General features: G+C 73.0%; 44 protein-coding genes, 1 pseudogene and 1 riboswitch. Of the genes and pseudogenes, 31 read left to right on the top strand and 14 right to left on the bottom strand.

Annotated elements, in window-relative coordinates; translation table 11 throughout:
• Positions 1-23: 23 nt before the first annotated feature.
• Together AADR41_RS19510 and AADR41_RS19505 are read right to left on the bottom strand one after the other, a co-directional pair.
• A complete protein-coding gene (locus AADR41_RS19510) occupies positions 24-635 on the bottom strand; it encodes a TetR/AcrR family transcriptional regulator (RefSeq protein ID WP_342282694.1) in 612 nt (203 codons plus the stop codon).
• 112 nt (positions 636-747) lie between these two features.
• A complete protein-coding gene (locus tag AADR41_RS19505) occupies positions 748-2,784 on the bottom strand; it encodes a SpoIIE family protein phosphatase (RefSeq protein ID WP_342282701.1) in 2,037 nt (678 codons plus the stop codon).
• A gap of 218 nt (positions 2,785-3,002) precedes the next feature.
• Here AADR41_RS19505 and AADR41_RS19500 point away from each other — a divergent pair, with 218 nt between their 5' ends.
• Positions 3,003-3,611 carry an ArsR/SmtB family transcription factor gene (locus AADR41_RS19500; protein ID WP_342282693.1) on the top strand — a complete coding sequence of 203 codons (609 nt, stop codon included), beginning with the start codon at positions 3,003-3,005 and terminating at the stop codon, positions 3,609-3,611.
• Positions 3,608-4,990, top strand: a complete 1,383-nt coding sequence (locus AADR41_RS19495; protein ID WP_342282692.1) for an MFS transporter — start codon at positions 3,608-3,610, stop codon at positions 4,988-4,990. The genes AADR41_RS19500 and AADR41_RS19495 overlap by 4 nt, the downstream gene beginning before the upstream one ends.
• A gap of 48 nt (positions 4,991-5,038) precedes the next feature.
• Here the strand turns inward: AADR41_RS19495 and AADR41_RS19490 are convergent, their stop codons facing one another.
• Positions 5,039-6,355 (bottom strand): DUF2254 family protein, encoded by a 1,317-nt coding sequence (locus tag AADR41_RS19490; RefSeq protein WP_342282691.1) that lies wholly within the window; start codon positions 6,353-6,355, stop codon positions 5,039-5,041.
• A gap of 282 nt (positions 6,356-6,637) precedes the next feature.
• Here AADR41_RS19490 and AADR41_RS19485 point away from each other — a divergent pair, with 282 nt between their 5' ends.
• Both AADR41_RS19485 and AADR41_RS19480 read left to right on the top strand, forming a co-directional pair.
• On the top strand, positions 6,638-8,539 hold the full coding sequence (locus AADR41_RS19485) for an alkyl/aryl-sulfatase (RefSeq protein WP_342282690.1): 1,902 nt from the start codon (positions 6,638-6,640) through the stop codon (positions 8,537-8,539).
• Between the two features lie 169 nt (positions 8,540-8,708).
• Positions 8,709-10,382: a PHP domain-containing protein gene (locus tag AADR41_RS19480; protein WP_342282689.1), complete on the top strand. Its 1,674-nt coding sequence runs from the start codon at positions 8,709-8,711 to the stop codon at positions 10,380-10,382.
• Between the two features lie 46 nt (positions 10,383-10,428).
• Here AADR41_RS19480 and pgm read toward each other — a convergent pair whose 3' ends face one another.
• Positions 10,429-12,069: a phosphoglucomutase (alpha-D-glucose-1,6-bisphosphate-dependent) gene (gene pgm / locus AADR41_RS19475; protein ID WP_342282688.1), complete on the bottom strand. Its 1,641-nt coding sequence runs from the start codon at positions 12,067-12,069 to the stop codon at positions 10,429-10,431.
• Between the two features lie 200 nt (positions 12,070-12,269).
• Here pgm and AADR41_RS19470 point away from each other — a divergent pair, with 200 nt between their 5' ends.
• The 3 genes from AADR41_RS19470 (at position 12,270) to AADR41_RS19460 (ending at position 14,892) form a co-directional block, all read left to right on the top strand.
• Positions 12,270-12,755, top strand: a complete 486-nt coding sequence (locus AADR41_RS19470) for a GNAT family N-acetyltransferase (protein WP_342282687.1) — start codon at positions 12,270-12,272, stop codon at positions 12,753-12,755.
• A 108-nt stretch (positions 12,756-12,863) separates the two neighbouring features.
• Entirely contained in the window at positions 12,864-14,486 is a 1,623-nt protein-coding gene (locus AADR41_RS19465; RefSeq protein WP_342282686.1) for a glycoside hydrolase family 13 protein, read from the top strand.
• A gap of 88 nt (positions 14,487-14,574) precedes the next feature.
• Entirely contained in the window at positions 14,575-14,892 is a 318-nt protein-coding gene (locus AADR41_RS19460; RefSeq protein ID WP_342282685.1) for a cupin, read from the top strand.
• Here the strand turns inward: AADR41_RS19460 and AADR41_RS19455 are convergent.
• Positions 14,882-16,138, bottom strand: coding sequence for an MFS transporter (locus tag AADR41_RS19455; protein ID WP_342282684.1), 1,257 nt, complete (start codon positions 16,136-16,138; stop codon positions 14,882-14,884). The genes AADR41_RS19460 and AADR41_RS19455 overlap by 11 nt on opposite strands.
• An 80-nt stretch (positions 16,139-16,218) precedes the next feature.
• On the opposite strand from AADR41_RS19455, the gene AADR41_RS19450 reads away from it, so the two are divergent.
• The 5 genes from AADR41_RS19450 to AADR41_RS19430 all read left to right on the top strand — a co-directional run bounded on the left by AADR41_RS19450 (position 16,219) and on the right by AADR41_RS19430 (position 21,371).
• Positions 16,219-17,139, top strand: a complete 921-nt coding sequence (locus AADR41_RS19450) for a LysR family transcriptional regulator (RefSeq protein ID WP_342282683.1) — start codon at positions 16,219-16,221, stop codon at positions 17,137-17,139.
• A gap of 86 nt (positions 17,140-17,225) precedes the next feature.
• Positions 17,226-18,260: an alpha/beta hydrolase gene (locus tag AADR41_RS19445; protein ID WP_342282682.1), complete on the top strand. Its 1,035-nt coding sequence runs from the start codon at positions 17,226-17,228 to the stop codon at positions 18,258-18,260.
• 161 nt (positions 18,261-18,421) lie between these two features.
• Positions 18,422-19,303 (top strand): ABC transporter substrate-binding protein, encoded by an 882-nt coding sequence (locus AADR41_RS19440; RefSeq protein WP_342282681.1) that lies wholly within the window; start codon positions 18,422-18,424, stop codon positions 19,301-19,303.
• 185 nt (positions 19,304-19,488) lie between these two features.
• Entirely contained in the window at positions 19,489-19,743 is a 255-nt protein-coding gene (locus tag AADR41_RS19435) for a type B 50S ribosomal protein L31 (protein WP_093540855.1), read from the top strand.
• A 695-nt stretch (positions 19,744-20,438) separates the two neighbouring features.
• The gene (locus AADR41_RS19430) at positions 20,439-21,371 is read left to right on the top strand and encodes a carbohydrate kinase family protein (protein ID WP_342282680.1); all 933 of its coding nucleotides are present in this window, start codon (positions 20,439-20,441) and stop codon (positions 21,369-21,371) included.
• A 40-nt stretch (positions 21,372-21,411) separates the two neighbouring features.
• Here AADR41_RS19430 and AADR41_RS19425 read toward each other — a convergent pair whose 3' ends face one another.
• On the bottom strand, positions 21,412-22,704 hold the full coding sequence (locus AADR41_RS19425) for a hypothetical protein (RefSeq protein WP_342282679.1): 1,293 nt from the start codon (positions 22,702-22,704) through the stop codon (positions 21,412-21,414).
• Positions 22,705-22,902: 198 nt separating this feature from the next.
• Between AADR41_RS19425 and AADR41_RS19420 the strand changes: the two genes are divergently transcribed.
• From AADR41_RS19420 to AADR41_RS19390, 7 genes are all read left to right on the top strand, one after another.
• Positions 22,903-24,180: a beta-ketoacyl-[acyl-carrier-protein] synthase family protein gene (locus AADR41_RS19420; RefSeq protein ID WP_342282678.1), complete on the top strand. Its 1,278-nt coding sequence runs from the start codon at positions 22,903-22,905 to the stop codon at positions 24,178-24,180.
• A gap of 14 nt (positions 24,181-24,194) precedes the next feature.
• Complete coding sequence (locus AADR41_RS19415) at positions 24,195-26,048, top strand: acyl-CoA dehydrogenase family protein (RefSeq protein WP_446751076.1); 1,854 nt, start codon at positions 24,195-24,197, stop codon at positions 26,046-26,048.
• A gap of 259 nt (positions 26,049-26,307) precedes the next feature.
• The gene (locus tag AADR41_RS19410) at positions 26,308-26,586 is read left to right on the top strand and encodes an acyl carrier protein (protein WP_342282677.1); all 279 of its coding nucleotides are present in this window, start codon (positions 26,308-26,310) and stop codon (positions 26,584-26,586) included.
• Positions 26,583-27,806, top strand: coding sequence for a beta-ketoacyl-[acyl-carrier-protein] synthase family protein (locus AADR41_RS19405; protein WP_342282676.1), 1,224 nt, complete (start codon positions 26,583-26,585; stop codon positions 27,804-27,806). The genes AADR41_RS19410 and AADR41_RS19405 overlap by 4 nt, the downstream gene beginning before the upstream one ends.
• Before the next feature lie 94 nt (positions 27,807-27,900).
• A riboswitch (cobalamin riboswitch) is annotated at positions 27,901-28,088 on the top strand.
• Positions 28,089-28,124: 36 nt separating this feature from the next.
• Positions 28,125-29,192 (top strand): ABC transporter substrate-binding protein, encoded by a 1,068-nt coding sequence (locus AADR41_RS19400; protein WP_342282675.1) that lies wholly within the window; start codon positions 28,125-28,127, stop codon positions 29,190-29,192.
• Positions 29,189-30,280 (top strand): FecCD family ABC transporter permease, encoded by a 1,092-nt coding sequence (locus AADR41_RS19395; RefSeq protein ID WP_446751075.1) that lies wholly within the window; start codon positions 29,189-29,191, stop codon positions 30,278-30,280. Before AADR41_RS19400 ends, AADR41_RS19395 begins: the two co-directional genes overlap by 4 nt.
• Entirely contained in the window at positions 30,277-31,092 is an 816-nt protein-coding gene (locus AADR41_RS19390; protein ID WP_342282674.1) for an ABC transporter ATP-binding protein, read from the top strand. The genes AADR41_RS19395 and AADR41_RS19390 overlap by 4 nt, the downstream gene beginning before the upstream one ends.
• A gap of 198 nt (positions 31,093-31,290) precedes the next feature.
• Here AADR41_RS19390 and AADR41_RS19385 read toward each other — a convergent pair whose 3' ends face one another.
• On the bottom strand, positions 31,291-32,352 hold the full coding sequence (locus AADR41_RS19385) for a PRC and DUF2382 domain-containing protein (RefSeq protein WP_342282673.1): 1,062 nt from the start codon (positions 32,350-32,352) through the stop codon (positions 31,291-31,293).
• Positions 32,353-33,346: 994 nt separating this feature from the next.
• On the opposite strand from AADR41_RS19385, the gene AADR41_RS19375 reads away from it, so the two are divergent.
• Together AADR41_RS19375 and AADR41_RS19370 are read left to right on the top strand one after the other, a co-directional pair.
• On the top strand, positions 33,347-33,931 hold the full coding sequence (locus AADR41_RS19375; protein ID WP_446751074.1) for an adenosylcobinamide amidohydrolase: 585 nt from the start codon (positions 33,347-33,349) through the stop codon (positions 33,929-33,931).
• A gap of 53 nt (positions 33,932-33,984) precedes the next feature.
• Complete coding sequence (locus tag AADR41_RS19370) at positions 33,985-34,908, top strand: NAD(P)-dependent oxidoreductase (RefSeq protein WP_342282672.1); 924 nt, start codon at positions 33,985-33,987, stop codon at positions 34,906-34,908.
• Positions 34,909-34,997: 89 nt separating this feature from the next.
• Here AADR41_RS19370 and metX read toward each other — a convergent pair whose 3' ends face one another.
• From metX to AADR41_RS19350, 5 genes are all read right to left on the bottom strand, one after another.
• Positions 34,998-36,173 carry a homoserine O-acetyltransferase MetX gene (gene metX, locus AADR41_RS19365; protein ID WP_342282698.1) on the bottom strand — a complete coding sequence of 392 codons (1,176 nt, stop codon included), beginning with the start codon at positions 36,171-36,173 and terminating at the stop codon, positions 34,998-35,000.
• A complete protein-coding gene (locus AADR41_RS19360; RefSeq protein WP_342282671.1) occupies positions 36,170-37,531 on the bottom strand; it encodes a bifunctional o-acetylhomoserine/o-acetylserine sulfhydrylase in 1,362 nt (453 codons plus the stop codon). The genes metX and AADR41_RS19360 overlap by 4 nt, the downstream gene beginning before the upstream one ends.
• A 432-nt stretch (positions 37,532-37,963) precedes the next feature.
• Entirely contained in the window at positions 37,964-38,065 is a 102-nt protein-coding gene (locus AADR41_RS42925) for a putative leader peptide (protein WP_323180472.1), read from the bottom strand.
• 242 nt (positions 38,066-38,307) lie between these two features.
• The gene (locus tag AADR41_RS19355) at positions 38,308-39,219 is read right to left on the bottom strand and encodes a SigB/SigF/SigG family RNA polymerase sigma factor (RefSeq protein ID WP_342282670.1); all 912 of its coding nucleotides are present in this window, start codon (positions 39,217-39,219) and stop codon (positions 38,308-38,310) included.
• A 362-nt stretch (positions 39,220-39,581) separates the two neighbouring features.
• On the bottom strand, positions 39,582-40,130 hold the full coding sequence (locus AADR41_RS19350) for a hypothetical protein (RefSeq protein ID WP_342282669.1): 549 nt from the start codon (positions 40,128-40,130) through the stop codon (positions 39,582-39,584).
• A gap of 245 nt (positions 40,131-40,375) precedes the next feature.
• Here AADR41_RS19350 and AADR41_RS19345 point away from each other — a divergent pair, with 245 nt between their 5' ends.
• The 8 genes and pseudogenes from AADR41_RS19345 (at position 40,376) to AADR41_RS19310 (ending at position 47,501) form a co-directional block, all read left to right on the top strand.
• Positions 40,376-41,131, top strand: a complete 756-nt coding sequence (locus AADR41_RS19345; RefSeq protein ID WP_342282668.1) for a hypothetical protein — start codon at positions 40,376-40,378, stop codon at positions 41,129-41,131.
• Positions 41,132-41,343: 212 nt separating this feature from the next.
• Positions 41,344-42,264 carry an NADP-dependent oxidoreductase gene (locus tag AADR41_RS19340; RefSeq protein ID WP_342282667.1) on the top strand — a complete coding sequence of 307 codons (921 nt, stop codon included), beginning with the start codon at positions 41,344-41,346 and terminating at the stop codon, positions 42,262-42,264.
• Complete coding sequence (locus AADR41_RS19335) at positions 42,261-43,025, top strand: GNAT family N-acetyltransferase (protein WP_342282666.1); 765 nt, start codon at positions 42,261-42,263, stop codon at positions 43,023-43,025. Before AADR41_RS19340 ends, AADR41_RS19335 begins: the two co-directional genes overlap by 4 nt.
• A 188-nt stretch (positions 43,026-43,213) precedes the next feature.
• Entirely contained in the window at positions 43,214-44,431 is a 1,218-nt protein-coding gene (locus AADR41_RS19330) for a PP2C family protein-serine/threonine phosphatase (RefSeq protein WP_446751073.1), read from the top strand.
• A gap of 88 nt (positions 44,432-44,519) precedes the next feature.
• A pseudogene (locus AADR41_RS19325) lies at positions 44,520-45,143 on the top strand (TetR family transcriptional regulator); the annotation flags it as partial.
• Between the two features lie 45 nt (positions 45,144-45,188).
• Entirely contained in the window at positions 45,189-45,962 is a 774-nt protein-coding gene (locus tag AADR41_RS19320; RefSeq protein ID WP_342282696.1) for an SDR family NAD(P)-dependent oxidoreductase, read from the top strand.
• Between the two features lie 57 nt (positions 45,963-46,019).
• Positions 46,020-47,060: an NAD(P)-dependent alcohol dehydrogenase gene (locus tag AADR41_RS19315; RefSeq protein ID WP_342282665.1), complete on the top strand. Its 1,041-nt coding sequence runs from the start codon at positions 46,020-46,022 to the stop codon at positions 47,058-47,060.
• Between the two features lie 117 nt (positions 47,061-47,177).
• Complete coding sequence (locus AADR41_RS19310) at positions 47,178-47,501, top strand: DUF6191 domain-containing protein (protein ID WP_342282664.1); 324 nt, start codon at positions 47,178-47,180, stop codon at positions 47,499-47,501.
• Positions 47,502-47,528: 27 nt separating this feature from the next.
• Here the strand turns inward: AADR41_RS19310 and AADR41_RS19305 are convergent, their stop codons facing one another.
• On the bottom strand, positions 47,529-48,131 hold the full coding sequence (locus AADR41_RS19305; protein WP_342282663.1) for a phosphatase PAP2 family protein: 603 nt from the start codon (positions 48,129-48,131) through the stop codon (positions 47,529-47,531).
• On the bottom strand, positions 48,131-48,799 hold the full coding sequence (locus AADR41_RS19300) for a DedA family protein (RefSeq protein WP_342282662.1): 669 nt from the start codon (positions 48,797-48,799) through the stop codon (positions 48,131-48,133). Before AADR41_RS19300 ends, AADR41_RS19305 begins: the two co-directional genes overlap by 1 nt.
• Positions 48,800-48,982: 183 nt before the next feature.
• Between AADR41_RS19300 and AADR41_RS19295 the strand changes: the two genes are divergently transcribed.
• Positions 48,983-49,390: a BlaI/MecI/CopY family transcriptional regulator gene (locus tag AADR41_RS19295; RefSeq protein WP_342282695.1), complete on the top strand. Its 408-nt coding sequence runs from the start codon at positions 48,983-48,985 to the stop codon at positions 49,388-49,390.
• 131 nt (positions 49,391-49,521) lie between these two features.
• On the top strand, positions 49,522-50,458 hold a 937-nt coding region (locus AADR41_RS19290; protein ID WP_342282661.1), incomplete at its 3' end, for a M56 family metallopeptidase.

Here is a 50,458-nt window from a genome sequence, read left to right as displayed (position 1 = left end):
GTACGGCGGTGGGCGGCCCGGGTTCAGGAACTTCGGGCCCCGACCGCTCTGAGGCACAGTGCGGTGATGCTCTCCACGACGGGCTCCGGACCGGTTCGCGCGCCGACCGGCGAGAGCGGGCCGAGCAGCGCCTCGCCGATCGCCCCGATCACGGCGGCGGCCGACAACTGGGCGTTCTGCCGGGGCAGTTCACCCGCCGAGATGCCCGCGACGACGACCGTCTCGGCGAGCAGGTGGTAGCCGCGCCGGTAGCTGAGCCGCTCCTCCTCGACGAGCGGGTCGACCGGTTCGGCCAGCAGTGCCCAGGCCGTACGGGGGCTGTTCAGCGCACGGTACGAGAAGACCTCGACGAGCGCGCGCAGCTGCTCGGCGGAGCCGCTCCGCGTCTGCACCGCGCCTCGTACCGCGCTCAGTTCATGGCCCGCGACATGCCGGAAGACGGCGGCGAGCAGCTCCTGCCTGGAGGCGAAGTGGTGGTGCACGCTGCCGGTGGCGACGCCGGCCCGCCGGGCGAGCGCGGAGACGCCGGCCGCCGGATACCCACCCTCCGCGAGCAGCTGCCGCGCCGCGTCGAGCAGCCGCTCGCGGTGGGCGAGGCGGGTCTCCTCCGTGCGGGCGGTGGGTCGGTAGGCCATGATTTGAACCCCGATTCATATCTTCTGTTGTTCAGCCAACCACTGTTGTTCTCCGCGTGCAATGGCCCGTCGCGCAACCGGGCGACTCCGCGCCGGAGGCGTCCCGCGCCGGTCAGGGGCCGTCCGCGTCCGGCCCGATCTGCTGCTCGGTCCACAGGGTCTTGCCGTCGGCGCCGTACCGGGTGCCCCAGTGGGCGGCGAGCTGGGAGACGATGAACAGTCCGCGCCCGCCCTCGTCGACGGTGCGGGCGTGGCGCAGATGGGGCGAGACCGGGCTGCCGTCGTGCACCTCGCAGGTGAGCGTGCGGTCCAGGATCAGCCGGAGCCGCAGCGGAGGGGCTCCGTAGCGGACCGCGTTGGTGACCAGTTCGCTCACGATGAGCTCGGTCGCCTCGATCGTCTCCTCGTCGAGGTGCCAGCCGTCGAGCCGGTCGCGCACGAGGGTGCGGGCGACGCCGGGGGAGGTCAGGTCGCCGGGCAGGTCCCAGGTCGAGAACCGGTCGGGCGGGACGACGCCGGTGCGGGCGAGGAGCAGGGCCGCGCCCTCGGGGTGCGCGTCGGCGGGCAGGTTGTAGAACACGTCGTCGCACAGGTCCTGAAGGCCGCGGCCGTGATCGGACAGGGCCTCGCGCAGACCGGCCGGCCGTCGGCCCTCGGGCATGGGGGTGCCGGAGAAGAACGCCAGGACGCTGCCTTCGTCGAGCGTGAAGGTGCCGGTGGCGAAGGGGGCGCTGTCGACGGAGAAGAGCCGGGGGCCCTCGGGTACGTCCAGCGGGACCGTGGTGCCGTCGGGGGCGAGGAGACCCGCGGTCGCGTTCCCCGCCCGGGCGATGGTGCAGGTGCCGGCGAACGGGTCGTGGACGGCGTACATGCACGTGGCCGTGAGGGACTGCCCGAGCAGCCGGTCCGCGGGCGGCAGCTCCTCCCGCTCCCTGGCCAGGCGGTCGGCGGTGTCGGCCAGTCTGGCCAGCACCTCGTCGGGCTCCAGGTCGAGACCGGCCAGTGCGTGCAGGGCGGTCCGCAGCTGGCCCATGGTGATGGCCGTCTGGAGCCCCGGACCCTCGACGGCGCCGACCACCAGCGCGGTGCGGGCGCCGGAGAGACCGATGGTGTCGAACCAGGAGCCGCTGTTGCGTCCGGGCAGCAGGACATGGGCGGTCTCCAGGGCGACGTTGTCGTCGTCGCTCTGCGGCAGGAGCCGGCGCTGAACCGTGGACGCGATCACATGGTCGCGCTCGTACTGCCGGGCGTTGTCGATGCTGAGGGCGACATGGGCGGCGGCCGTCAGTGTCAGCGGGAGGTCGTTCTCCTCGAAGGGCTCCGAATCCCGGCACCGGTAGAGGCTCACCAGGCCGAGGACCGTGCCGTGCAGTTTCAGCGGCACCACGATCATGGAATGGGCCCCGGTCGCCCCGATCAGCCGCGCGCTCTCGGGGGCGGTGGCGAGCCAGGGCGTACGGGCGCCGATCCGTACCAGGCGGGGCCGGAGGTCCGAGACGGCCAGCGCGTAGGGCGTACGGGCGGGCAGCCGGCGCATCTCGCCCACGAGGCCGTCCCGGTGGCCGTCCGCACCGTGGGCCCGCAGGGCCACGCGGCGCAGCGGCACGTCGTGCCCCAACGGCCCCGGCGGCGGATCCGACCCCCGCAGCACCTCGTCCACCACCTCGACGACGGCCAGGTCGGCGAAGACCGGCACCACGGCCGTCACCAGCCCCTCGCAGGTGGCCGCCACATCGAGCGACCTGCCCACCCGGGTGCGCACCGCGGCCAGACAGGCCGCCCGGGTGCGCGCCTTCTCCTGCTCGTCGACATCGACGACCGTGGCCAGCAGGCCGAGCGTCCGCCCCCGTGCGTCGTCCAGCCGGTGGACGTCGACCTTGAGACTGCGATCGGGGCCGGGGTCGTCCATGAGCCTGCCGCGGACCACCAGGTCACGCACGGCCACCCCGCTGTCCAGCACTTCGCGCAGCACCCGCTCCGCCTCGTGCGGCCGCTCCACCCGGTACGCGTCGGTGAAGTACTGCCCTGTCGGGGGCTCGGCCGGAGCGGCGGGGAGGAGGTTCGTCCGCACCACCCGCAACTTCGTGTCCAGCACATGCAGCCCCACGGCGGACTGGGTGAACAGGGTGTGCATGATCGCCGCCGTCATGTCGCCAGCCCACGCCGAAGCGGGCACCGTCGCACCGGCGTCCGACGCGTCCGACACGGATTCACCCCCATCAGGCTCCGCCGCCTGTGCGGATCGGCAGGTCAGGGACAAGCGTCGGCGCACCCCGCGGACTTCGCCACCCGGGGACTCTCGCAGGGTGCCCGAGGCGCAGATGTGAGAGTTGACTCTCACGTATTATGAGAGGAAGCTCTCACGTCATGGATTCCCACAACCGACTGGGCGATATCGAGATCACCGATCCGCAGGCCATGCGGGCACTGGCACATCCGGTGCGACTGGCGATCCTCGACCAACTTCAACGGCACGGACCCGCCACCGCCACCCAGCTCGCGCCCGACGTGGGAGCGACTCCGTCCGTGACCAGTTGGCATCTGCGCCACCTGGCAGGATTCGGACTGGTCCGCGACAGCGAACCCGGCCCGGACCGCCGCCAGCGGCGGTGGGAGGCGGTGGCGAGCGGCTTCCGGTTCGAGATGCCGCAGGACCCGGCCGACGAGGAGGGCCGGTCGGCCGCGCGGGTGCTGTCCCGGGAGATGTTCCGGCGCTCCGCCGGCCTCCCGGGCCGATGGGCCGCCGAGGTCGAACCCGGACTCGACCCGCAATGGCTCGGACAGGCCGGGCTGGCCGACACCCGCGTCGTCGTCTCCGCGGAGGAGCTCGCGGCGATCGAGGACGGCATCGAGAGCCTTCTCGCGCCCTACGTCACCCGCGACACGGCCGAGCGGCCCGCCGGGGCCCGCGGCGTCCGGCTGCTGCGCTACGTCCTGCCGGAAGGCGCCGGGGAGCAGACCGGGCGGACACCGTGACCGGCCCGGCGCGGAGCGCCGAGCCGTCGCTCTGGCGGGACCGGCTGTTCCGCCGCTTCTGGGCCGGTCAGTCCGTCTCGCAGTTCGGCGACCGGATCACCGAACTGGCGCTGCCCCTGATCGCCGTCGGCGCCCTGGACGCCACGGCCAACGAGGTGGCGTGGCTGACCGCGCTCATCTGGACCCCGAACCTGCTCGCCATGGTCCTGGGGGCCTGGGTCGACCACCGGGCCCGCAAACGCCGTCTGATGATCCTCGCCGACCTGGTGCGGGCCGCGGTGCTGCTCAGCCTCCCGGCGGCCTACCTCCTGGACGCGGTGACCCTGGGGCAGCTGTACGTCGTGGCGCTGCTGACCGGCGCCGCGGGGGTGCTGTTCAACACCGCCTATCCGCCGTTCTTCGTGCGCCTGGTGCCACGCGCTTCCTATGTCGACGCCAACAGCAAGCTGAGCGCCGCCCGGTCCGCGTCGTTCGTCGCGGGACCGGCCATCGGCGGCCCGCTGGTCCAGGTGCTGACCGCACCCGTGGCCATCGTGGTGGACGCCCTGACGTTCCTGGTGTCGGCGGTCCTGATCAGCAGGGTCCCGGTCGCCGAACCGCCGGCCGCCGCCACCGCGGAGCCCTCGCTGTTGCGGCGGGCCCGGGACGGCCTGGCCTTCGTCGTCCGGCATCCGGTACTGCGGGCCGGGCTCGGCTGCGCGGCCACCGTCAACTTCTTCACCTTCGTGGCGGGCAGCGGACTGTTCGTGCTGTACGCCAGCCGGAGTCTCGGACTGTCCGCCGGAGCGATCGGCATCGCGTTCGGGGTCGGCGCGACCGGTGCCCTCCTCGGCGCGGTGCTCGCCCCGCGCATCTCGCTCCGCTTCGGCGTGGGGCGCAGCATTTGCCTGGGCGCGGTGCTGTTCCCGGCGCCGTTCGCCATCGCCGCCGCCGCGGGCGGCCCGCTCTGGCTGCGCGCCGGAGCCCTGGCCGCGGCCCAGTTCCTCTCGGGATTCGGCGTCATGCTGTTCGACGTCAACCTCAACTCCCTCCAGGCCACGGTGATCCCCGACGGCATGCGCAGCCGCGTGGCCGGTGCGTACAGCACGATCAACTACGGGATACGCCCCGTCGGCGCCGTGGCCGGCGGGCTGCTCGCCACCCTCGTCGGCCTGCGGGCCACGCTTCTCGTCGCCGCCGTCGGCGGGGCCCTGTCGCTGCTCTGGCTGCTGCCCTCGCCGATACCCCGCATCCGTTCCCTGACAGCGGACGACGCACCGCACGACGAACCGCACCACGCGCCGGACGACGCGCCGCAGGACGCACGGGACGACGCATCGGACAACACCGAGGGCGGCGCCGGAGACGTGGACGCCGGTAATCGGCCGGTGGCTCCATGAGACGTGTGCGGCGGCGGCCCGGTGCAAAGCATGGACACCGCTTCGGCCTCAGCCGGGAGAGTCCCCCCGAGGGGCCGGGCCGCCCAGACCCTGGTGGTCCGGGACGTCCGCGACCGCGGCCAGCAGGGGGTCGGACAGGGCGGTCGCGGACAGGCGCTCCAACGCGGCCGTGCGCCGGGCGAGTTCCGGCCTGCGCGACTGCGGCGCGGCGGCGCTCACGCGCTCCAGCAGCGCGCGCAGGCGCCGGACGATCTGCGGGTTGGACGACCCGTACAGCAGCGTCTCGTCCAGGGCGAGGGAGACGAAGTCCGCCCAGCCGGGCGCCGGGTACGACACCCGGGGTGTGCCGCCGCCGTCGAGCAGCCAGGCGTCGCCCAGGGGGCGTGGTGCAAGGCGCAGGAGCGCGTCCTCGATCTGGTCCAGGGCCTGCACCGCCGTCGTCGGGTCGTTCACGGCCGGTGAGAGCGCCCTGATCGCGATGTCGGCCAGCAGCCGGAACCCGTACGCGGCGTCCTGCTCCACGGTGCGGCTGGGACCGTACCGGACGCAGGCGCCGACGTGTGCCGGACGGACGTCCGCGCCGCGCCGGCCGCCCACCGGTTCCAGGAGCGCGATCGTGGCACCGGCCCCCGCGAAGTCCCCGATCGCGCGCACGAAGCGGATCCGGAGACCGTGGCGGGCGGCGAGCCGTACGAGCTTCGGCTCGTCGACGGAGAGCAGGACGGCCGGCCCGCCCCCGTGGACGACAGGTACGCGGGCGCCGCGGTGGGCGTCGTCGGCGGTGGGCGGCACGGGCACCGCGGGCCCCGGCGGATACGTCTGGTCGATGACGGTGCGCAGCCGTTCGCCCACCCCGCGCGAGAGGCCGCCGCCCGTCACCGCGTGCCGCAGGGAGGCCAGGAGACGGAGCACGACGACGGAATCGACCAGCACCAGCCCCACGGCGAGGGTGACGCTTCCCCGGGGCACCAGATCTTCCCGCACCTGGCTGAGGGCCACGAGCGCGTACAGGGCGGTGCCGATCAGCAGCCCGAAGAGCACCAGGTACCGGCTGAAATGACCCAGCGCCGAGACCAGCCGGGGCGACATCGACTGGACGGTCTGGATCACGAGCGTGATCGCGGTGACGATGAAACCGGCGAGCGTGATCATGCCGCCCGCGATGGCGGCGAGCGTCGCCTGCGCCGTCCCCGCGTCGAACCCCAGCCCTGTCGACGGCAGATGCCGCTCCCAGCAGGGCACGGCCCATCCGAGAAAGGCGCCGAGCACGACCAGCAGAACGGCCGCGCCGCGGCTGCGTACGTTGCGGGCCCGGTGGGAGCCCCTGCTGCGGCGGGGTGCCCGGGCACGGACGGGCGGTGTCATCGTGGTGCGTGCGGGGAGCGCGCGGGGCCGGGCGGGGATGCGGCGCTGCTCATGCCCCTCCTGACCACGATGCCGTCACGTCCGAGACCGCCATCGTGGAACCCCGCCACAGGTCCCACAAGCCGCGATGCTCCGCGCGGGCGAGGAGGCCCGGTACGGAGCCGCCTTCGATTCCCCCGTTCGGCCCGGCCCCGATCGTGCCCCGATGCCCGCCGTCGGAGGGTGGGCCGGACGAGTCCGCGCACCTCGGCCGGGGGACCGCGGGAGAGGGAGACCGAGAAGATGACCCGGAAGACAGGCTCCAAGCCCGCGCAACAGCGAATAGTGCAGGACAACTCCGCGGTACTGCGGCGATTCCCCTTCGACGACACCCGCGACCTCGACGACGCCCGCCGGGGCTTCGTCGGGACCGCCGGCGAGCAGGTGATCCGTGACGCCGCCGGACGCACCGTCTGGGACCTCCAGGCCTACGGATTCCTCGCCGGGGACTGCCCCGGCACGGCCAACCCCAGCCTGTGGCGCCAGAGCCGTCTCTCGGCCGATCACGGCCTGTTCGAAGTGGTCGAGGGCATCTACCAGGTCCGGGGCTTCGACCTGTCCAACATGACGGTGGTGGAGGGGGAGCGGGGTGTCCTGGTCATCGACCCCCTCATCTCGGCGGAGACCGCTGCCGCCGCCCTCGCCCTGTACCGCGAACACCGGGGCGACCGCCCGGTGACCGGCGTCCTGTACACCCACAGCCACGTCGACCACTTCGGCGGGGTACGGGGCGTGGTGACCGACGCCGACGTCGGGGGCGGGGTTCCGGTCATCGCTCCCAGGGGGTTCCTGGAACACGCCGTCAGCGAGAACGTCTACGCCGGCACGGCGATGGCCCGCCGCGCCGCCTACATGTACGGTGCCGCGCTGCCGAAGGGCGAGCGCGGCCAGATCGGCGCGGGACTCGGACAGACGACCTCGACGGGATCCGTCGGACTGATCCCGCCCACGCTGGACATCACCCGCACCGGGCAGACGGAGACGGTTGACGGCATCCGGATGGTCTTCCAGATGACACCCGGAACCGAGGCCCCCGCCGAGCTGAACATCCACTTCCCCGACCACTTCGCGCTCTGCATGGCGGAGAACGCCACCCACAACCTGCACAACCTGCTGACGCTGCGCGGCGCGGAGGTGCGCGACCCGAGGGAGTGGGCCCGGTACCTGACGGAGGCGGTCGGCCTCTTCGGCGACAGCACCGACGTCGCCTTCGCCTCGCACCACTGGCCCGTGTGGGGCCGCGAGCGCGCCGTCGAGTTCCTCACCGAACAGCGCGACGTCTACGCCTATCTGCACGACCAGACCCTGCGCCTGCTGAACCGCGGACACACCCCGCTGGAGATCGCGGAGACGATGGAGATGCCACCCGCCCTGGAACGGGCCTGGCACACCCACGGCTACTACGGATCGGTCAGCCACAACACGAAGGCCGTCTACCAGCGGTACATGGGCTGGTTCGACGGGAATCCCGCTCACCTGTGGGAGCATCCGCCGGTCGAGAGCGCCAGGAGGTACGTCGAGTTCATGGGCGGCGCCGACGAGGTGCTGCGCCGGGCGCACGAGTCCTTCGCCGCCGGAGACTTCCGCTGGGTGGTCCAGGTCGTCAACCACGTGGTGTTCGCCGACCCGGACAACGCCGCGGCCCGCGACCTCCAGGCCGATGCCCTGGAACAGCTCGGCTACGGCAGCGAGAACGGCACCTGGCGCAACTTCTACCTCACCGGGGCGCTGGAACTGCGCCACGGCCCGGTCGGCACCCCGACCGCCACCGCGTCCCCCGACCTCATGCGCGCCCTGACGCTCGACCAGCTCTTCGACGCCCTCGCCATCCGGGTCGACGGACCCCGCAGCTGGGACGCGGACATCTGCGTCCGCTGGAGCGTGAAGGACCGGCAGCCCGTCACCGTGCGGCTGCGCAACGGAGTCCTCACCCATGTGACGGGCGTCGGGCCCGCGGCCTGCGAACCGGACGTCGAGGTGACGCTCGACGAGGACGCCCTGCGCGCCGTGCTCCTGGGCGAGGCGTCCGTCCCCGGTCTGGTGGAGCAGGGGAGGGCGAAGGCCGACGGCGATCTCGCGAAGGTGGACGAACTGCTCGGCCACCTCGGCGAGCCCGACCCCGGCTTCGCCGTCGTCACCCCGTGAACACCGTCACCCGGGGACACGGGGGGTCGCCACCGGTGTGCCACGGCGGCGCCCCCCGCACTTCGCCCCGGGTTCACCGGATGGTTCCGGAATCAGGAAATCCTTCTGTCGGCGGCCCCGCGGTCCGGCCCCGGACCGTCGCCGCCCGCACGAAGGAGAACGACGCGTCATGTCCCACCCCGTGCCCGAATGGGCCGATCCCCAGGTTCCCGCGGAGTCGCTCGACCCCCAGGGCCTCAGCCGCCGGGGGCTGATGCGCCGCGCCGGTCTGTTCGGCGCGGCCTTCGCCGCCGCCTCGCTGCCGCTGCCCGCGCTGGCCGACAGCCGGGGAGGACGGTCCCACGGGCACGGACGTGGCCACGCCCCTGATCTCGTCTATCTGGTCGGTGACCACCACAACCACTCGGTCTACAGTCACGACGCCAAGTACACGTTCTCCCAGCTCGCCTCGGCAGGACAGAAGTTCGGCCTCGACTGGATGGTCTTCACCGAGCACAGCAACGTCGGCCACGCCGGGTCGGGTGCCGCGCAGGAGCACCGGGAGATCCTCAGGGCCCGCGCCGACAACAAGCGCATGCTGATCTTCCAGGGGCTGGAGTGGTACATCCCCGGCGCCGAGCACTGCACCGTCTTCTCGCCGCCCGGACGGCACGAGGTCGAGCTCCTCACCCGCTTCGAGGAGGCCTTCGACGGCAAGCTGCTCGGTTGGACGGCCGGTGGCCCGACGCACCCCGACACCCCGCGCAACGAGGCGCACGCCGTCAAGGCCCTCAAGTGGCTGGCCGAACAGCGCCGCACCCGGTACGTCGACGACGTACTCGTCCTCGCCAACCACCCCATGCGCCTGGGCATCGACTCCCCGCACGAGATGCGCGGCTGGCGCGACGCCGCACCCGGGATCATGATCGGCATGGAGGGTGCCCCCGGCGCCCAGGCCGGTGCGATCCCGGGCTGGCACCCGGACACCAACGTCCGCGGCGAGTACACGAATTCACCCTCCGCCGACTCCTGGCCCGGCTACCCGCGCGAGGCATACGTCACCTACGGCGGCTTCGACTGGGCGACCGCGACCGTCGGCGGCCTGTGGGACGCGATGCTGGCGGAGGGCAAGCTCTTCACGATCACCTCCAACTCCGACGTGCACCGCGTCGCCCAGGACACCTGGGTCAACGGCGAGTGGCCGCCCGGCCGGGACTTCGACAACACCGGTCGCCTCCCCGACCCGTACGACACCACCGAACCGCAGCCCGGCGGCGACTTCTGGCCCGGCCAGTTCAGCCGTACACACGTCGGCGTCACCCGGTACGGCTACCGCAACGTGATGGAGGGGCTGCGGGCCGGCCGGGTCTGGGTCGACCACGGCCATCTCATCGACGGAATCGACGTCAAGGTGCGCGGCGAGCACGGCAACAGCGCCACGCTCGGCGGCCGGCTGCGCGCCGGGCGGGGCGAGCGGCTCACCCTCACCGTCACGGTGACCGCCGCCTCCCGCCGCAACCCGTACGGTGTGCTGCCGCGGCTGGAACACATCGACGTCATCCGCGGCGCGGTCCGCGGCCCGGCCGCCGACCGCGACGACTGGCACGCCCCCGACACCCGGCTCGCCCACACCGCCGACGTCTCGGGCCGCCGGGGCACGTACACCCTGCGTATCCCGGTCGGGCGCGCGGACGAGCCGTTCTATCTGCGGCTGCGCGGCAGCGACGGCAGGCGACACGGGGCGGGTTTCCTCGGCTCGGCGATCGACCCGCACGGACCGCTGCCGCACGAGCCGGGACAGGGCAACCCGTGGCTGGACACCTGGTTCTACACCAACCCGGTCTTCGTGGACGTGGTGCGCTGAACCCGCGCGAACGGCCGGGGCGGCCCGCGGGCCGCCCCGGCCCGGCTCAGGACCCCAGCGCCGCCGAGACCACGGCCCTGGCCTCCTCCTGCACCCGGCCGAGATGGCCGGTGCCCAGGAACGACTCCGCGTAGATCTTGTACACGTCCTCGGTGCCCGAGGGGCGCGCCGCGAACCAGGCGTTCTCGGTGGTCACCTTGATGCCGCCGATCGGCGCGCCGTTGCCGGGCGCCTCCGTCAGCACGGCCGTGACCGGCTCACCGGCCAGCGTGTCGGCCGTGACCTGCTCGGGGGAGAGGCGCGCGAGCACCGCCTTCTGCGCGCGGTCGGCGGGAGCGTCGATCCGGGCGTACGCCGGCTCGCCGAACCGGGCGGTGAGCGCGGCGTAGTGCTCGGACGGCGACCTTCCGGTCACCGCGAGGATCTCCGAGGCGAGCAGCGCCAGAATGATGCCGTCCTTGTCGGTCGTCCACACCGAACCGTCGCGGCGCAGGAAGGAGGCCCCGGCGGACTCCTCGCCGCCGAACCCGAGCGAGCCGCCGACCAGGCCGTCCACGAACCACTTGAAGCCGACCGGCACCTCGACCAGCTCACGGCCGAGACCGGCGGCGACCCGGTCGATCATTCCCGAGGACACCAGCGTCTTGCCGACCCCCGCGGCCGCGGGCCACTGCTCCCGGTGGGCGTACAGGTAGTCGATGGCGACGGCGAGGTAGTGGTTCGGGTTCATCAGCCCGGCGTCCGGTGTCACGATGCCGTGCCGGTCGGCGTCGGCGTCGTTCCCGGTCGCGATCTGGTAGCGGTCGCGCTGCCCGATCAGCGAGGCCATCGCGTACGGCGACGAGCAGTCCATCCGGATCTTTCCGTCCCAGTCCAGCGTCATGAACCGCCAGGTGGGATCGGCCAGTGGATTGACGACCGTCAGATCGAGCCGGTGCTGCTCGGCGATCCGCCCCCAGTACGCCACCGACGCGCCGCCCAGCGGGTCGGCACCGATGCGTACCCCGGCCGCCCGGACCGCGTCCAGGTCGAGCACGGACGGCAGGTCGTCCACGTAACTGCCGAGGAAGTCGTACGTCCCGGTGGTCGACGCCGCCCGTGCGCGGGCGTACGGCAGCCGGCGCACGTCCTTCATCCCGGCGGCGATGATCTCGTTGGCCCGCTCCTGGATCCAGCCCGTGGCATCGGATCCGGCCGGGCCGCCGTTCGGCGGGTTGTACTTGAACCCGCCGTCACCGGGCGGGTTGTGGGACGGAGTGACCACCACACCGTCGGCGAGCCGGGCCGTCCGGCCCCGGTTGTGGCCGAGAATCGCGTGCGAGACGGCCGGGGTCGGGGTGTAGCCGTCGGCCGGATCGATGAGCACGGTCACGTCATTGGCGGCGAACACCTCGATGGCGGTGATCCGGGCCGGTTCCGACAGCGCGTGGGTGTCGGCGCCGAGGAAGAGCGGCCCGTCGGTGCCCTGCAGGGCCCGGTACTCGCTGATGGCCTGGCTGGTGGCGGCGATGTGGTCCTCGTTGAACGCGGTGGCCGTGGACGACCCGCGGTGACCGGAGGTGCCGAACGCCACCCGCTGGTCCGGCTCGGCCGGGTCCGGGTGCAGTGTGTAGTACGACGTCACCAGCCGGGCCACATCGATGAGATCCTCCGGCCGGGCCGGCTGTCCAGCTCGTTCGTGCGGCATCTGCCCACTCCTCCGTATCGGTCGGTCGTTCGGTGTTCCCCCGTCACATTTTCGCGGGTGGCCCGCGCCGGCCCGTGACTGCCCCGCCGAATTCCGCTGGCGGCCGGGCAGGACCCCGGCATAGGTTCGTCCGCGACCACGAGCGGTTCACCGCGGATCGCGTGCGACGGCGGGCTTCCGGCCGGACCAGGAGAGACGAGATGTCACGAGACGATTTCGGGCCGGACGGCCGGGTACGACTGCGCGAGGCCACCGCGGCGGACGCCGGGCCGCTGACCCGGCTCTTCCTCGACTCGCGCGCCGCGTCGATGCCGTATCTGCCGAAGGTCCACAGCGACGAGGACACACTCGCCTGGATGACCCATGTGGTGCTGCCCGGCACGACGGTGCGGATCGCCGAGACCGGCGGCGGGGAACTGCTGGGCTTCGCCTCCCTCGACGGAACCGAGCTGGAACACCTGTACCTGCGCCCCGACGCCCGGCGCCGGGGCATCGGCTCACTGCTCCTGGCCGAGGCGCGCCGGCTCGCGGCCGGTGAGCTCACGCTGTACGTCTTCCAGCGCAATGCGGACGCCAGGGCCTTCTACGAGCGGCACGGCTTCACCGCCGTCGAGTTCGACGACGGCAGCCGCAACGAGGAGCGGGTACCGGACGTCCGGTACCGGTGGACGGCCGACAGCGCGTGATCCACCCGAGACGTTGATCTCCACCGTGTGCGGTGGTTGAGTGTGGCACGCGCCGGTGGAGTTCCGGCCGACGACTCCGTGTCAACTCCCCGCGAAAGGAAGGCCCACGTGGCAGCCGCCCCCGCGCCCCGGGTCGCCGTGGACTGGTGGCGGGACGCCGCCATCTACCAGATCTACGTACGCAGCTTCGCCGACGGCGACGGTGACGGAACCGGCGATCTCGCGGGCGTACGCGCCAAGCTGCCGCACCTCGTCGAACTGGGTGTGGACGCGATCTGGTTCACCCCCTGGTATCTGTCGCCGCTCGCCGACGGCGGATACGACGTGGCCGACTACCGCGCCATCGATCCCGCGTTCGGCAGCCTCACCGAGGCCGAGGGACTGATCGCGGACGCCCGTGAACTGGGCATCCGCACGATCGTCGACATCGTCCCCAACCATGTCTCCGACCAGCACGCGTGGTTCCGCGCGGCCCTCGCCGCCGGGCCCGGCAGCCCCGAGCGGGAACTGTTCCACTTCCGGACCGGGCGCGGCCCGAACGGCGAACTGCCGCCCAACGACTGGGTCTCCGAATTCGGCGGCGTCCCATGGACCAGGCTCCCGGACGGCCAGTGGTACCTGCACCTGTTCGCCGCGCAGCAACCCGACCTCAACTGGGCACACCCGACGGTCCGCCAGGAACACGAAGACGTGCTCCGCTTCTGGTTCGAGCGGGGTGTGTCGGGCGTACGGATCGACTCGGCGGCCCTGCTCGCCAAGGACCCCGCGCTGCCCGACTTCGTCGAGGGCCGCGACCCGCACCCGTTCTCCGACCGCGACGAACTCCATGACATCTATCGCTCCTGGCGGGCCGTCGCCGACGAGTACGGGGCGGTCTTCGTCGGTGAGGTCTGGCTCCCGGACAGCGAGCGCTTTGCCCGCTATCTGCGCCCGGACGAACTGCACACCGCCTTCAACCTCAACTTCCTGGCCTGCCCCTGGGAGGCCGGCAGGCTGCGCTCCACGATCGACGACACGCTCGCCGAACACGCCGCGGTCGGTGCCCCCGCCACCTGGGTCCTGTGCAACCACGACGTGACCCGGACCGCCACCAGGTACGGCCGCGAGGACACCGGATTCGCCTTCCCCACCAAAGCCTTCGGCACGCCGACGGACCTGGCACTGGGCGGCCGGCGGGCCCGCGCCGCGGCACTGCTGTCGCTCGCCCTGCCCGGCGTGGTCTACCTCTACCAGGGCGAGGAACTGGGACTTCCGGAGGCCGACATCCCGCGCGACCGGATCCAGGACCCGATGCATCTGCGCTCGGGCGGCACCGACCCGGGCCGCGACGGATGCCGGGTACCGCTGCCGTGGTCCGAGCGGGCGCCGTACGCCGGATTCGGCTGCACCACGGAGCCATGGCTTCCGCAGCCGGCCGACTGGAGTTCGTACGCCGCCGACCGGCAGCGCACCGACCCCGAGTCGATGCTCAGCCTCTACCGCGAGGCGCTGCGGCTGCGCCGGACCGAGCCCGGCTTCCGCACGGCGGGGGCCGGGGGACGGCAGCTGACCTGGCTGCCCTCCGCACCCGGTGTGCTCTCCTTCGCCCGGACCGGCGGACCGGTCTGCGTGGTCAATCTGGGGGAGGGGCCTGTGGAACTGCCCGGACACACGGACATCCTCCTCCTCAGCGGACCGCTGGACGGGCAGGGACGGCTCCCGCGGGACACCGCGGCCTGGTTGCGGCCGTAGGGCCGCCCCCGTCGGGTGGGCGGACGATCCGCCCACCCGGGCCAATGCCAGGATCGCGGAGTGACGGGCACTGCGGCACAGTGGGCACATGGACGATCTGAATGCCCTCGCCGACGAGCATCTGGCCGCGGCCCGGACCTCCGCGCACGGCCGCAGCGCCCACCGTCTGCTGCACGAGGAACCCCTGAGGCAGACCGTCATCGCCCTCACCCGGGGCTCCGCCCTCGACGAGCACAACGCCCCCGCCGCGGCCTCCCTCCAGGTGCTGCGCGGCCGGGTCCGGCTCACGGCGGCCTCGGGCGATGTGGAGCTGGGGGCCGGAGGGCTGCACCCGATCCCGCAGGAGCGGCACGGGCTGCTGGCGCTGGAGGACGCCGTGGTGCTGCTGACCGCCGTCAACGACTGACGGCGCCGGGGCGCGCGGCAAAGGCCGTCCGGGTGCGCTCCAGGACCCAGAGCACGAGGCTGCCGGCGGCGAGGGCGCCGCCCAGGAGGCAGATGCCGCTCCAGCCGGCCCGGGACCAGACCACCGAGGCCAGCGCCGCACCGGCCGCCCCACCCATGAAGAAGAGCGTCATGAACGCGGAGTTGATGCGGTTGCGGGCCTCCGGACGGAGCGCGTAGATCACGTTCTGGCTGCTGTTGAGCCCCGCCTGCTGGGCGATGTTCAGCAGGATCACGCCGACCGTCAGCCACAGCAGCGACCGTTCACCGGCCAGCAGCGGCAGCCAGGCGAGCGTGAGCAGCGCGGCAGCCGTTCCCGACACGGCCTGCACCCGGCCGCGGTCGCTCAGCCGGGCCCCGATGTTCATGCCCACCACGCCGATGACGCCCACCAGACCGAAGAGCCCGATGGCGGCCGCGTTCCACCCGAAGGGCGACCGGGTCAGCAGGAACGTCAGCGCGGTCAGCTGCACGCTGTACGAGGCCATGGAGAACGCGCCGATGGCCGCCCGCCGGCGCAGCACGGGTTCCTCTCGCAGCAGGGCCAGCGTGGAGCGCAGCAGCCCGGTGTACGACAGGGCGGCGTCGCCCGTCCGGGGCAGGCGGGGCAGCCGCTTGTGCAGGAGTACCGCCATGACGGCCATGAGCAGCGCGTTGACCCAGTACACGGTCCGCCAGCCGCCGAACTCGGAGAGCGCACCGGCGGCCAGCCGTCCGAACAGCCCGCCCAGCAGCACACCGGACATGACGACGCCGACGATCCTGCCGCGTTCGGCCGGAGCCGCGAGGGCCGCCGCGAACGGCACCACGACCTGGGCCCCGACGGAGGTCAGCGCGGTCAGCAGCGTACCGGCGATCAGCAGCGGTCCGGTGGGGGCGGCGGCCGTCGCCAGGAGGAAGAAGGCGGTCAGGGCGAACAGGCCCACGGCGAGCCGCCGCCGGTCCATGACGTCCCCGAGCGGGACGAGCAGGATCAGCCCCAGCGCGTACCCGGCCTGGGCGGCGGTCACGATCAGCCCCGCAGCGGTGACACCTATGTGCAGATTGCTCTCGATGACGTCGAGGAGCGGCTGTGCGAAGTAGTTGCCGGCGCAGGAGAGAGCGGCGGCGAGGGCCATCAGCAGAACCAGACCGCGGCCGAGGGCGGGCTGCGGGGGCGTGGTGCGGGGCACGGCCCTGCTGCGGGTTTCATGAGTGGTGTGAGCCATGTGCCCCAGCCTCGGGGACCGGCCATCCATGAGTCCAACACATGTTTTTCATTCCATCGATCGTGGTTCACGATGGATGGATGGAACTTCAGCAGATGCGGTACGTCGTCGCGGTGGCGGAACTGGGCAGCTTCACCCGCGCCGCGAAGCGGTGCCTGGTCGTCCAGTCCGCGTTGAGCCATCAGATCGCCCGGCTGGAGAAGGAGCTGGGGGCCCGGCTCTTCGACCGCACCAGCCGCCGGGTACGGCTCACCGCGGCGGGCGAGGTGTTCCTGCCGGAGGCCCGGCAGGCGCTGGACGCGGCGGAGCGGGCCCGCGCCGAGGTCGCCGCGACGGCGGGGGAGGTCAGCGGCCGTCTCGCGGTCGGCTCCATCCCGACCGTCTCCGCGGTCGACATCCCGGCCGCGCTGCAGGCCTTCCACCTCCGCCACCCGAAGGTGCGCATCGTGCTGCGGGACGGGGCGAGCAAGGACCTGGCCCAGGAGGTACGGGACGGGACGCTCGACGTGGCGTTCCTGGGGGTGCTGCCCAGCTACCGGCCCAAGGGCGTGAGCGATCACGAGCTCGCCACGGGCGAACTGGTCGCCGTCGTGGCGCCCACCCACGCCCTGGCCGGGCAGGCGGAGGTGGGCCTGGACCGGCTGGCGCAGGAGATGTTCGTCGACTACCCGGACGGCACCGCGGCCCGGGCGCAGTCGGAGGAGGCGTTCGCGGCGATGGGCCTCACCCGTGAGGTGGCCTTCGAGGTCAGCGGCACCGACTTCATCGTCCGGCTGGTGCGCAGCGGGCTCGGCATCGCCATGCTGCCGGCCGCCTTCGCGGCGGAGCTGACCGGCGTGCACGTGCTCTCCGTCCACGACGCCCCCGCGCGCACCGAGCGCCTGGTGTGGAGCCGCTTCCGTCCCACCCCGGCCGCCGCGGCGTTCCTCGCGGGGCTCGGGGTGGATCCCGGTGCGACGCGGCCGGCTCAGGCACTCGGTCCCGGTGGCCGGGGTGCGTGATCGAGACTTCGGATCCCATAGGTATTTCCAATTCATATAATTTGAAATCGTAGTAACCTCGAGCCTCCGCTCCCGAGGAGGTTCCGATGGCCCCATGGCCCACCGCGCTCGCAGGCCGCATCGACGAGCACGTCATCGACAGCGCGCTGCTGCGCGACAACCCGCTGGGCGACCCGGCGCAGCGGCCGCTGTGGGTCTACACCCCGCCCGGCTACGACACCGATCCCGGGCGCCGGTACCCCGTCACGTACCTCCTGCTCGGCTACGCCGGAACGCTCCCGGTCTGGCGCAACCGCACCCCCTACCGTCAGCCGGTGCCCGAGCTCGTGGACGGGATCTTCGCCCGCGGCGATGCCCCGCCGATGGTGCTGGTGTTCGTGGACGCCTGGACCACGTACGGCGGCAGTCAGTACGTCGACTCGCCGGGTACCGGCCGCTACCACTCGTACCTCTGCGAGGAGATCGTGCCGTGGGTCGACGCCCGCTACCGCACGCTCGCCGACCGCGAACACCGGGCGCTGGCGGGGAAGTCGAGCGGCGGACTCGGCGCGATGATCACGCCGATGCTCAGGCCCGACCTGTTCGGCGCGTTCGCGACCCACTCGGGCGACTCGCTGTCGGAGGCCCAGTACATTCCCCATTTCCTCATGGCTGCAAGGCACTTGAGGGCCTACGACGGCGACATCCTCCGCTGGTGGGACGACTTCCGCTCACGCGTCGCCTTCACCAGGGACGAGGACCTGCGGCTGCTCGAACTGCTCGGCGTCTCGTCCTGCTTCTCGCCCGCCGCGGACGGCACCCCGCAGCTGCCCTTCGACCCGCGAACGGGCGCGCTCCTGCCGGAGATCTGGCAGCGCTGGCTGGATTGGGACCCGGTACGGATGGCACCGGCGCACGCCGAGGCGCTGCGGTCCCAGCGGGCGATCTGGATCGACGCGGGCACCCGCGACGAATGGTTCCTCGACCTGGGGGCGCAGGCCTTCCGCGACGCCCTGGCCGAGGCCGGTGTGGACGAAGCGGTCATACGCTTCGAGCTCTTCGACGGAGGGCACCACGCGGTCGAATACCGGATGCCGCCGGCCCTGGCCTGGCTCTCCCGGCAGATGACCGACCCGGGCTGAGGGGACGTCCGCCGATCGCGCCGACCGTTCGTGCGGGGGCGTCTTCGCGCCATCCCCGCCGACCGTCCGGCGGATGGGGTGCCACCGGAGTCTGCTGGGCAGGTACTGGTGTACGACCCCGGGAAGCGGGGTGCGGAGACCGGTGGCGAGGGACGTGTGACGTGAGGGAGCAGACCGTGTGGCAGTTCTCCGACGATCGTGGACAGTTGTCGACGGCCGAGCGGCGCCCGGCGCGGGTGCTCGCCTATGTCCAGGCCGGCGCGACCCTGTGGGACCACGGAATACGCCCCGGTGCGATATTCGGCTCCGATCACGACGACCGGGCCGTGCCGGACGCGGCGAAGACCGGTTCGCTGCCCTTGGCCGAGGTCGGCTACCTCGGCGCGGGCAGCACCCTGGACGTGGACACCCTGCTGAGCGGTGAGCCGGACCTCGTCGTGGCGGTCAGCTACGGCGGCGGTCATGTCTACGGGCTCGCCGCCGAGACCGCCAAGCATCTGGAGGAGCACGTCCCGGTCGTCGTCATCGACGTGGGCCAGGCGCGCTCTCTCGCCGAGATCGGCGACCGGTTCGCCCTGCTCGCCCGCTCGCTCGGGGCCGAGGAGCCGGATGCGGCCACCCAGGACCTGGACGCCGCGCGGCACCGGCTGAGCACGCTCGTCGCCGGTGCGGACGGCCCCCGGGTCGTCGCGCTCTCACCGGCCGGCCAGGAACAGACCCACCTCGCCCGCCCCCGGATGTGGCCGGAGCTGCGGGTGCTGGCCGAGCTCGGCGTCGGCCTCGTGGAGCCGGCCGAGGGGCCCGGTGCGAACTGGTCCACGGTCGGCTGGGCGGAAGCGGCGGCGCTGCGCCCGGCGGTGGTGCTCGCCGACATCCGGGCCAACGCCACACCGCTGGACGAGTTGCGGACCAACCCCGACTGGGCGGCGATCGAGGGGGCCGCCAGGGTGGTGCCGTGGAACCCGGAGCCGGTGTGCAGCGCGCGGGCCCACGCCGCTTTCCTGAACCTGGTGGCCGACGCGGTGGAGGCGGCCGGGCGCTGAGCACCGGCGCCTGCCGGGCGCCCGGCACGCGGCAGGCGCCACCGCATGCCGGGCGGAGGGGCTCCGGAACCGGTGCGCCCGCGCGCCGACGCCCGTACGGACGTGTCCGATCGCGCGGGGCGTACCGGTTCGCCAGGCTGGTCGGGACCATCCCGCGCCGACCGCGTACGTCCCCAGGAGCAGGCATGCAGCAGGACAAGCACCCTTCCTACCGTCCCGTCGTCTTCCGAGACCGTTCGGCGGGCTACGCCTTTCTGACCCGGTCCACCGCGTCGAGCGAGCAGACGATCGACTGGGACGACGGCAACAGCTACCCCGTCATCGACGTGGAGATCTCCGCCGAGAGTCACCCCTTCTTCACCGGGAAGGCGCGCGTCGTCGACTCGGAGGGCCAGGTCGCCAAGTTCGAGCGCCGGTACGGGGGCGAGGACGCCTCCTGACCCGCGTACGGACCCGAGTCCCCCGCCCCTGTCCGAAGGGGCGGGGGACTTGCTCCGTCACACCTCTCGACACCGTCGGCCGACCTCTCACGACTTGCCGCGACATCGCACTGACGCGCGTGACCGAGGCGCGCAACCGGAGCACGGCCCGCCGCCGCTTCCACCAGGACTCCGGGCGGCGGGCGCACGCCGTCCCCACCGACCACCTGCACCGGTGCGCGCTGCCCATCGCCCTCCCGGTCTCCGACTTCGGCCACACCTGGTCCGGCTCGTGCGTGGTGGACCCGGACGACACCGGCGGGCTCGTCGGCGGCCGGCCGGGGACGGTCGCGTACCGCACCGGCCACCACCCGGACCGGGCCGGCGGGAACCGGTGTGTGCGTGTCGCCTTACCAGTACCGACGGCTCGGCGGCCGAGCACTTCCTCGGCGACCGGGACGGCATCGCCTGCACCACCGACCGGTCCGGCAACCCGCGGGTGCCCGGGGGTGTCCGACACATGCCCGGACCGGGGCCGGCCTCGCGCTGCGGATCGGGGTCCGGGGCGGGCGGATCGAGGCGTTCGCCGGGGGCAGCCCGGTCGCCGATGTGACCGACACCCACCACACACGAGGCAGGATCGGGCTCAATGTGTTCGGTGGCCGCGCCGCCTGCCAGGACACCTTCGTCACCGCACTGTAGGAGATCCCACCCCCATGCTCGACAGAACCGACCTGCTGGTCATCGGCGAAAGCGTCGCCGACATCGTCCGGCTGCCGGGTGCGGCCGATCAGGTCCACCCGGGCGGCAGCCCGGCCAACGTCGCGTACGGCCTGGCCCGGCTCGGGCACGCCACCACCCTGCTCACCCAGCTCGGCCCCGACGACAACGGCCGGCTGATCAGGGACCATCTCGCCGGTGCCGGCGTCGAGGTCCGCACGGACGACGCCACCTCCGCCACCCCGGCCGCCGCCGTCACCCTGGACGGCGACGGCCGCGCCACGTACACCTTCGACATCGCCTGGGCGCTGGGCCCGGTCTCCCTGGACCGGCAGCCCCGGCACGTGCACACCGGTTCCGTCGCGGCGGTGCTGGAACCGGGGGCGGCCACCGTCGTCGGCGCGGTGGAGTCGCTGCGGACGTCCGCGACGGTCAGCTACGACCCCAATGTGCGGCCCGAACTGATGGGGGACCACGACGCGGCCGTCCGCCGGGTCGAGCGGTGCGTCGCGCTCAGCGATGTGGTCAAGGCCAGCGACGAGGACCTGGAGTGGCTCTACCCGGGCCAGGATGCGGAGCGGGTCGCCGGGCGCTGGCTCGCCACCGGCCCGGCACTCGTCCTCGTCACCCGGGGCGGCGACGGCGCACTGGCCGTACTGCCCTGGGGGCGGGTGACGGTCGACGCGCTGCCCACCGAGGTCGTGGACACGGTGGGGGCGGGCGACGCCTTCATGTCGGGCACCCTGCACGCCCTGGCCGGGCAGGGGCTGCTCGGCGCGGACGGCCGGGAGCGGCTGCGCACGCTGGACCGGACCCGGGTGGCCGACGTCCTGCGGCACGCGGCGGCCTCCGCCGCGGTGACCGTGGCCCGGGCCGGCGCCAACCCGCCGGACGGGGCGGAGCTGCGGGCGGCACTCGACCGGAGCTGAACACGCCCCGGCCGGGGACGGCGGTGCCCGGGAGTCTTTGTCACCCGGGCACCGTCAGATGCGGGCTGCTGTCGTCGTCGAGGAACTCGACGACGGCGAGGACGATCAGCGCACACAGTGCGATCCACACCGTGACCAGCCCGGTCGGCCGGTCCCAGGCCACCAGGACGGCGGCGGCCACCACGACGACCGCCCAGTTCAGCGGGCGCCTGGCGCGGTGCACCCACCGGCCGACCGGGCCGCCGGTGAACCCGGCCGCGTCCCGGACGGCGCCGATGCCGCCGTTCCACATCGCCATGACGCGGCCGGCGGCGCGGCCGTCACCGGTCAGCCAGGCGGCGAGCGCCACCACGATGCCGAGCGTGACGACCATCCGGACCAGGACCCGCATCGGGTCGGCGAGGGCGTCGAAGACCGCACCGGCCGCGGGCTGGGACACCCCGGACGGCAGGCTGTCGAGATAGAACGCCCGGCCCACCCAGATGGCCAGACCGAGCACCGCGGCACCGGCCGCGACCGCGAGCGCCGTCGTGACCAGTGCGCGACGGCGGCGGACCGCGAGGAGTACCCCGCCCGCGGCCAGCACCAGGGCCGCCAACGGCAGCCAGAACCCGATGACCTGGAGTGCCCGGAACCACTTCTTGGCCTTGCCGACCGAGTCGGAGGTCAGCACCGTGAAATCGGTGTGGATCTCGGGGATCCTGGCCGCGACGCCCAGTCCCCGGTCGACGAGACGTTGTTTCACCCGGTCGATGACGGGTGCGAGGTCGATGGTGACGGTGTCCCCGGTGATTTCCACCGCCCCGCCGCCGCTTCCCGAAAGGGCCTTGAGCGTGGCGGACTGGGCGGACCGGTTGAGGTCGGTCCAGATCTTCGCGAAGGCGTCGCTGGAGACGAACCTCTCCGTCGTCCCGCGCACGAAGTTCGAGATGCCCGTGGTGAGGGGGCCGCTCAGCTTCGACAGCGCCTTGTCGAGCACCGGCCGGTCCGCGGGGGAGACATCGGCCAGCAGGGCCTTCACATCCAGGTGCCCCATGACGGCACCGGTGACGCGATCGGCCACCGCGGTCCGCACATCGGGGTCGGAGGCGAGCGGCGTCATCATCGCCACATAGTTGTCGGTGTCGCCGATCTGGTTCTTCGCCCAGGTCGACACGATGCTCAGCGGAGTGAGGACGGCCGCGACGACGATGAGCAGCACGGCGAGGAACGAGCGGGCCCCGGGCCGGTGCCGGACCGGGGCGCGGGTCTCCAGCACGGCCACCCTGGCGCGCAGCGCATCCAGTTCGGTGTGCTCGTCCGGGGGTTTCGACTCATCGTGATCCGCTGCCATTCCCCCAGGGGACGGCCGTCCGTCGCGCACGGCGCGGCGGGCTGCTGCGGACGGGTGAACAGGGTCACCGTGGCGTGCGGCACCGTTCGGCCCGCCGGAGGTATCCGTGACCCTTTCGGCTCATTGGCCGCATCCTCGCCGGGGCTACTGCCGTTCGACAACCAGTAGGCCTGATCGATTACGGAGGAGGGGGCGGACATGACGATGATCGACAGGGGCGTCGCGGTGACCGGGCTGGGGGTGGTGACTCCCGCAGGCGCGGACGAGCACACTCTCTGGGAGGGACTGTGCGCCGGTGTTTCCACGGCCCGCGGCTGCGAGGAACTGGCCGGGCTGCCGGTCGACTTCGGCTGCCCGGTGGACGGGATCGACCTGGACGCGGCGGTCGGCGGGCGTTCGGTGTGGCGGATGGCGCGGTTCGTGAAGATGGCGCTGGTCGCCGCCCGCCAGGCCGTGGCGGACGCCGGGCTGTCGCCGGAGCGGTGGGACGGCGACCGGGTCGCCGTGGTGCTCGGCGTCGGGGTGGGCGGGGTGTCCGTGCTCGTCGACAACGTGCGCAGGCTCGACGACGGCGGAGCGGACGCGGTGTCACCGCTGCTGGTTCCGATGATGATGCCCAACGCGGCGGCCGGGGAGCTGGCCATCGCGCTGCGGGCCCACGGCCCCAGCCTGGCCCCGGCGACCGCCTGCGCGTCCGGGGCGACGGCCGTCGCCGTCGCCCGCGACCTGCTGCTGAGCGACCGGTGCGACGTGGTGGTGGCGGGCGGTGCGGAGGCCGTACTGACCCCGCTGGTGGTGAGCGCCTTCGCGGGGATGGGCGCGCTCTCGCTGCGCACCGGTGATCCGGCGGGTGCCTCGCGGCCGTTCGCCGCGGACCGGGACGGGTTCGTGATCGGCGAGGGCGCGGCCGTGCTCGTACTGGAACGCACGGCCGACGCGTACGCCCGGGGCGGACGGGCGCGCGCCCTGCTGACCGGTGCGGGCTCCGCCACCGACGCCCACCACCCCACGGCCCCGGACCCGGAGGGCGGCGGTGCGCGCAAGGCCGTCGGGGCGGCGCTGCGCGAGGCGGGCTGGGCGCCCGGCGAGGTCGACCACATCAACGCGCACGGCACGTCGACGCAGCTCAACGACGCGATGGAGACCGCTCTGATCTCCGAGATCTTCCCGCACCGACCTTCGGTGACCGCGCCGAAGGGCGTCCTCGGGCACACCCTCGCCGCGTCCGGGGCGATCGAGGCGGTCGCCACCGTACTGACCCTGGAGCGGGGTCTCGTCCCGCCGATCGCCAACCTGGACTCGCTGCCGGACGGGTTCGACCTCGACTGTGTGGTCAAGGAGCCCCGGATCCAGCCGGTCGAGCGGGCGCTGAGCCACTCCTTCGGCTTCGGCGGACACAATGTCGTGCTCGCCTTCCAGCGCGCCGGTGCGGACGGCCCGCCGCGGAGGGGACCGGGTGTCCTCGCCGTTGCTTGATCGTTATATTTTCCATGACCGCAACGATCGACAGTCCCTCCGCGGAACGGTCCACGGAGCTCCTCACCGATGTGCTCCTCGGCGCCAACCACCGCCGGGAGCACGGCTTCTGGCAGCGGCTGATCAGCACCGCCCCCTTCCGCCGCCCGGACGACCGCACCCCCGAGGAGCGCCTGGCCCTCACGTACGAGCGGCTGCGCGTCCTCAACGACTGCCTGGACAGCGGGGCCCGGCTGGCCGCCGATCCCCGCGCCCTCGCCGCCCTGCACGAATGGCTCGGTCCGGTGGACCCGGCGCTCACCACGGTGGCGGGGATCCACTACAACCTCTTCCTCGGCAGCCTCCTCGACCACGGTGGCGACGGCGATCGCGATCTGTCGGACTTCCTGCGGCTGCGGCGCACCGGCACCTTTCTCTGTACGGAGGTGGCACACGGCAATGACGCCGCGGCCGTCGAGACCACCGCCGCGTACGACCGAGAGCGCGACGGGTTCGTGTTGTGCACCCCGCACGCCGGGGCGCAGAAGTTCATGCCCAACACCGGTCCGGCCGGCGGCCCCAAGACCGGGCTGGTGGCCGCGCGCCTGCTCGTCGACGGCGCCGACCACGGGGTCTTCCTCTTCCTCGTGCCGCTCACCGACGAGCGACAGCCGCTGCCCGGAGTGCGCATCCGCATGCTCCCCACCCGTACGGGCAGCCCGGTGGACCACTGCCTGACCTCATTCGACCGGGTCTTCGTGGGACGCGCCGCGCTGCTCGACGGGGACCACGGACGGGTCGGTGCCGACGGGGAGTTCAGCAGTGCCGTCGACAACCGCAGGCGGCGCTTCCTCGCGTCGATCGGGCGCGTCACCTCCGGGAAGATCTCGATGACGGCCTGCGCGGTCGGCTGTGCGCGCGCGACGCTCGCGGTCGCCGTCCGCTACGGCGGTCACCGGTACATCTCGGGCCCCCGCGGCTCGCACCGGGTGCCGGTGATGGCCCACCGCAGCCACCACGGCCCGCTCGCCGCGGCCATGGCCACCGTCTTCGCGATGAGCCTGCTGCACCGCAGGGCCCTGGACCGCTGGGAGCGGGGCGAGCGACGGGAGGAGGCCGAGCGGCTGGTCGCCGTCGCCAAGGGGTGGATCACCTGGCAGGCCCGGTCCGTGATCGTCGAATGCCGTGAACGCTGCGGCGCCCAGGCGCTCCTGGAACACAACGGCATGAGCGAACTCGTCACCGGGGTGGAAGGCGCCATCACCGCCGAGGGAGACAATCTGGCCATCCACGCCAAGGCGGCCGCGGAGATGCTCTTCGCCGCCGCACCCGCCGCCGGGGCCTCGTCCGGCGGCGGCCCCGGCGATCTCGACGACCCGGGCTTTCTCGGCGGGCTGCTCGCGGAGCTGGAGCGGATCTGGTTCGAACGGGCCCGGGAGCGGATGGGCCTCGCACCGCACGGTGATCCGCTGGGGCGGTGGAACGCGGCGGCCGGGCCCGCCCTGCGCGGCGTCGAGGCCCACGCCCAGCGGCAGGCGGCCGAGGCGTACGCGGAGGCGGTGGCCGTGCTCCCGGAAGGGCCCGCCCGCGACCGGCTCGGCGAGCTCGAACGGCTCTTCGCGCTCGACCGGATCGCCCGCAACAGCGGTGACCTGCTGGCGGCGGGCCTGCTGAGCGCCGACCAGGTCAACGGCCTGCCGGGCAGGGTGGAGCAGCTGATCGCCACCGTCGCCGCCCATCTGCCCGCCCTGGTCGACTCCTTCGCGCTGCCGCCGGAACTGCTCGCGGACTGGCCGATCGCAGGCGCCGACTACGTGGCCGCGTACGACGATCCGGGGGCTTTCTGGCAGACCGGCGGGGGTCGGGACACGGTTCGGGACGAGCGGTGACGGCCATGACGAGAAAAGGAACAGTTGTCCGGGGCCGTCGGTTCAGGGAGACCGCCGGGGCCCTCGGTGTGCGTGTTGTCCTGCTGGCCTTCTGGGGTACGGCGTCCGTCCTGGCCCGGTGGTGCGGGGATCGCGAGGAGGGCGCTGCCGAATCGGTTCGGCACAAGGCGTAACTGGAGGCACTCCACCCAGTTGATTCGGCGTCGGGACGGTGTCACCGCCGGCCCGACAGCCGGACCGAATAATGGAGAGAAAGCTGATGAGTGCGATTCACCCCAAGATCACCGAGGTTCTGACACACACCTTCAAAGTTCCCGCCGCAGAGATTCACCCGGGCTCCACGATGGACAGCCTGGAGATGGACTCCCTCGCCGTCGCCGAGTTCGCCGTCCTCATCAGGGACACGACCGGCGGCGACCGGGACTTCGACCAACTCCCCAAAAACGCCACGCTGGCCGACATCAGCCGGTTCATGGACACGGCGGCCGGCGGCGGGGCGCGGGTGGGCGGCGGGGCAGCGATGAGCAACGCCCGATGAACAGGCCGGCCGTCGCCGTCACCGGACTGGGCATGATCACCCCGGTCGGCAACGACACCGAATCCACCTGGCGGGGCGTGTGCGCGGGCCTGTCACCGGCCCGCACCGTCGCCGGGCTCGACGGATGCGCGATCGACTTCGCCTGCATGGTCGACGGCATCGATCTGGACGCCGCGATCGGCGGCCGGGCGTCCTTCCGCATGGGGAAGTACGTGAAACTCGCCGTCCTCGCCGCCCGCGAGGCGGTCACCGACGCCGGACTCGACCCGGCCGGGTGGGACGGCAGCAGGGTCGCGGTGGTCGTCGGCACCAGCAGCGGCGGCTCCGCCTCGCTGACCGAGCAGGCCGTCGTGCTCGACCGGCTCGGCGCCGGGGCCACCTCACCGTCGGGCATCCTGCTCACCATCCCGAACATGCCCGCCGCCGAGATCGCGATCCAGCTGCGGGCCACCGGCCCCAGCCTGGCACCGTGCACCGCCTGCTCGTCCGGCGCCACCGCGCTGTCCGTCGCCCGCGACCTGCTGGTCACCGGGCAGTGCGACATCGCGATCGCCGGAGCCACCGAGTCGATCGTCTACCCGGCCGCCATGGCCGCGTTCGCCAGGTCCGGGGCCGGGGCCCGGCGCGACGGCGACCCGGCCGGACTGTGCCGGCCCTTCGCGGCCGACCGGGCCGGCCTGGTCATGGGCGAGGGCGCGGCCGTCATGGTGCTGGAACGGACGGACGACGCCCGGGCCCGGGACGCGGCCCCACGGGCGCTGCTCGCCGGCACCGGAGCCACCACCGACGCCCACCACCCCATCAGCCCGCATCCGTCGGGCGTGGTCGCCCAGGCGGCGGTGGAGGCCGCGCTGCGCGACGCGGGCTGGGCGGCCGAGGACGTCGAGCACGTCAACGCGCACGGCACGGCGACCCCGGTCAACGACGCCACCGAGGCCGCCCTGATCGCCCGGGTCTACCCGCACCGGCCACCCGTCACCGCGCCCAAGGGCGTACTGGGGCACTGCATGGGAGCGGCCGGAGCGATCGAGGCCGGACTCACCGTCCTCACGCTCCAGCGCGGAGTCGTACCACCGATCGCCAACCTGGACGCCCCGGCGCCCGAGTTCGACATCGACTGTGTCACCGAGCAACCTCTGCGGCGGCCCATCAGGCGCGCCGTCAGCCATTCCTTCGGATTCGGCGGCCACAACGCCGTACTCGCTCTTCAGCGTCCCTGAGAGCCGTTCCGCAGGCAGCAGGCAGGTGGTGCGACGGGACAACAGCCCGGCGTACCACCGGCCCCACACCGCCCGTGAGCTGCACAGAGGCACGTGATAGCTTGCCGGGGCCAGTCAAACTCCACCCAGGAGTCAGGGAATCCGGTGCGAATCCGGAACTGACGCGCAGCGGTGAGGGGGACGGGCGGGGCCACAGCCACTGGGACCACCCTCGGGTGCCCGGGAAGGCGCCCCGTCCGGACGAACCCGAGTCCGAAGACCTGCTGGCATCCGCGACCCGGCACCGGGCCGCGGGACTCCGTACAACGGGCTCCGCGCATGAGCCCAGAGACGCAGAGGGACTCCGTGCCGTCCATAGCCAGCCCCGTCCGCACCGTCGCCCTGCTCTCCGCGGGACTGGTCCTGCTGACCGCCTGCGGAGGCGGAGCCGGTGGCACCACCGCGAAGCCGGGCCGCGCGGACGGATATCCGGTGACGCTGAAGAACTGCGGCCGCACCGTCACCGTCGATGCAGCGCCGCGCCGTGCCGTCTCGGTGGACCAGGGATCCACGGAGATCCTGCTCTCCCTCGGCCTCGCCGACCGGATGGCCGCCACCGCGACCTGGACCGACCCGGTGATGAAGGGCCTGGAGAAGGCCAACGACGAGGTGCCCAGGATCGCGGACAACCGGCCCTCCTCGGAGAAGGTCCTCGACCGCGAACCGGACTTCGTCAGCGCCTCGTTCGAATCGACACTCGCCAAGGGCGGCGTCGCACCCCGCGAACAGTTCGAATCGCTCGGCGTCCCCACCTACGTATCGCCCGCCGACTGCGCCGGCAAGGACAACAGCGGCGGCGGCGACGGAGCCCGCACCGCGCCGCTCACCATGGACAGCGTCTACGGCGAAGTGCGCGACCTGGCCAAGGTGTTCGGCGTACCGGAGCGCGGCGACTCGCTCGTGGCCGCGCTGCGCGAACGGGTGCAGAAGGCGACCGAGGACATCGACGCCTCCGGCACCACCCTCCTGTACTGGTTCTCCGACTCCAAGGCCCCGTACCTGGCGGGCTGCTGCGGAGCCCCCGGAATCATCACCGAAGAACTCGGCGCGAAGAACGTCTTCGACGACACCCACGAGGAATGGCCCCAGATCAGCTGGGAGACCGTCGCAGACCGCAACCCCGACGTCCTGGTCATCGGCGACCTGACCCGCAGGGCCCAGACCGCCGAGAGCGCCGCGAAGAAGATCGAGTTCCTGGAGTCCAACCCCGCCACGAAGAACATGGACGCCGTCAGGCACAAGCGGTACGTCCTGCTGAGCGGCCAGGCCATGAACCCGTCCGTCCGGACGGTCGAGGGCGTCGAACGCGTCGCCGCCGGACTGCGCAGGTTCGGGCTCGCGCGGTGACGCCGACCGAACGCGGCACGACGGTGACCGCGCCACCGGCCGCCGTCGCACCGGTGGGCGTCACGAAGGGCGTACGACGGCTGCGCGGCGGGGTCCTGTGGGCCTGCGGCCTCGCGCTGCTCGTCGGCTCCGTCGCGGTCGCCGTCACCATCGGCCCCGCCCGCATCTCGGTGGGCGACGTCTGGTCCGCGGTGGCCGCCCACCTCGGCGGAGGCCGGTCGCGGCTCTCCCCGATCCGGGACGGCATCATCTGGAACCTGCGCATGCCACGCACGCTGCTCGCCGCGGTGTGCGGCGCCGGGCTCGCGGTCTGCGGCACCGTCATGCAGTCCCTCCTCCGCAACCCGCTCGCCGACCCGTTCGTCCTCGGAGTCTCCTCCGGCGCGTCCACCGGCGCGGTGGTGGTCGTCGTCCTCGGTGTCGGCGGGGGAGCGTTGTCGATCTCGACCGGCGCGTTCATCGGGGCGCTGTGCTCGTTCGCCCTGGTGCTGCTGCTCAGCCACACCCTGGGCGGCACGACGGACCGGGTGGTGCTCTCCGGTGTCGCGGCCATGCAGCTGTTCTCCGCGCTCACCTCCTTCGTCGTGATGACCGCCGCCGACGCGGAGCAGACCCGCGGGGTGCTGTTCTGGCTGCTCGGCTCGCTCAGCGGGGTCGGCTGGACCGATGTGTGGGTCTGCGCCGCCGTGCTCGCCGTGACCCTGCTGATCTGCCTGGGCCACGCCCGTACGCTCGACGCCTTCGCGTTCGGCCAGGACGCCGCCGCCACACTCGGCGTCGATGTCGCGCGTGCCAGGATCGTGCTGCTGTGCACGACCGCGCTGCTGACCGCCGCACTGGTCAGCTCGGCCGGTGCCATCGGCTTCGTCGGTCTGGTGCTGCCGCACGCCGCCCGTGCCCTCGCCGGTTCCGGCCACCGGCGGCTGCTGCCGGTGACGGCGCTGGCCGGGGCGGTGTTCCTGGTCTGGGTCGACACGCTCGCCAGGACCGTGCTCGATCCGCAGGAGGTGCCCGTGGGCGTGGTCACCGCACTGATCGGGGTGCCCGCGTTCGTCCTGGTCCTGTACCGCACCCGGAGGACCGCATGACGGACGCGGCCGGCGCGGGACTGCGCGCCGAACGGGTCAGCCGGACGGCGGGCGGCCGCCTCGTCCTCGACGGGATCGACCTCGCGCCGCGGCCCGGCGCCACCGTGGGGCTGATCGGACCGAACGGATCCGGGAAGTCGACCCTGCTGCGGGTGCTGGCGGGAGTCCTGGCCCCGGAGACCGGTGTGGTCACCCTCGACGGACTGCGGCTCACCGAGATCGGCCGCCGCACCGTCGCCCGGCGCGTCGCCGTGGTCGACCAGCACGCCGTCACTCAGGTCGAGCTCAGCGTGCTGGACGTGGTGCGGCTCGGCCGCATCCCGCACCGCAGGGCCTGGTCGGCGCCGAACGGGGCGGACGAGGCAGCGGTACGCGAAGCGCTCGCCCGGACCGGTCTCGCCGACCGCGGCGACCAGTCCTGGCACACCCTCTCCGGGGGCGAGCGCCAACGCGTCCAGATCGCGCGTGCACTGGCCCAGCAGCCGCGCGAGCTGCTGCTCGACGAGCCGACGAACCACCTCGACATCCAGCACCAGCTGGAGCTCCTCGCGCTGATCGCCGCACTGCCGCTGACCGGCGTGATCGCCCTGCACGACCTCAATCTGGCGGCGATGTTCTGCGACCGGATCGCCGTGCTGAAGGAGGGGCGGGTGGTGGCCGTCGGCACGCCCTCGGAAGTGATCACCGAGGAGCTGATCGCGGACGTCTACCGGGTCGCCGCCCGCGTCACGCCGGACGGCCCGGACGGGCGGCCCTCGGTGCGGTTCCTGCCGGGGCGGCCGGTGGCAACACAGCGGCCGGTGGGGCCGTAGCGACTGGTGGGGACGCAGCGGCCGGTGGGGCCGTAGCGGCTGGTGGGGACGCAGCGGCCGGCCGGGGAGCGGCCGGCTCCTCGTGGAGGGGGCCGCGACGCCGAGCGGGCGGACCCGGCACTGCGTGGCGTGGGTCCGCCCGTTCTTTCCGGGTGCGGCGGTTCGCCGCGGTGCGTGGGGTGGAGTGGGCCCGGCGGGTCAGCGGCGGCGTCCCCCGCCGAAGCCGCCTCCGATGTCCTTGCCACCCGTGTCCTTCCCGCCCATGCCGGTGTCGTCCGCGTAGTCGATCTGCTCCTTGCGGAGTTCGGCGGAGACCTCCTTCTGCTCGGTCACCTTCTTGGTCTCCATCCGCACCCGCTCGACGGCCACGGTCTCCTTGCGGGTGGTCGGGCGTTCCGCGTGCAGGGTGACCTCGACGTCCTGCTCGCGGATGGCGGCACGCTCCGCGGGCTTGTCGCCGGGCTGGAGCGGTTCGCGGATCAGCCGCACCTCCTCGTGCGTCACCGGAACGGTCCTGGTGACGTTCTCGGTGACGACGTACTTGTGCAGCCGGGCCGTTCCGCTCTCGTACTGCTCGGTGCCGACGTGGAGTTGCTCCTCGGAACGGATCATCTCCTCCTTGCCGCCCAGGTCGGCGGCGGACCGTTCGGCGCCCGCCCCGGCGCCGACGAGGGGACGAGAGGTGCCGGCGGCCGCCCCGGCGTCGCGGTGCCTGCCCTGGCCCGCGCCGGTCCCGGCGCCGGCCGAGGTGGAACGGGCCGTGCCCGCACCGGAGGCGGTGGTGCCCGTCATGCCAGTCCTGCCGGTACCGGTGGTGCGTCCGGTGCCGGCCGCGCCCATGGCCCCGGCGGCTCCCGCGGCACCCATGCCCGTGGTGCCCGTCCCGGACGTCGTCGTGTCCGCGGTGCCCGGTCGGTCGCCCAGCTTCGCGGTGGTGTTCCTGGCAAGGCCGTAGTGCTTGTAGAGCTCTTCCTCCTCCACCACGGACAGATGCGCGCCGGCGTCCACCCGGGGGGCGTCCTTGACCCGTTCCTTCGGATGCGAGATGTGCAGATCGGATCCCACACGTCGGGCGCCGGCAAGGGGAACGAAACTCTCCTTCATGCCGAACAGGCCGGTCTTCACCGTTATCCAGTCAGGCCGGCCGGTGTTGTCGTCGACATACACCCGGCCCACACTGCCGACCTTCTCGCCGTCGGTGTCGTACACCGTCAGGTCGTCGAGCTCTCCGGAATCCGTGAAACCGTCAGCGGCTCCCATGACCGATCCCTCCTCGTCCGGGCGCGTCCTGTGGCGGGGGCCGACAGGGGAGGCGCGTCCGCCTTCCATCGGGCCTCACCCGGATGGACGCTGCAACCCCCCGGGCCGGGGTGCCGGGCTGCCGCATGCTCGGCGGTTCGGCGGTGACCGCCTGCCACGGTGGTGGGCGCCCCGAACTTTCATTACGCCATTCGGGTGAGGAGTGAAGCGTGGAGAGCGCGTGCCGGACGGGCGGGCGGGTGCCGCCGCACCACGCGTGCGGGAGGATCCGGCCGGTGATCCACCGGCAGGACACATTGCGCGGCACATTCGACGAGGACGCGGAGACCACGACCGGACGCGCCCGCGCCATCCGTCCGGCCGGGCGCCGGGATCACGGCCTGCGGCCGGCCCGGCCCCGCGGAGCCGGGTGCTCTCAACCGCCCGGCCTCGGGCGGCCGACCGTCGGCACGTGAGGCGGCCACCAACGCCGTACGGGCGCTGTGCGTCCACCCCGGAGCAGCCCGGGCTCGTCACCTCCGACCGGGTGGGCCGAGCGGACGTTGCGGAGGAGTCCGGGACGCCGCGCCGGGACAGCCCGGTCAGCTGCTTCCCGTTCGGGCATCCCACCCGGGACCTCACCCTCGACGACAGCGTGAGGCCTCGGGGCACACCCGTGCCCTTGCGCGGCTGATCGGCCGCTTCCCGGAACTGGAACCCGCCGTACCGGAGACCGCCCCGCCCCACCACCCGGGCCGCGTCGGCAACAGCACGGGACTGCTCCCGGTACGGTTCCGCCCGTAGCCCCCGCAGTCGTACACCCCGCCACCCACGCGGCGGGTACGACCGCCGCCCCCGCTACAAATACCGGCACATATGATCGACGGGCCAAGAGCCGACCCACGTCCAGCCGCGCCACCGGGGGTGCCCCATCAGTTCCGTACGCATCCTGCTGCCCGAACAGCGCGGCGAGCTGCTGACCCGGTACGAGGACGGGACGGAGCTGCACCATCTGGTGTGGCGGCTCGGGCCGGGGTGGCGGGTGTGCGGCAGCGCCGTGCTCGGCGGCGGCATCGGCCCGCGCGACTGGCTGCTGAACGCACAGGTGCCCGGTGGCTACCCGCGCCTGGACCCCGACCGGCACCTCGCCGAGATCGCCGCCGCCGAGCACCTCACCGGGCCCGGTGCCGGTCTGATGACGGCCGCCGACGTCACCGCGTACACGGTCGCCGCCGAGGCGGGGGTGACGGCGACCGCCACCTGCGGACTCGGCGTACGCGGCTGGGCCGCCGCCCCGGCGGAGGGCACCGAGGGGCCTCCGCGCCCCGGCACCGTCAACATCGTCGTCACCGTCCCCGTGCCGCTCTCCGACGCCGCACTGGTCAACGCCGTCGCCACCGCCACCGAGGCCAAGGTCCAGGCACTCCTGGACGCGGGCCTGGACTGCTCGGGCACCCCCACGGACGCCGTCTGCATCGCCGCCCCGTCCCCCGGGCCGACGCCCGCGGAACCCTTCGCGGGACCGCGTTCCCTGTGGGGCGCGCGACTCGCCAGGGTCGTGCACGCTGCCGTCCTGGAGGGCGCGCTGCGGCAATCCTGAGAGACCACAGCGCCGCGATCCGACCCGGGCGCGGCCGTCGAAGGGAACCCCTCATGACATCGAGCACCGCGGACACCACCACCGGGGGCGCCACCGCGTACCGGCCGGTCGTCGCCGTTCTCGGCACCGGGATCATGGGATCGGGAATGGCCCGGAGCCTCCTGCGCGCCGGACTGGACGTCCGCGCCTGGAACCGTACGCAGTCCAGAGCGGCCCCGCTCGCCGCCGACGGCGCGGTGGTGACCGGGACGGCCGAGGAGGCCGTACGCGGCGCGGATGTCGTCGTCACCATGCTCAGTGACGGCCCCTCCGTGGCCGCCGCACTCGCCGCCGCGTCCGGGGGAGTGCACGCCGGTCAGGTCCTGCTCCAGAGCTCGACGGTCGGGATCGACGCCACCGCCGATCTCGCCCAGTGCGCCGCCGACCTCGGCCTGGTCTACCTCGACGCACCGGTCTCCGGCACCAGACAGCCCGCGGAACAAGGGGCGTTGACGGTCTTCGTCGCGGGCCCCTCCGCCGTCCGTGCGACGGTCGATCCGGTGCTGGACGCGATCGGGCAGCGCACGGTGTGGGTCGGCGAGGCCCCCGGAGCGGCCTCGCGGCTGAAGCTGGTGGTCAACACCTGGGTGATCACCATGGTCAACAACATCGCGGAATGCCTCAATCTCGCGGAAGGGCTGGGCATCGATCCGCAGTCGTTCCTCGACGTCATGAAGGGCGGCCCGCTGGACTCCGCCTATCTCCAGGGCAAGTCCGCCGCCGTCCTCTCCGGCGACCTCACCCCGAGCTTCACCCTTTCCACCGCGCTCAAGGACACCCGCCTCATCCTGGACGCGGCACAGTCGGCGGGGGTGCGACTGGACCTGGTCGCGGCGTCGGCCGACCGCTTCGTGCGGGCCGAGGCGGCGGGACACGGCGGCGAGGACATGATCGCCACCTACTACGCGGGCCGGGCCCCGGAGCAGGACGACGACTGACACTCCTGCGCGACCACCCGCCATCCGCCCCCGCGAATAGACCTCCAGTACGACCCCCGGGGCGGGGAAGGACAGTCGGCGACGATGCGTCAGGCAGGTCGGGCGTTGTACGGAACGGCCAGCAACTCCCGTACGAGCAGCCCGACCTGGTCCGTCTCGATCAGGAACCCGTCGTGACCATGGGGTGAACGAATCGTCCTGAGCCGATCCGCGCCCGGCAGCAGTGCCGCCAACTGCGCCTGTTGCGAGGGGAGATGGAGCCGGTCGGAGTCGACGCCCGCGATCAGGGCGGGCATCCGGGCGCGGCTCAGCGCCCGGGGGACGCCGCCGCGCCCGCGTCCGACGTCGTGCCCGTTCATCGACTCCGTCAGCGTGACATAGCTGCCGGCGTCGAAGCGGTGCACCAACTTGGCCGCGTGGTGGTCGAGATACGACTCCACCGCGTACCGCCCGCCGTGCCAGGGATGCTCTTCCGGCTGCGCCGTACCGCCGAACCGGGCCCCGAGTTCGGGCTCGCTTCGGTACGTCACATGAGCGATCCGGCGGGCCAGGCCGAGGCCCCGGTGCGGGCCCCCGCCCGGTGGCGCGTCGTGGTAGTGACCGCCCCGCCAGCCCGGGTCGGAGTGGATCGCGGAGGTCTGCAGCGACCCCCAGGCGATCTGCTCCGCCGACGATGCCGCGGGCGCCGCGAGCACCAGCAGTGCTCCGGTACGCTCCGGCCGGCTCACCGCCCACTCCAGCGCCCGCATGCCGCCCATCGACCCGCCGATCACCGCCGCCCAACTGTCGATGCCCAGCGCATCGGCCAACGCGGCCTCGGCGTCCACCTGGTCACGGATCGTCAGATGCGGGAAGTCGCCGCCCCAGCGCGGCCCCTCCGGACGGTGCGAGGACGGCCCCGTACTGCCCTGGCAGCCACCGAGCACATTGGGCGCGACGACGAACCAGCGCTCGGTGTCCAGCGCTTTCCCGGGGCCGACCAGTGCGTCCCACCAGCCGGCCGTGGGATGCCCGGGGCCCGCAGGTCCCGCCACATGGCTGTCGCCGGTGAGGGCGTGCAGCACCAGCACCGCGTTGGTGCCGTCCGGGGCCCGGCGGCCCCAGGTCTCGTAGGCCATGCGCACACCCGGCAGCACACCCCCCGCCTCCAACGGCAGCGGCCGCTCCAGCGTCACCCAGGAGCGGCGGCCGGGCGGGTCCTCCTCCCGCCGGCCTCCGGTGGCCGGCGGGAGGACGGGCGCGGGGGAAGGGGCCGTGCGGTTCAGGACGCCGCCTTCGCAGCCCGGAACCCGGTCTCCAGATCGGCCTTGAGGTCGGCCACGTTCTCCAGGCCCACCGAGAGACGTACCAGCCCCGCGGTCGCTCCGGTGGCGGCGAGCTGTTCCTCGGTCAGCTGGCTGTGCGTGGTCGACGCCGGGTGGATGATCAGGCTCCGCACGTCGCCGATGTTGGCGAGGTGGCTGAACAGTTCGACCGCGTCCACGAACCGCTTGCCCGCCTCGACCCCGTCCCGCAGTTCGAAGGCGAGCACGGCCCCGGCGCCGCGTGGCAGATAGCGGCGCCCCGCCTCGTACCACCGGCTCGACGCGAGACCGGCGTAGTGCACCGCCGACACCTCGTCGCGCTGCTCCAGCCACTCCGCCAGTGCCAGGGCATTGGCGGTGTGCCGTTCGAGCCGGAGGCTCAGCGTCTCCACGCCCTGGAGCAGCAGGAAGGCGGAGTGCGGCGAGAGGGCGGGGCCGAGGTCGCGCAGCAACTGGACACGGAGCTTCGCCGCGAAGGCCCCCGGCCCCAGGTCCGGCCAGTAGCGCAGCCCGTGGTAGCTCGGGTCGGGGGAGACGAAGTCCGGGAACCTCTCGGGGTGCGCGCCGAAGTCGAACGTCCCGCCGTCCACCACCACACCGCCGATGGTGGTGCCGTGCCCGCCGAGGAACTTCGTCGCCGAGTGCACGACGACGTCCGCGCCGTGCTCGATCGGACGCAGCAGGTACGGGGTGGGCACGGTGTTGTCGACGATCAGCGGCACCCCGGCCGCGTGCGCGGTGTCGGCGACCGCCCGGATGTCGAGCACGTCGCCGCGCGGGTTGCCCAGCGTCTCGGCGAACAGTGCCTTGGTGCGGGGACGGATGGCGGCGGCCCATGCCGCGGTGTCGTCCGGGTCGTCCACGAAGGACACCTCGATGCCGAACCGGGGGAGCGTGTGCCGCAACAGGTTGTACGTGCCGCCGTACAGCGAGGCGGAGGAGACGATGTGGTCCCCGGCGCCGGCCGACGTCAGCAGGGCGAGCGTCTCGGCCGCCTGACCGGAGGCGAGTGCCACGGCTGCGACTCCGCCCTCCAGGGCGGCGATCCGCTGTTCCAGCACGTCCTGGGTGGGGTTGTGGATCCGGGTGTAGATGTTGCCCGGCTCGGCGAGCGAGAACAGGTCCGCGGCGTGCCGGGTGTCCCGGAAGACGAAGGACGACGTCTGGTAGATCGGCACGGCCCGGGCGCCGGTGGCCGGATCGGGAACGGCTCCGGAGTGGATCTGCTTGGTCTCGAAGGACCAGGCGGGACCGGCGTCCTGCCGGTCCTGGTCCTCGGGGGTGTGGCCTGCGGTGACGGAGTCGACGGGCTGGGTCATGGTGTTCCTCGCACGGTGGTCTCCCGGGCCGCGGGGGCGCGGAAGTGTGTGAACGGATGTGTGTGGGCGGGTGTGTGGCTCGCCTCGTCCAGGTGGTCCCGGTCCCGGAAGAACACGACTTCGTGTTCCAGGACCGCGGCGCGGTCGCTGGAGACCACGGCGGGGTCGAGTCGGCGGCCTGGGCGGACACCGGAGATCACGGCGCCGGTGCGGCCGCTCGGTCTGCGGACAGTGGCAGCAGGTTCGGTGGACGAGGGCACGGAAGCGGAGGCACGGGAGGAGGAGGCCGGCTCCACGGCGGGTGCGGAGGTCGTGGCGGAGACCGTTCCGAGCGGAACGGTGCGGGGGTGTGCGCAGCCCGGCTGTCCGGCGCAGAGGCCGGACGCGGGTGCGGGAATCGTCGCTGCGGTGGCGCCGGTGCGGCTCAGCCGCTCAACGGAGCGGCGCGCAGCGGAAGCTGCGGCGACACGCGGCGGACGCGAGGCGTCCCAGATCGACGTGGCGCCGCGAGACGAGTACCGGAGTCGCGGGCATGGCGGTGAGCGTGTCAGCGGCTCCCGCAGGCGTCAACCGCACTGCCGTACGGTCGGCCGGGTCCGCCGGGGCCACGGGGAACCGGCCGTGCCACCGCCGCCCGCCCCTCGATTCCACCGCCGGACCGCCTCCGACCTGGGAACGGACCCTTCCTGCCCGGTGCGGCGGCACCGGAATTCACCCGCCCGTAATGTACGGCCGCGATGTGCGGCTGTGACGCACGGCCGCGACTCCGGGAACACTCACTCCTCGACGAGCATCCCGTTGCGGAGCTTCCGCAGAATTCTGCTGATCAGCCGCGACACATGCATCTGCGAGATGCCGAGTTCGGCGCCGATTCCGGCCTGGGTCATCTCCTGGCCGAAACGCATGTCGATGATGCGGCGCTCGCGTGCGTCGAGGCACCCCAGCAACGGCGCGAGCGTGTGCAGATTCTCGACCGTCTCCAGAGCGGGATCCGGGCCGCCCAGGACATCGGCGAAGGTGCGCCCCGGGGCGTGGCGCCGCCCCGCCTCCGAGGGATCGGCGGGCATGTCCAGCGAACCGGCCGCGTATCCGTTGGCCGCCACGATGCCCTCGGTGACCTCGTCCTCGCTCAGCCCCATCTGCTCGGCGAGCTCCGGGACCGTGGGGTCGCGGTCGAGCTCCGTGACCAGCGACTCCTTGGTCCTGGCGATGTCCACCCGCAACTCCTGGAGCCGGCGCGGGACATGCACGGCCCAGGTGGTGTCGCGGAAGAACCGTTTGATCTCCCCGGTGATGTACGGGACCGCGAAGGAGGTGAACTCGACCTCGCGGGAGAGGTCGAACCGGTCGATGGCCTTGATCAGCCCGATCGTGCCGACCTGGACGATGTCTTCCATGTCGCCGCCCCCGCCGCGGTGCCGGAAACGTCCAGCGGCGAACCGTACGAGGGAGAGGTTCATCTCGATGAGGGTGTTGCGCGCGTACTGGTGGGCGGCGGTTCCCTCCTCCAGTTCCTGGAGACGGCCGAAGAACAGCCTGGACAGTTCACGCGCGTCACAAGGGGCGACCCTGCCCGCGTCCTCGATCCACGGCAGCCCGCAGAGGTCCCCGGCCGGCACGTCCGCCGTTGCCGAGCGAGAGTCCTCCGCTCGCTCCGTACCGGCGGTCCGCGCAGTGTGCGCCGTCATCCCGTCACGCTCCCCAGGTCGTATCCCATGAGGTGTATGCCCATGCCCCAGGAGGGAATTCCCATGCGCGGGAGCGGGAGTTGATCACGTCACACGTCGGCGATTGGCCGGGAAACGTCGTGATCCGGCGTCATCCCGCGTCACATCCGGTATCCGAGCGGGCCGGGCGCGTACGGAACGCGGAACCGCCCCACCGGTACGGGGGAGCCCGGTGGGGCGGTCGCTCACCAGACTGCCACAGCCGAGGGGCAATGGGGACCGACCGGCGCATATCCAGCGGTAGTTGAGTTGAAATCGACGGTGTTCCGACGCCGATGTCTCAGGTTCGGGAGAAAGACGGCAACTTCGACCAGGAGCCGGCTTCATCGGCCCGTACGGGAATCGGATCGGGAACCTGCGCCGGTATCCGTACCCGTACCCGCGGCCGTATCCGTACCCGTGCCCGCAACCGCGTATCCGGCGGCGGCCCCACCGCCGAGCCGCGCGGCCGCGATGGCACGGCTGCGCGCCGCCGTGACGGCCCCCACCACCGGCATGGCCAGCACCGCGAGGACCACGGGCCCGTAACCGCCCTGCGACGACACGTCCATCACCGCCACCTCGCCCGCGGACAACGTGGTCCCCACCACGAAGCAACTCAGGCCACGGGCGGCGGCGGAGCCGAGCATGCGCGGGGGCGCGACGGCCAGTACGGCGCCCGTCACCAGGCCGACCGCCGCGCCGACGGCGAGGGAACCCAGTACGGCGACGAGTCCCGCCACAGGCTTCTCGAAGGTGCTTTCCAGCGGCTCCCCGGACAGCCCGGACAGCGCGATCGCCGCCCACAGCACCGCGCAGATCCCGCCCGGGATCGCCCCGGCCCGGAGGCCGAAGAGCAGCCCACGACGCATTACGGCGATCGACGTCCTCATGCGCATCTCCCCGACCATGACCCCTCCGCGCCCACCGTCCGCTGTCACCCGAGGGCCTGCCGCGGGCGACGCGCGGCAGTCGGGCCGCGACATCTTCGCAGGCCCGCCGATGCGGCCGGACAGCGCGTCCGTACGGACGGCTCGTCCGCGGGGACAGTGATCCGCTTCCGTACGGCACCCTCGAATCCTGTGACTTTTCTGTGGACCATCATGGGTGGACGGACGGCACGGCCGAGGGGGCACAGGTGATTTCCGAGCCGGAGATGGTGGACGAGTTCGGTGCGGCCGGGACGGGCGAGGTGGTGGGCGACTCCGACCGGGAACCCGCCCGGGAGCCCCGGCCGCCCCGTCCGTGGTGGTGGGCGCTGGGCGGAGCCGTGCTGGCCTCGGCCGTGTGGGCAGGCGCGTTGTACCTGCACCCGGTCGACGACCGGAAGCCGGAGATGCACGGCTACCGGCTGGACGAGGACCCGTGCCCGACCGTCCGCCTGAAGGCGCTGGGCGCGGCGATCTCGCCGAGGGAGTCCATGCCCGGGGCCGGTCCCGAGCTGCTGAACGACCCGGCCCTGGACCGGGCGAGGTGCTTCCTCTCCCTTCGGCCGACGCCCTGGAAAGGCGCGAAGAAGTCGGTCGGGAGCCGCTGGCACACCGGATACTCGGTCGGGGTCACCGTGGCCCTGCACAAGAGGACCGACCCCGCGGCCGAATTCGAGGCGATGCGTGGCGTGACCGAAACCACCATCGGTGACGAGGTGAAGGTCGAGAAGGTGCCGAACCTCGGCGACAGCGCGTACCTGCTGACGCAGGACAGCGGCAATGCGGAACTGCGGGTACTGGACGGCGGTGCGGTCCTCGCGCTGAGTCTCGACGCCTACACGACGTACGACGGTGACGGGAGCGAAAACCCGTCCGACGACGGTCCGGACGTCTCCGACCTCTCTCCGTACCAGTCCGCGATGATCAGCGACATGCGCGACCTGATGAAGAGCCTCGGACACTGACCTTTGAATCACCGGCCTCCGAATCACCGGCCTCCGAATCACCGGCCTACGGGACGTGCGGTGCCAGGTCGTGCGGGCGTCATTCGAATTCATTGCGGTCCGATGAACGCTCCACCCGCCGGGGAATACCTGCCCGGACCGGGGCCTTCCTGCTGGCGTGAGACCGACGGCCGCCCGGCCGCCGGTGCCGTCCAGGAGGAGAGAGGGAGCTCATGCCCAAGGCGTACGTGTTCACCCGCCACGGCGGACCGGAGGTGGAGACCCTCATCGAGCAGGACGTACCCGTGCCCGGCCCGGGCGAGCTGCTCGTGGCGGTCCGGGCGGCCGGGGTCAACCCGGTCGACTGGAAGCTGCGCACGGGATACATCAGGCCCGGCAGCGAGCTCCAGCCCTTCCCCACCGTCTTCGGCAGCGAGGCCGCCGGAGTCGTCGAGGGCGTCGGCCCGGACGTCGAAGGGTTCGCGATCGGGGACGAGGTCTTCGGCAACCCGGTGACCGGCGGGTACGCCGAGTACACGCTGCTGCCCGTCGCCGTGACCGCGCACAAGCCGGACGGGCTGTCGTTCACCGACGCGGCGGTACTCCCGGTCGCCGCGGCCACCGCGTACGACGGCGTGCGCCAGCTCGGCCTCGCCCCCGGATCAACCCTGCTGGTCACCGGCGCCGGTGGTGGTGTCGGAGCCGCGGCGGTACAGCTCGCCCGGCATGCGGGCATCCGGGTCGTCGGCGTCGCCGGCGCGGCCAAGAAGGACTTCGTCGAGTCGCTGGGCGCGGTGCACATCGCGTCCGGTCCCGGACTCGCCGACCGGGTGCGGGCGGTGGCCCCCGAGGGCCCGGACGCGGTCTTCGACCTGGTCGGCGGTGACACGCTGAGGGCCGTGGCCCCGCTGCTCGCGGACCCGGCCGCGCTGATCAGCGCCGGGGACAAGCCACTGGCCGTGGAGCTCGGCGGGGCGGCCGTCGAGCGGGCCCGCAACGCGGCGGTCCTCGACGAGGTGGCGAGGCTCGCCGCCACCGGCGCCCTGCGCACCCATGTGAACCGGGCCTTCCCTCTCACCGGGGCGGGAGACGCCCTGCGTGCGGTGGAGAGCGGCCACACCCTCGGCAAGATCGTGATCGAGGTCGTCGCGTGAGCGCGCCGGATCCCACCGGTGAGCCGCACCCGCTGGACAACCCGGTCCGTGCCGCGCTGACCGGCCCGCACGCCCGTTTCGCCGAGCGCCGCGGCCGAATCCTGCGGTACCGGGCGGACGTGGCGCCGTGGGCCGCGGTCCCGGACGACCCACGGGCCCAGGACTGGGACGACGCGGCGGCGCTCGTCGGACCCGGTGGCGTCATTGCCATCACCGCCTTCCGTGAGCCGCCGCCCGCCGACTGGGAGACCGTCTTCCGGGCCGAGGGCGTCCAGCTGGTCGACGCCGGGGTCGCGGCGGCGCCCTTTCCCGGGGCCGTACGGCTCGGACCCGCCGATGTGCCCGAGATGCTCGAACTGGTCGGCCGCACCCGGCCGGGGCCGTTCCTGCCCGGCACCGTCGAGCTCGGCACCTACCTCGGCGTACGGCGGGAGGGGGTGCTGGTCGCGATGGCCGGCGAACGGCTGCACCTGCCGGGCTGGTCCGAGATCAGCGCCGTCTGCACGGACGAGTCCGTACGCGGCCAGGGGCTCGGCACCGGACTGGTGCGCGCCGTCGCCCACGAGATCAGGCAGCGCGGCGAGACGCCGTTCCTGCACGCCGCCGCCTCCAACACCGATGCCGTCCGGCTCTACGAGTCCCTGGGATTCGTGCTCCGCCGCCGGACGTCCTTCCTCTCGGCGCTCGCCCCGAAGCCGCCGGCGGCGCGCCCGCCGGGTCCGGGCGGCATCCGCGAGGCGCGCGCGACCGCAGCACACTGACCCCGGCACCGCGCTCCGGCGCGGGACCTTCGGCCCGCACAGCCGGGCCGAAGGTCCCCGTCCGCCCCGCACAGGGGACCTTCGGCCGTGCCCCTCGGGCCGTAAGCCTCGTGTTCCGCCCCCGGCGAACCGGGTGGACTGGTACCGGACGCCGGCACCGGGTCGGCCGACGGCGGGAGGAGCCGGCCGTGGCGATGGGGCTTCAGCGCCGACCTGCGACGCGTGGAGCGACGCTTGCGGACACCACGGACCCGGGGGAGGCGGCCGTGGGCAGGCAGCGGGTCGGGAACCCGGCGCTGTTCGGCGGGCTGGCACTGCTGACCGCACTGGTCGGCCTCCTGGACTTCCGGACCGGGGAGGACCTGCACGTCATCCCGCTGCTGGTGGTCATCCCCGCCCTCGTCTCCGTCTTCGGAACGGTCCGGCAGACCATCGGCGTGGCCAGCTGGATCACGGTCGTCGTCGCCTGCTCACGGATGGTGGACGGCGGAACCTTCTGGGACACCGCGACCAGCGTCGCCTTCACCGTGCTGGCCTGCTTCCTGGGTGTCGGCGCCTGCGTGCTGCGGATCCGCCACGCCACCCAGATCGCCCGGCTGCGCTCCGCGGCCGGAGCGCTCCAGCGCCAGATCCTGCGCCCGCTGCCCATCCTGACCGACCAGGTCCTCACCCATGGCATCTACACCCCGATCGAGGAGGACCGCCTGGTCGGCGGCGACATCTACGAGGTCGTCGAGTCGCCCTACGGAACCCGGGTGATCATCGGGGACGTCCAGGGCAAGGGGCTCGCCGCGATCGGCGTGGGCTTCGCCGTGCTCGGCGCGTTCCGGGAAGCGGCCATCCGGGAGCCCGACCTGGCCGGGGTGGTCGACGCCCTGGAGGACGCGGTCGCCCGGCACAACGCCTTCTCTGCCCAGACCGGCGAGATCGAACGCTTCGTCACCGCCCTGGTGCTCGGCTTCGACGGCCGCGACCGGGTGCAGGCAGTCAACTGCGGCCACCTGTCGCCCCGGCTGCTGCACCGGGGAGTGGTCCGCGCACTCCCGCTGCGCCGCACCTCCGTCCCGCTGGGCATGGCGGAACTCAGCCCCGAGGCGCGGGGCGCGGAACCGCTGGACGTCCCGGCCGACGCCACGCTCCTGCTCTGCACCGACGGGGTGACCGAGGCCCGTGACCCGTCCGGCGCCTTCTACCCGCTGGACGCCCGGCTGAGCCGCTGGGCGGAGCTGGGGCAGGTCGAGCTCCTGGAGGCGCTCCACGCGGACCTGGAGGCGTTCTCCGGCGGCGTACGACGTGACGACATCGCCGTACTCGCACTGCGCCGGGCCCCGGACGGCACCCCGCCCCGGACCGGGCCGACGGACCACGGCGCCCGCCGGGCGGCCGTGGCGTTCAGCGGCCGGTAGCCGGGCGGCGGGAACGACCCCGACGGCCATCGAATGTCCCGACGAGACTCATGTCGCGTCGGGACATTTTCAGGTGTACGGTGCACTTATGGATCCGGAACGGAAGACCCCGGAGCGGCGGAGCCGCAAGGCCCGCAGAACCCGGGACACACTGGCGCAGGCCGCGTTCGAGCTCGTACTCGACCGGGGTCTGCGGAATGTGACGGTCGAGGAGATCGCGGAACGCGCGGACGTCGACCGGCGCACCTTCAGCCGGTACTTCACGAGCAAGGAAGCCGCGGTCCTGGACTCGCTCCGGGGCGACGGCGACCGGATCAACGACGCCCTGCGGGCCCGCCCCGCCGACGAGCCCCCGCTCACGGCCTACCGCCGGGCCGTCCTGGACTGGATCGAGGACCCCGGAGCGCAGGCCTGGCACCGGCGCGAGCGGATCTTCGACCTGCTGGTCCTCGCCGAACAGGAACCGACCCTCTACGCGGCGTTCCACCACATCCGGGTGGACGCCCAGGAGGACTCGGTCGCCATCGTCGCGGACCGGCTCGGGGTCGACCCGCGACGGGACATCCGCCCCGCCGTCACGGTCGCCGCTGGCGCCGGGGCACTCCTGGCGGCCCAGGCCGCCTGGGTACGCGCCGGGCAACCGGACGACCTGCCCCGACTGATCGGGCAGGCCTTCGACGCCCTCGCCGGGGAACTGCTCGCGCAGCCCCCCCGCCGGGCGGGCGCCGCACAGCACCACGGAAGGAAGCACGGAATCATGAGCACCACCCCCACCCCCGCCGACCGGGAGTTCGCCGGCAGGACCGCCCTCGTCACCGGCGGCGCCTCCGGCATCGGACTGGCCCTGGCCCACCGGCTGGCCGCCGGCGGCGCGTCTGTCGTCGTCGCCGACTACGACGAGGCCGGTGCCCGCAAGGCGGTCGCCGAACTGCAGAGCGCCGGCGCCGAGGCCGCCGCGGTCGCCATGGACGTGACCGACCCCGCCTCCGTCGAAGCGGGCGTGCAGTTCGCCGTCGACACCTTCGGCGCCCTGCACCTCGCCGTCAACAACGCGGGCATCGGCGGCCCCAGCAACCCCACCGGTGAGTACGGCATCGACGACTGGAACCGGGTCGTCGCCACCAACCTCAGCGGCGTCTTCTACTCGATGCGCTACGAGCTTCCCGCCATCGTCGCGGCCGGCGGCGGCGCCGTCGTCAACATGTCGTCGATCCTCGGCACCAACGGCTTCGCTGGATCGCCCGCCTACGTGGCCGCCAAGCACGGCGTCGTCGGCCTCACCAAGACGGCGGCCCTCGAATACGCGGCCCAAAACGTCCGCGTCAACGCCGTCGGCCCCGGCTTCATCGACACCCCGCTGCTGCGCAACACCGACAGCGTGGCCCGTGACCACCTGATCTCGCTGCACCCGGCCGGACGCCTCGGCAAGGCGGAGGAAGTGGCCGAACTCGCCGCCTTCCTGCTCTCCGACCGCGCCTCCTTCATCCACGGCAGCTACCACCTGGTGGACGGCGGCTACTCCGCCCCCTGAGCGGCGGACGGGGGCAACGGGGGCGAGCAATGGAACAGAGAACGTGAGGAGAATTCCATGAAGGCCGTTCAGTACCGCACCGTGGGCGCGGCGCCCGAGGTCGTCACCGTGCCCGACCCCGAGCCCGGCCCTGGCCAGGTGAAGCTGAAGGTCACCGCCGCGGGCGTCTGTCACTCCGACATCGCCGTGATGAGCTGGCCGGCGGAGCAGATCCCCTTCCCGCTGCCGCTCACCCTCGGCCACGAGGGTGTGGGCACCGTCGCCGCCCTCGGTGACGGAGTGAGCGGACTCACGGTCGGCGAGTCCGTCGCGGTCTACGGCCCCTGGGGCTGCGGCACCTGCGTCAAGTGCGCCGAGGGCAAGGAGAACTACTGCCTGCGCGCCAAGGAGCTCGGCATCGCCCCGCCCGGACTCGGCGCCCCCGGCGCCATGGCCGAGTACATGATCGTCGACGACCCGCGCCACCTGGTGCCCCTCGGCGACCTCGACCCGGTGCAGGCCGTGCCGCTCACCGACGCGGGCCTTACCCCGTACCACGCGATCAAGCGTTCACTGCCCAAGCTGGTGCCGGGCGCCACCGCCGTCGTCATCGGCACCGGCGGCCTGGGCCACGTCGCGATCCAGCTGCTGCGCGCCATGACGGCCGTCCGCGTCATCGCCCTCGACGTGGCCGAGGACAAGCTCGCCCTCGCCCGGGCCGTCGGCGCGCACGAGACCGTGCTGTCCGACAAGGACGCGGCGGCAAGGATCCGCGAACTCACCGGAGGGATCGGCGCACAGGTCGTCCTCGACTTCGTCGGGGCGCCGCCCACCGTCGCCACCGCCGGGGCCGCGGCCGCAGTCGACTCCGACGTCACGATCGTCGGCCTCGGCGGCGGTGCGCTGCCGGTCGGCTTCGGCTCGCTGCCGTACAACACGACGGTGACCGCCCCGTACTGGGGGTCGCGCTCCGAGCTCGCCGAGGTGCTCGACCTCGCCCGCGCCGGAGCGGTCGAGGTCCACGTGGAGACGTACTCGCTGGACGAGGCGCCGCTGGCGTACGAGCGGCTGCACCACGGCAAGATCAACGGCCGCGCGGTCATCCTCCCCAACGGCTGACCGGCCGGGAGCCCCCTTCTCATCCACGGCCGTGCGGGCCGTCGCACGGTGCGGCGGCCCGCATCGTCATACCCGCGACCGATGCGCGGAGCGCCACTCGCCGGGGAGACTGGGCGGATGGAATTCGTCGCGCTGATGACGCTGCCCGGACTCGTGATCGGGCTGACCGCGGTCGCCCTTCTCGACCAGCTGATGCTGCGCGCCGGCCGGGCCGGCCTGCTGCCGTGGCGCAACGGCGCACGGCAGGGCCAGGTCTCGGCGACGGGATTCGAGCAGCTGCACGCGAGCTTCTCGCCGGGCAAGCAGAGCGAGCTCAGGGAGCGCCGGAGCGCCCTGCTGATGCGCGACGACGAGGAGGACGGCGCCCCGCCCCACCGCTCCACCGTCGACCTCGAAGGCGGCCGCGCCGTCATCCGCCTCCCCGGTGGCGCCACCCGTTGAGGGGCACCGGCCCCGGAACGTCCCGCCTCACCGGGTCGCCACCAGAGGCCGCAGCGCAGTGCCGCGCAGCCGGACCACCGCCGGGGCGCAGCGCCGTGCCGCCACCGTGAGCAGCCAGGCGACGAGCGCACCGGTCAGCAGCCCGACCAGCACATCGTGCGGATAGTGCACACCGATCCACACCCGGGACGCGGCCATCAGCACGGCGGCGGGCACCGCGATCGCCCCGGGCCTGCGGTCGGTCAGCCAGATCGCCGTGGCCGCGGCCGCCGCGATGGCGGCGTGGTTGCTGGGGAAGGACCAGTCACCGAGCGCCGGGCACGCCTCCACCGTGACGACATGGAGGGTCTGGCACGGCCGCTGCTCGTGGAAGAGCGATTTCACCAGGTCATTGGCGAGATACGCGGCCACCACGACGAGCGGGGCGCAGAGCGCCATGGCGGTGCGGGCGGGACCGCGGGAGCGGGAGCGCCACCAGGACGCGAGCATCAGCGCGGCGAACAGAAGGAGCCCGTAGTCCGACCAGATCCGGACGGCGGAGTCCACGGCGCCGGGGGAGCGCTGCGCCAGCTCGGTGATCCAGGTGTACAGAGCACCGTCGGTCGAGGCGGCGGCGGAGGCGAGGAGCATCAGCTGTTCTCTCCTTCGGGGGTGCGACGGCCCCGGGAGCGGAGCAGTTCGGCGGCGAGCGGGACGAGGGAGACCACGACCACGAGGGCGACGATCGGCAGCAGATAGCGGTCGACATTCGGCACCGAGGACCCCAGCGCGTACCCCGCGAGGACCAGTCCGACGGTCCAGACCACCCCGCCGACGGCCTGCCAGAGCGTGAACACCCGGGCCGGGACGCCGAGGGCCCCGGCCAGCGGGTTGAGCACCGTACGCACGACGGGTACGAAGCGGGCCAGCACGATCGCCCGCGCGTGTCCGTATCTCCCGAGGAGCTCCTCGGCGCGGGCGGCGCCCTCGTGAAGGCGTCGGGAACGGCTGCGGGCGAGCAGGGCCCGTCCGCCCCGTTCACCGATCCAGTAGCCCGCCTGGGCGCCCAGCAGTGCGCCGGCGACGGCCGCGACCAGTACCTGCGGCAATGACAGCCGCACCGGACCATGGGCACCGGACACACAGAGCAGGCCCGCCGTGAACAGCAGTGAATCGCCGGGAAGGAAGAAGCCGACGAGCAGTCCCGTCTCGGCGAAGAGCACGACGGCGATGCCGAGCGCGCCGAACGCTCCGAGCAGTGACCCCGCGTCCAGCAGGTTCACCGCCTGTGGCGCGGACGCCAGTGAGAATACGGACACGGTGGAAGGTCTCCCATAATGGTGAGCGGGCGGCCCCGTGGAGCGCCCGGACTGACTACAGTGATGTAGACGGTCTACATCACTGTAGACGCCCGAAGGGGGAGGAGAGTTCCCATGTCCCAGGTGAAGGGGATATCGAGCGGCGACCCCGGCCCCCGCCCGCACGGCGAACCCGCATCCGGGCTGGCGCCGGAAGCGCCCCCGCATGACCCGTCACCACACCCCGCCGCCGCACCGGACCGCCGGCCCGCCGGTGAGCTGGAGTCCACGATCCTGGCGGCGCTCTGGGCCGCCGGAACACCGCTCACCCCCGGCCAGGTCCAGGGCGCGATCGGCGCGGAACTCGCCCGCACCACGGTCACCACGATCCTGTCGCGCCTGTACGAGAAGGGTGCGGTCGACCCCACCCGCGCCGGCCGCGGATTCGCCTACACGCCCACCGAGGACGAGCCCGGACTGACCGCCCGCCGCATGCACAGCGAGCTGCGGAAGCAGGAGGACCGCAGCACCGTTCTGGCCCGCTTCGTCTCCCAGCTCACCGACGAGGACGAGCGACTGCTCCGGGATCTGCTCGACGGCGAGACCTCATGAACCGGGCGGACCGTACGAGCCGGGCAGACCGGGGGGAGATCTCATGAACCGGGCAGACCGCGGGGAGATCTTGTGAACGACGCAGGACCGCGGGGAAACCCGCTTAACCACGCCGAGTGCGGGGAGGCCCCATGATCTACGCCGTGTGGGTGCCGCTGCTGATGCCGTTCCTGGCGGTGCCTGCGGCCCGCCGTCTGGCGGACGCGCTGTCGCCGGTGCGTGCCGTACGACTGCTCGCTGCGACCGGCGCCGGCCTCGCCCTGTGCAGCCTCCTCGCCCTGGCCCTGCTGGTGGTGCCCGGCGCGACCAGGTTCTCCGTGGTCTCCGCCCTGGGCGAGCTGGTCAGGCCGCTCTCCGACGCGGTCCCGGCTGCCACCGTGCCGCTGGCCGCCGCCGCACTGGCCCTCCTGACGGGCTGCGCGGTCGCCGTCGCCCGCGCCGCCCGCCGCCACTGGGCGGAGCTGCGCAGGGCCGGACGGCTCGAAGGGCACGCCGGCGGTGAACTGGCCGTACTGCGCGACAGCCGCCCCGACGCCTACGCACTGCCCGGCCGCCCCGGCACTCCCGGCCGGATCGTCGTCACCACGGGAATGCTGCGCGCCCTCGACCCCGCCGAACGCGATGCGCTGCTGGCGCACGAACGCGCCCATCTCGTCGGCCGTCACCACCTGTTCATCGCCGCGATCGAAGCGGCGGCACTTTGTCACCCGGCGCTGCGTACCCTGCGCGCCCCGATGGGCTACGCCCTGGAACGCTGCGCCGACGAGGCGGCCGCCGACGCGGTCGGCGACCGGCGGATCGCCGCCCGGGCCATCGGCCGGGCCGCCCTCGCCGCACGCGCAGCCGAAGGCACCCCGCAACCCCGCCCACGAGTGGCGCTCGCCGCCGCTGCCGGGCCCGTCCCGCGCCGAGTCGCCGCCCTGCTCGGCCGGAACGCGGCACGGCCCCGGGTCGGCCGTGCCGCCGCGGCGGCGCTGCTGGCCTGCCTGGTCGCCTCCGGAGCCGCCGCGCTCGACGCGACCAGCGATCTGCACAGCAGCATCGAGGCGGCGCAGGGCGAGAACGCAC

Source organism: Streptomyces sp. CLV115 (assembly GCF_038448545.1).
In the GTDB taxonomy this organism is placed as follows: Bacteria; Actinomycetota; Actinomycetes; order Streptomycetales; family Streptomycetaceae; genus Streptomyces; species Streptomyces sanglieri.
The sequence above is the reverse complement of the archived record's forward strand: the minus strand, read 5'-3'. Positions and strand labels throughout refer to the sequence as shown.

Excerpts from the sequence above, each read along its gene's own strand:
- AADR41_RS19385 (WP_342282673.1), bottom strand. The coding sequence starts at position 32,352 with ATGGGAGCCGCTGACGGTTTCACGGATTCCGGAGAGCTCGACGACCTG.
- AADR41_RS19390 (WP_342282674.1), top strand. The coding sequence starts at position 30,277 with ATGACGGACGCGGCCGGCGCGGGACTGCGCGCCGAACGGGTCAGCCGG.
- AADR41_RS19405 (WP_342282676.1), top strand. The coding sequence starts at position 26,583 with ATGAACAGGCCGGCCGTCGCCGTCACCGGACTGGGCATGATCACCCCG.
- AADR41_RS19430 (WP_342282680.1), top strand. The coding sequence starts at position 20,439 with ATGCTCGACAGAACCGACCTGCTGGTCATCGGCGAAAGCGTCGCCGAC.
- AADR41_RS19315 (WP_342282665.1), top strand. The coding sequence starts at position 46,020 with ATGAAGGCCGTTCAGTACCGCACCGTGGGCGCGGCGCCCGAGGTCGTC.
- AADR41_RS19505 (WP_342282701.1), bottom strand. The coding sequence starts at position 2,784 with ATGACGGCGGCGATCATGCACACCCTGTTCACCCAGTCCGCCGTGGGG.
- AADR41_RS19450 (WP_342282683.1), top strand. The coding sequence starts at position 16,219 with ATGGAACTTCAGCAGATGCGGTACGTCGTCGCGGTGGCGGAACTGGGC.
- AADR41_RS19310 (WP_342282664.1), top strand. The coding sequence starts at position 47,178 with ATGGAATTCGTCGCGCTGATGACGCTGCCCGGACTCGTGATCGGGCTG.
- AADR41_RS19500 (WP_342282693.1), top strand. The coding sequence starts at position 3,003 with ATGGATTCCCACAACCGACTGGGCGATATCGAGATCACCGATCCGCAG.
- AADR41_RS19415 (WP_446751076.1), top strand. The coding sequence starts at position 24,195 with ATGACCGCAACGATCGACAGTCCCTCCGCGGAACGGTCCACGGAGCTC.
- AADR41_RS19400 (WP_342282675.1), top strand. The coding sequence starts at position 28,125 with ATGAGCCCAGAGACGCAGAGGGACTCCGTGCCGTCCATAGCCAGCCCC.
- AADR41_RS19305 (WP_342282663.1), bottom strand. The coding sequence starts at position 48,131 with ATGCTCCTCGCCTCCGCCGCCGCCTCGACCGACGGTGCTCTGTACACC.
- AADR41_RS19360 (WP_342282671.1), bottom strand. The coding sequence starts at position 37,531 with ATGACCCAGCCCGTCGACTCCGTCACCGCAGGCCACACCCCCGAGGAC.
- AADR41_RS19480 (WP_342282689.1), top strand. The coding sequence starts at position 8,709 with ATGTCCCACCCCGTGCCCGAATGGGCCGATCCCCAGGTTCCCGCGGAG.
- AADR41_RS19340 (WP_342282667.1), top strand. The coding sequence starts at position 41,344 with ATGCCCAAGGCGTACGTGTTCACCCGCCACGGCGGACCGGAGGTGGAG.
- AADR41_RS19510 (WP_342282694.1), bottom strand. The coding sequence starts at position 635 with ATGGCCTACCGACCCACCGCCCGCACGGAGGAGACCCGCCTCGCCCAC.
- AADR41_RS19370 (WP_342282672.1), top strand. The coding sequence starts at position 33,985 with ATGACATCGAGCACCGCGGACACCACCACCGGGGGCGCCACCGCGTAC.
- AADR41_RS19490 (WP_342282691.1), bottom strand. The coding sequence starts at position 6,355 with ATGACACCGCCCGTCCGTGCCCGGGCACCCCGCCGCAGCAGGGGCTCC.
- AADR41_RS19455 (WP_342282684.1), bottom strand. The coding sequence starts at position 16,138 with ATGGCTCACACCACTCATGAAACCCGCAGCAGGGCCGTGCCCCGCACC.
- pgm (WP_342282688.1), bottom strand. The coding sequence starts at position 12,069 with ATGCCGCACGAACGAGCTGGACAGCCGGCCCGGCCGGAGGATCTCATC.
- AADR41_RS19420 (WP_342282678.1), top strand. The coding sequence starts at position 22,903 with ATGACGATGATCGACAGGGGCGTCGCGGTGACCGGGCTGGGGGTGGTG.
- AADR41_RS19445 (WP_342282682.1), top strand. The coding sequence starts at position 17,226 with ATGGCCCCATGGCCCACCGCGCTCGCAGGCCGCATCGACGAGCACGTC.
- AADR41_RS19355 (WP_342282670.1), bottom strand. The coding sequence starts at position 39,219 with ATGACGGCGCACACTGCGCGGACCGCCGGTACGGAGCGAGCGGAGGAC.
- AADR41_RS19350 (WP_342282669.1), bottom strand. The coding sequence starts at position 40,130 with ATGAGGACGTCGATCGCCGTAATGCGTCGTGGGCTGCTCTTCGGCCTC.
- AADR41_RS42925 (WP_323180472.1), bottom strand. The coding sequence starts at position 38,065 with ATGCCCGCGACTCCGGTACTCGTCTCGCGGCGCCACGTCGATCTGGGA.
- AADR41_RS19425 (WP_342282679.1), bottom strand. The coding sequence starts at position 22,704 with ATGGCAGCGGATCACGATGAGTCGAAACCCCCGGACGAGCACACCGAA.
- AADR41_RS19435 (WP_093540855.1), top strand. The coding sequence starts at position 19,489 with ATGCAGCAGGACAAGCACCCTTCCTACCGTCCCGTCGTCTTCCGAGAC.
- AADR41_RS19320 (WP_342282696.1), top strand. The coding sequence starts at position 45,189 with ATGAGCACCACCCCCACCCCCGCCGACCGGGAGTTCGCCGGCAGGACC.
- AADR41_RS19460 (WP_342282685.1), top strand. The coding sequence starts at position 14,575 with ATGGACGATCTGAATGCCCTCGCCGACGAGCATCTGGCCGCGGCCCGG.
- AADR41_RS19470 (WP_342282687.1), top strand. The coding sequence starts at position 12,270 with ATGTCACGAGACGATTTCGGGCCGGACGGCCGGGTACGACTGCGCGAG.
- AADR41_RS19485 (WP_342282690.1), top strand. The coding sequence starts at position 6,638 with ATGACCCGGAAGACAGGCTCCAAGCCCGCGCAACAGCGAATAGTGCAG.
- AADR41_RS19410 (WP_342282677.1), top strand. The coding sequence starts at position 26,308 with ATGAGTGCGATTCACCCCAAGATCACCGAGGTTCTGACACACACCTTC.